This is a genomic window from Arthrobacter sp. B1I2 (genome assembly GCF_030816485.1).
Taxonomy (GTDB): domain Bacteria; phylum Actinomycetota; class Actinomycetes; order Actinomycetales; family Micrococcaceae; genus Arthrobacter.
The window spans coordinates 3,006,988-3,062,529 of sequence record NZ_JAUSYC010000001.1; the positions used below are offsets into that span (position 1 = coordinate 3,006,988).

Below are 55,542 nucleotides of genomic sequence, written 5' to 3' on the forward strand. Positions count from 1 at the left end.
CCATCCTCCCCGGCCGCCGGCATGGCCTCGCCACGCAACACCGGTCAGACGCTGTGCTGCTGCTTGTGCATGCGGGTGATGACGGTGGGGCAGGGCGGCTGGGTCAGGACCGCGTGTGCCGTGGAACCCAGGACCAGCCTCTCGAAGCCACCCTTCCCGCGGCTGCCCAGGACCAGCAGCCGGGCGCCGGCGGCAGCACGGAGCAGGGCATCCGCCGGCTCCAGGACGGTTTCCATCACAGTGTGCACCCCGAGATCCGGATAGTCCTGCCGAAGGCCCGCCTCGGTTTCGGACAGCACGATCTGCTCCTCCTCCACCACGTGGGTGGCGAAGCTGCTCTGCGGGAGCCCGGCCGCGATCCAGCGGTTGGGGCCGGTGAATGCGTAGAGGACCGTCAGTTCATCCCCGAGCGCGTCAGCTTCGGCGGCCGCAAAAGCCACCGCCTGCGTCGATTCCCGTGATCCGTCCACGCCCACCACGATGCCGCGGCCTGGCTCCTGGCCGTCCCCGATGACCGCCACGGGGCACTCGGCGCCGGCAGCTGCCTGGAGTGCACGGTCAGTCAGGGCGCCACGCGTATGGCCGCTGGTGCCCAGGACAAGCATGGAGGCATTCCTGGAAAACTCGCCCAGCGCCGCCCCGATGCCACCTTCGAGCAGCTGGAGGCTAACCTGCAGGCCCGGTTCGGCCGCGGTGGCCTTTTCGCCGGCTTCCTTCAACAGGGCAAGGCCTGATTCACGAAGGACTTCAAGATAGGGAAGGACTTCGGCTGCCATCCAGCGGTCGTCCACAACGTTAACGACGGCGAGGGGACACTTGAGCCTGTTGGCCCGGGCTGCTGCCCAGAGCAGGGCAGCGTCGGACGCCGAAGTATCGGTGATGCCGACGGCGATTGGCTTGGCAGGTGCCATGGGGGACCATCCTTTGTGGCTGCTGGTGAAGGGTGTATGGCTTGGGCATCGAGCGGCGCTTTTCGACGTCGGCCTAATCTGCCGGGGGCTCCCGGGGCGGCCACCAATGGGTTGGCGCCGCAATCACGAACCTCCGGCCGCTGATCTCCTGCGGTGTAATCCGCAGCAGGACGTTCTTCCGGCCGGGCTGCCAGGGGGACAAGCCCGCATCCATGGCGTCCAGGGTCTCCTCTGCATCGGACACAACCACCGCGTGCCCCTTGAGGATGACGCTCCAGGCAATGGTGCCGTACTGGTTCATCCCGTCCGCCTCGACGGCTACTGCCTTGCGTTCAGCGAGGGAGGCAAGCTTTGTGCCTTCGCCGGTACGAATGAGCAGGGTGCCGTTGCTGGGGACGAAATTCACCGGGTAGTTTTCCACGGCGCCGCCATCAGCGAAGGCAATCCTGCAGATGGAGGTTGAACGGAGGTATTTCCAGCAATCATGGACGCCGAGTTCTTTGATTTCCGGTTCTGTTGCTGCTGTGTTCATGGCCGTAGCCTAGGGCCGGGAAATCGCCCCCGGTAGGGAAGAAGGTCCCGCCGGGCAGGGCCTGTTGACGAGGCCTTTTACAATGATCCAAGGACAGGTCTTCACCCGCAGGGCCGCAGATTCCTGCCGCAGGAGGGGGAACGTGAGCACTGAGGAGCCCTGGCGGCCGCCGATGAGGGACAGAGTGGAAGACCTGGTGCGGGACTTCACCGCCCGGGGCGACGAACTGCTGGATACCCAGGAGCGCATCAACGCTCTTTTGGCGGCAGTCGTGGCCCTCGCCGAGGATCTTAGCCTCGAGGCCGTGCTCGACCGCCTTGTCCGCTCGGCCTGTGCCCTGGTCGGCGCACGCTACGGAGCTTTGGGCGTCATCGGTGAAGACCGCACCCTGAGCCACTTCATCACGGTGGGGATCAATAAAGAAGGAATCCGTTCCATTGGCGACCTGCCTACGGGGCACGGTGTGCTGGGCCTGCTCATACGGGAGCCGAAGCCCTTGCGCCTCCACGACCTTGGCCAGGATCCCATTGCGTCCGGCTTCCCTCCGAACCATCCGCCTATGAGGACATTCCTGGGCGTGCCCGTCCGCGTCCGTGACGAAGTATTCGGAAACCTCTACCTGACGGAAAAGCAGGGTGGAGAAGATTTCACCACCGACGACGAGGAACTTGCCGTTGCCCTGGCGGCGGCGGCCGGTGTCGCGATCCAGAACGCCCGCCTCTTTGAGGACAGCAGCCGCAGGCAGAAATGGCTGGAGGCAGGCATGGAGCTGAGCAGCCGGTTGATCATGAGGCCGCATCCGGGCGATGCAGACAGCCTGGACATTGTTGCCGACGCCGCGTTGAAGGTATCGGATTCGGTGCTTGCAGTGGTAGCTGTGACCGCCGGTGATGGCGCACTTCGATGCCGTGCATGCGTTGGCGTGCAGGGTCTCCAGGCAGGCCAGGAGCTGATGGCCTCGAGCGCGGTGTCCGGCGTCATGGAGGGCGGCGGATCTTTCGTGGCCAACGACCCACGTCAGGTCTTTGACCATGAGGTGGCAGGAAAGCTCGGCTCCGTACTTGTCTGTTCGCTGGGGCACGCCGGCAGCGACAACGGGGTCCTCCTGCTGGCACGCGCCCAGGGGACGGCGGTCTTCAACCAGGCTGAGGCGAAGTCCAGCGCCATCTTTGGAAGCCGGATCGGCCTGGCACTGGACCTGGCACGCGTGAACGCGCTCCGCGAACAGAACCTCCTCATCACTGACAGGGAACGGATCGCCCGGGACCTGCATGACCTCGTGATCCAACGCCTGTTCGCAGCCGGCCTGAGCATCCAGAGCCTGCGCCGCTACACGATGGATCCGGTGGCGCATGAGCGTATCGCCGCGGTAACCATGGAACTTGATGACACCATCCGTAAGCTGCGGGACACGATCTATTCCCTCCGCACCGCTGACGAGGAAAGGGAACCGTTGACCGGCCGGATTCTGCGCGTGGTCCGGGAAAACTCGCGCAGCTACGCCGTAACCCCCAAGGTATCCCTGGACGGAGCGGTGGACTCAATCCGGGAAGACGTGGCGGTCCATCTGTTGTCAGTACTCTCGGAGGGGCTTAGCAACGCGCTGCGGCATTCCGGCGCGGAGGAAATTGAAGTCATGGTTGCCGTGGGCCGGGACCAGGTGCAGCTTCGCCTCAGCGACAATGGCCGGGGCTTCACCGAGCCTGCCAAGGTCAGCGGCCTGGCGAACATGCGCCACCGCGCCGAGTTGCTGAAGGGCAGCTGCATCATCGACAGTGCGCCGGGCGCCGGCACGTCCGTGACATGGTCCGCCAGGCTCGGCTGACTTGCCCGTCACAGACCCGCCCTGCCCGTCCGTCAGGTGAAGCCCTCCGTCAGGCAGTGTCCGTTGGGCTCTTCGTGACGTAAACGGCAGCCTGCGTCCGGCGCTCGAAGCCCAGTTTGGCCAGGATGGATGAAACGTAGTTTTTGACGGTCTTCTCGGCCAGGAACAGCTCATCGCCGATCTGCCGGTTGGTCAGCCCCTGACCGATCAGCGCCAGCACCTTCTTTTCCTGCGCGCTCAGGCCCTCCAGCCGGGGATCGGTGGGTGCGGTCGAAAGGCCCGTGATGATCTGCTGCTCGACTCCTGGTTCAAACAGGGATTCACCCGCGGCAGCTCTGCGGATCCCGGCAAGAAGGTCATCACTCCTGATCTGTTTCAGGATGTACCCGGAGGCGCCGGCCAGGACTGCGCCGCGAAGGGCCTGCTCGTCGTCGTAACTGGTGAGGATCAGGCAGCGCAGGCGGGGATCGAGGGACCGCACGTCCCGGCACACCTCGATTCCCGTGCCGTCGGGAAGACGCCCGTCGAGAATGGCTATGTCCGGGTGCAGGGCCGGAATGCGGCGCGTGGCCTCGGCCGCGGACCCGCTTTCGCCCACGACCAGAAACCCTTCGCCTTCCAGCAGGTCCTTCAGCCCCTGCCGGACAAGTTCGTGATCATCAAGGATGAACACGCGGACCTGCCCGGAAGATCCTGCCGCTTCATCAGACCCAGCTTCATGCATGTGCACTGAACGCCCCCAAATCTTCAACACCCGATCCCGCGTGTGTGCGGGGCGGCCCCCGGGAAGGGCCTGCCCCCATTGTTCCCCAGCCAGGGACGTGCTGGAAGGGACCTAAGTCCGCCGGTGTACGGCAGAAGGCGGGCGGTGTGGCGGCCGGGGCCTGGTGCTGATCCTGCTGATGACCTTCGGCCCTACCCCGGAAAGCGGTTCTGGTCCATTCTGGGACGACGCCCGCAGGAGGGAACGTGGGGAACAACAGCGAATGGAGCCGGCATGAGCGCCCCTGAACCGCATTCAAGGATCATTGTCGGTGTGGATGGATCTGACGCCTCCATCGCCGCGCTCCGGGTGGCCAGGGTCATGGCGGAGCCCCTGTCAGCGACGGTTGAGGCCTGGGCATGCTGGGACGTGCCCGCCGGATACGGAGTGTACCTTGCGGTAGGGATCGAGGGGTTTAAATATGCGGCCCACCAGGTGCTCCAGGAAACGCTGGCAGATGCTTTCGAGCAGTTGCCGCCGTTTGTGCATGCCCGGCTGGTGCGGGGCAAGCCCGGGCCGGTGCTGATCGATGCAAGCCGCACTGCCTCCCTGCTGATCGTGGGAAGGCGGGGACATGGCAGCTTTGCCCTTGGGTCGGTCAGTTCAGCGTGCGTGAGCCATGCGCACTGCCCTGTGCTGGTGGTGCACGCCCCGGAGGCGGGGGCCGGGGGTGGCGTTGCCCAGGCCCGGGCGTCTGTGGCGGGTTGACTGAATGACTCCGCCGCGCCGCCGTCGTACTAGTGGGCGCCGTCTTTGTGTCCGTGGTGGTGGGCGCCTTCTCCTACCAGTTCGTGAAGTCCTTCGACTGCCCGGGCAAGTGATAGCCCCGGGGCGTCAAGGATGAAAGGCATCAGGAGCCGGTTCTCCTTGTCCAGGTGCAGTGCGAAGATGTGCTGGATGGCACCCGCGGCCACTGCGGCAGAAACGCCGTCCGCTGTCCTGAGTTCCTCGACCAGGTCCACAATCACCTGATGCTCGGCCAGCATGCCGTCCACCAGCAGTTTGGCCTCGGGCATGGCGTGCGGGCCGCTGTAAAGGGGGCCCTCTTCCGCCAAGGCGTGCGGCACCAGCTCCTTGTCGCACCAGTCCAGCAGCGCAGCCTGCGTTTCCTGCCCGGCGGCTGGGTCCCGGGCCTCCACGGCCTCCGTCAGCACCCCAACCAGCGCGTTCAGTTGCCGCAGCATGTCTGCATGGTGCGCTTCAACCGCCTGCAGCGCCTCCGCCTCGGAGGAGGCGTCCTTACCGGTCCCGCTTACGGCGTTCATTCGATGTTGCCTTCCAGTTGGGTGGCCTGCCGCTTCGTGGTCCGCCAGGACCAGCGGAGGTCCTTGATGGCCCAATAGCCCGCGCCGTTCATAACGGCGAAACCTGCTATGCCCAGGGAAGGCGCCCGGATCACCAGGCCGAGGAGCAGGACGCAGACCCCTGCAGCGAAAAGGAGCAGTCCGCGCCTGAACCGGGTCCGACGGGACAGTGTGAAGGCATCCCTGCCAAGCAGGGCGGCGAGCCCGGGATCTTCCTCTTCCAGGCCGTCGCCGATCAGCTCGAGTTCGCGTTTTTCGAATTCAGAGAGTGGCACAATTGCACCCCGCTGTCCATTGTCTGCCGCTGCCGGACGTCAGGTACCCGGGTGGCCGCGCAGGACGGCCAACCTGTTCCGGTATTCCGTGACGTCGATCTCCCCACGCGCAAAACGCTCAGCCAGCACGTCCTCTGCCGGCCGGGGCGGCGGGGGCTGGGTGTGCGGGGAGGGCGCCCGCAGGGAACGGGCCAGCAGGACAATACCGGTGATGATTGCTCCCCAGACCATCACCATGCTGATGCTCATCAGGACATAGCCCCAAAGGCCCATGCCGTCGTTCCAGCCGTACACTTCCACGACCTCCGGTTTGGTGAAAGACGGACGCCAACCGTCCGCCTTCCCTCCCAGTATTGGATGCTGCGGGCGCCTGGGGGCAGAGCCATTGGTCCTGCTTCGGTCAACGTCTAAGCAGCGCATCGAGGGTGGCGAAGCCGTACCCGGCGGCCGTGATGCGGTCAATGACCTGCGGGAGGGCGTCGGCGTCGAGGGTGGTGCCGTCGTCGGGATTTGAGCCGATGTGCATGAGGACAATTTCGCCGGGCTGCAGCCCCACCTGGACGCGGTCGGCCACCGACTGGACGCTCGCGCCGCCACTGCTGCCTTTCCAGCCCAGGGTGTCCACGGTCCACCGCACAGCCACGTAGCCGAGGGTGTTGACCGCGGCAATGGTTCGGGCGTCCCGTTCGCCGTAGGGGAAACGGAACAGCGGCCTGGGATCGGCGCCCGCTGCCAGGATGGTCTGCTCGGCACCGCGCACCTGTTGGGCGATCAGGTCGTTGCTGAGTCCAGTGAATCCCGGATGCGTCATGGAGTGGTTTGCCACCCGGTGCCCGGCCGCTGCGATCTGTGCAACGCCCTGCGGGTTGTTTGCGGCCCAGTTGCCGGTCAGGAAGAAGGTGGCGCTGATCCCCCTGGCTGAAAGGGTGGACAGGATCCTGGGCAGTCCTGCCGCATTGGCTCCGGCATCGAAGGTGAGGGCAACCACCCGGCCCGACCCGGGGATGACGGTCACGTCCTGGCCGCGAAGGGATTCCGGAAACGAGGCCGGCTGCGGGGGAGTACCCGGTTCCTCCGGAGCCGTTGGCACGGCCGGGGGTTCCGGCACCTGGGGTTCAGGGACCGGCGGCACGGTGATGGGTGGCTCCACCGGAGACTGGCCTGCTTCGGGGGTGTCGGCCTCCTGCGGCTGCGACGCTTCAGGGCCCGCTGAGCTGGATGGGGCGATCGAGAAGGATGGCGAAGAGGGTAAGGCGGACGGCTGGGCCGACGGCGGACCACCCGTCAGTGCCGGAATCAACAGGGCCAGGGCGATGGCCAGGACCACCAGCGCGCCGGCGAGCGCTATGGCGAGCGTCCGCCGTCGTGCTTCACTGGCTGGCACTGCCATCACCCGCCCAAAAGGCTAATGTCCCTTGTCAACGCCCGTTCCGTCAGGAACCCGTGGACTTGTCGGTCCTGATCTCGGGGGTGTGGACCACCAGAACGGGGCAATGGGCGTGGGCCACGATCGCGGAGCTCACGGAGCCCAGGAGCAGACCGCCGAATCCGCCGTGCCCCCGGCGCCCCACCACAATCATGTCGGCGTTCCGGCTGGCATCGATCAGGGCCTCCCGTGGGTGGCTCCTGACCAGGGTTGGGGAGACGTTGGCGGGGGTTTCGGCTCCGAAGGCTTGTGCCACTGCCTCGTCCAGGATCTTTTTGGCGCCCTCCTCGAAGCCCTCGATGCCCATCATGACGTAGCCGGAGTACACCTGCGGGTACTCCCAACAGGCGACGGCCTGGACCTTGGCACCCAGGGGAGTGGCAAGCCGTTGCGCCTGGCGGAGTGCCTCCACGGACGCCTCCGATCCGTCGACGCCCACCACGATCCTGGCTATTGGTGCCCCGGCAATGCTCATGTCTGCTCCCTCATCGGACCCGCGTTGTCACGCTCATCATGCCTGCAGGCACAGGGGTGAACTAGGGCCGAAGGTCACGGCACGTCGACAGGCGGCGCGCCGGCCGGGCGAATGGCCTCCCCGGGCCACGCAGGCTCGGTGGACCCCTGGTCCAGCCGGAACGGCGGATATTCGTCCCGCATCAGCGCGGTGTACACCAGGACACGGTAGATCCAGCGGTCGATGCCGAGGATGAGATCGAACAGCGGGCGTTGGTAGCGGCCGCTGAACAGCAGGATCACTGCCGCGATCAGGACCAGCAGCCCCAGCAGGGACAGGCCTGCACTTTGTTCATAGGTTGCGCCGACGACGGTGTCGTCTGTGCGCCACCGCCATGTCGTGTTGGTGAACGCAGCCACCACGAGCAGGTGCGGGATCGCCAGGAGCCACCATTTCACCAGGACCAGCCCGCGGGAGAGCCGCTGCGGATAATCCACCTCAAAGTCGGCCGGGTAATTGGTGCGTTTGAGCGTAAAGGGCGGGTAGAGGTCAGTGCCGACGGCGGCGTAGGCATAAAACGCTACCCGCCAGTTCCACCGCAGGACGCCAACATTGAAGTCGAACAGTGCCCGCGGGTACCGGGCGGTGAACAGGATGGCGAAGCCCGCCACGATGGTGGTGATGGCAAACGCGAACCACAGGAAGAAGAGAAGGATGAAATGCGGTATGGCCAGGAACCACTTGACCAGCCACATCCAACGTGACAGGCCGGGATCAAGCTCGCCAAAGAGCCTTGCGGGGTAGCCCGGGCGGTCTTCGGCCGCCGCGGTGAACGGCCGGGGTGGGGGCGCCGCCCCCGGTGCTGCCGGTGCTGTCTGGGCTCCCGGCTGGTCCCAGGACGCCGGTGCGGCTCCCTGGCCTGCGGGGACCTGGAACTGCCCTGCCGGGGCTTGGCCTGCCGGGACCTGGAACTGCCCTGCCGGGGCTTGGCCTGCCGGGACCTGGAACTGCCCTGCCGGGACCTGTCCTGGACCGCCCATCCCGGGCCCGCCCATCCCCGGCCCGCCTGACGCCGGGCCGCCGGATGGATGCCGCGCATGCCGGCCCAGCCCCGCGGCGCCAAAGATGATGAGGGGAATGCCGATCACCAGCGCGATGAGCCCGCCCACCAGCAGGCCCGTGGCGGCCGGCCGGATCAGGTCCGAGCGGAAGCCGGCCTGCGCCTGGACATCCACGACGGAAGAAGCGTCGGCGTTCATCACCACCACTTCCCAAGCGCCGGGAGTGATGTTCCAGTTAAGCTCCTGCTCTCCCGGACCTGAAGCGGAGGCGGTCCAAAAGCGTTGGTCAGCCGGTGGTGATGCTGGGGTGCCTCCCGGTACGTCGCGGTATTCGGCGCGGAAAGGCCGCTGGCGGATGTTCAACAGTTCCGAGTGGTGCACTCCTGACAAATACTGTTCGACGTCGGCTTGCGGGCCGATGCCAATAAACACCGGCTTGTCCGGCGACACTGATTCAACGCGCAGTCGCAGGGTGCCGATATCGAAGGGAAGCCTGCCGGGAACATCATCGCCAATGGCATCGGCCCGCGGGGAGGTGAGGGCAAAGGAGCTGACGGAAAAACGCGACGTACCGGACGACAGGTATCCGTCCCCCTGGATCGATCCCACAGCTGACGCCACGGCTCCGCCCGCCAACGCAGCCAGGCCCGGAAGCGTTATCAGGATCCCGAGGACCAGCATGATGATGGCGGCGGACTTCTTCATGGTGTCGTACCTTCCGGTGGGCATTTGTGGAGGGCGGAGGAAGACCAGCAGGCGTTCCGGCCTAAATGGTGCCGTGGGCGGCGTCAGTCCGTGTGATGATCGTGGGGCACGGGAGGTGCTTCAGGACGCCGTGCGCGGTCGAACCGAGCAGGAGGCGCTTAAAGGCGCCCCTGCCGCGACTGCCCACAACAAGCAGCCTCGCCCCGGCGGCGGCGTCAACGAGGGCGTCCACCGCGCCTTTGTCGCTTTCGAGCCGCTGGTGCACGGTCAGGTCCGGGTAATCTTCCTTGAGTCCGGCGACGGTCTCAGAGAGCACAATGCGTTCCTCGTCCACCATGAGGTCCGCGAGCGCCCCCGGGACCAGGCCGGCGTCAACAATGGGGTCGGGCACATTCACGGCATAGACAACCGTGAGTTCGTCTCCGTCGCGGTCTGCTTCAGCGGCGGCAAAGGCCACGGCCTGCGTTGCCTCGGCGGATCCGTCCACGCCCACCACCACTCCTGACCTTCCTTCCAGGTCGTGGGTTCCGACGACGGCGACAGGGACTTTGGCGGCGGTGGCGACCTGGAGTGCGCGGTCGGCGAGGGCACCGCCGAGGTGGCCGCTGCCGGAACCAATGACCATCATCGAGGTCCTCTTGGAGTACTTGGCCAGGGCCCCGCCTACGCTTCCGGTGAGCAGTTCCGTGTCCGGCGTCACCGGCACGGTACCTTCGAGCCGGCCGGCGGCGGTCTTGAGGAGTTCCTCACCGACCTGCTGGAGTGTTCCGAACCAGGGATAGGGTTCGGCAACCCACCGGTCATCGACGACGTGGACGATCACCAGCGGGAGGCCAAAGCGGTGGGCGCGGCGCGCCGCCCACAGGACCGCGGCCTGGCTTTGCGCTGAATCGTTGGTGCCCACAGCGATGGGTTTTTGGGATGTCATGGCCGCACTTCCTGCCCGTCTTGAATGGTCTTCCTGCTTTTCAAGACTGGCCCCGCCGTTACCGGCACTCTAGGGCCAAAAGTCACGGAAGCGCTGTTCAGGCCGCCCTGTGCCGCGTCAGCGGTCCAGGTGCGCTGGCTCCGGACCAGCGCCCGCTTCCCACCCCGGTCCAAAATGCTGTTCACAGGCAATACAGTTCCTCAGTATGCTTACTATTGTCCGCCTACGGTCACTGCGAAAGGCATCATCATGACTGAACAGAACCTCCCCGACAATGAGCTGGAAGTTGTGCAGGAAGACGACGTCCTTCTCGACGAAACTCCCGGCGCGGCGTCGTCCCTGGAGCTGGACCCTGTGAACGGGGAACCGGACAGCTACCCAGGGGCTGCCGAGAACAATCCGGACCGCTGGCAGGAGGACCCGTTGCTGCAGGACGAAGCAGTCTCGGGCGAAGAGGAGGACTTCCTGAGCGACCAGACGCTGCGGGACGAAAGCGCGCAGGCACGGTACCGCTCCGGCGATGAGCAGGTGCCGCCGGACACCCCCACCCTTGGGGAAGCAGCAGCCGACGTCGATTTCGGCGAAAACCCCACCGGCCTCGAGGCGGACGCCAGCGACGACGAGGAAAACTTCGGCGGCTCACCGCTCAGCGAGTTCGAGCCTGACGACCTGGAACGCTAGCAACCTCGCGGGCCGGGCCCATCAGGCCCGGCCGGCAGGGGAGGAAATCCATGCAATCCAAAGAACTGCTGCTGGAGGCCTTCAATCGCCTGCCGGATCTGGTCCGGCAGGTACTGGAAGGGCTCGACGAGGCACACCTGCAGCGACGTCCTGCCGGCAACGGCAACTCCATCGCCTGGCTGGTCTGGCACACGGGGAGGGTGGAAGATGCGCAGGTTGCCTCCGCATCGGGGTTGGAACAGGTCTGGACGGCGGAAGGATTCGTGTCCCGCTTCGGCCTCCCCCTGGCGGACAGGGACACGGGCTATGGCCACTCCAGCGAGCAGGTGGACGCCGTCCGGGCACCCCGGGAACTCCTGCTGGAGTACTACGAGGCCGTCCACCGCCAGAGTGCCAAAGTCCTCGAAGGAATAGGGGATTCGGACCTGGACCGGGTCGTCGACAGGCACTGGGATCCGCCCGTAACCCTGGGAGTGCGGCTGGTCAGCATCCTGGGTGACTGCCTCCAGCACCTTGGCCAGGCCGCCTACGCCAAGGGGCTTCATGCCGGGATGGCAGACACCGGCGGTGCGTGAACTCGTGGTGCTGGGCACCGCATCCCAGGTTCCCACCCGGTCCCGGAACCATAACGGCTACTTCCTGCGCTGGGACGGCGAAGGGTTACTTTTCGATCCCGGCGAGGGCACCCAGCGCCAAATGATCCACGCCGGAGTCGCAGCAAGCCGCATCACCAGGATCTGCCTTACGCATGTGCACGGGGACCACTGTTACGGCCTTCCCGGAGTCCTCTCCCGCATGGCACTGGACGGCGTGCAGCATCCGGTCCACCTGCATTATCCGGCGTCCGGAGGCGATGTGGTCCGCGCACTGGTGGCTGTCAGTTCGCCTGGTATCGACTTGAGGCTGCACCCGCACGGCAGCGGCGGCCCCATCGCCGAGGGCCTGGATGTGCGCCCCCTGAAACACCGCATCGAAACGTACGGCTACCTGCTTACCGAGCCCGACGGCCGCACTTTCCTGCCGGAGCGACTGCGGGCGGCAGGAATCCGAGGGCCCGATGTCGGCCGGCTGCAGCGCGAAGGCGTCCTCGGGGCGGCCAGGCTGGAAGAGGTGAGCATTCCCAGGCCGGGCCAGCGTTTTGCCATCATCATGGACACCGCACCGTGCGCCGGTGCCGAAGAACTGGCAGCCGGCACCGATCTGCTGGTCACCGAATCAACATTCAGTGACGACGACGGCGGGCTGGCGCAGCAGTACCTGCACCTGACCGCCGGGCAGGCCGGGGAACTTGCGGCGTCCGGAAAGACCCGAACCCTCGTGCTCACCCACTTCTCATCACGGTACGGCGACGACGTTTCCCTGCTCGCGCTGCAGGCGCGGGCCAGGGCTCCGGAAACCACGGTCATCGCCGCCGAGGACCTGCAGCGCATTGCCGTTCCACGCCGCCGGCATCCGGTGCGGGAAACATCAGGCGAAACTACAGCGATAGGGTTAAACCATGACGGCAGCAGCTGAATCCACGGTCAATTTCGACGGCCGGTTCGCGCGGGAACTGGCGGAACTCGCTGTTCCCTGGCAGGCCGAGGAAGCCCCCAGCCCCGAACTCCTGGTCCTGAACGAGAAGCTCGCATACGACCTGGGCCTTGATCCGCAGTACCTGCGCAGTCCCGAAGGGGTGCGGCTCCTGGTGGGTAACCACGTCCCCGAAGGCGCCACCCCTGTGGCGCAGGCATACGCAGGCCACCAGTTTGGCGGCTACTCGCCGCTGCTCGGCGACGGACGTGCCCTGCTGCTCGGCGAGGTTACGGACCAAAGCGGCCGCCTCCTCGACGTCCATCTTAAAGGCTCGGGACGCACGCCTTTCGCCCGCGCAGGGGACGGCCGCGCCGTCGTCGGACCCATGCTGCGCGAGTACCTGGTCAGTGAGGCCATGCACGCCCTGCACATTCCCACCACCCGCTCGCTCGCCGTCGTGGCAACCGGACGGCAGGTCCGCCGGGATGGCATGCTGCCCGGCGCCGTGCTGACACGGGTGGCTGGCAGCCACCTGCGCGTTGGCAGCTTCCAGTACGCTCGGGCCACGGAAAACATGGACCTCCTGAAGCGGTTGGCGGACCACGCCATCAGCCGGCACTATCCGCACGCCGCCGAAGCCGAAAATCCGTACCTGGCCCTCTTCGGTTCCGTCGTCTCCGCCCAGGCCGCGCTGGTGGCACGCTGGATGCTGGTGGGGTTTGTGCACGGGGTCATGAATACGGACAACATGACCATTTCAGGGGAAACAATCGACTACGGCCCCTGCGCGTTCATGGATGCGTTCAATCCCGCCGCCGTCTACAGCTCCATCGATGTCAGCGGACGGTACGCCTACGCCAACCAGCCGGTGCTTGCCGAATGGAACCTTGCCCGGCTCGCGGAGGCGATGCTGCCGCTCATCGACGCGGACCAGGAGAAGGCGGTTGCCCCCGCGGTGGAGGTGCTGGGACAGTTCCGCGGACAATACAGCAGGGCATGGTCCAGCGGCATGAAAACCAAGCTCGGCCTGGTAATCAATGCGGAAAGTAACGACGCCGCCGCGTCCGGCCTGGTGGACGATGCCATCGCCATTCTGAAGGACGGCCCGGTGGACTACACCTTGTTCTTCCGGAACCTCGGCAAGGCGGCCCGGGGCGACCTCCGCCCCGTGCGCGGTATGGTTCTTGACCTGGCCGCATTCGACGCCTGGGCTGAGCGGTGGCAGGCCATGAAACCCGACGCGGTGCTGATGGACAGCGTTAATCCGGCCTATATCCCCCGCAACCACCTCCTGGAGGAGGCACTGTCCGCAGCCACTGAAGGAAATCTGGCTCCTGTGCAGCAGCTGCTGGAGGCGGTCGGGGAGCCCTTTACCGAGCGGCCGGGGCTGGAGCGCTACGCGGAAGGCGCCCCCGAAGATTTCGGCAACTACATGACTTTCTGCGGGACCTGACGGCTTCCGGCCTCCGGGTGACAGAACGACAGGAGGGCGGCGGCCGGGATACCCGGCTGCCGCCCTCCTGTTTGAAGCCAGCTTCGCTGTGGCGAAGCGTCGCGAAGACTAGGCCACGCGAACCGCGGAGTAGCCGCCGAGCCAGCTGATGGAGTGAACCTCCGTGCTGTAGCCGTTGACGCCGCCGCTGACAACCTTGCCGTCGCCGGCGTAAACGCCCACGTGGCCGGAGGTGATGATCAGGTCGCCGGGGGCGGGAGCGCCGACGACTGCTCCGTACTGGAAGAACTGGGTGGGGGCAAGGTCGCCGACGCTCTTGCCGACGGAGCGCAGTGCCTTCTCAACCATGGCGGTGCAGTCCTGGTTCACGCCGACCTGGCCGTAAGCGGATGCCAGGATGGCGGCACCGGTGCCCGTGCCGGTGGCGGCTGCCACCGGGGTGGCGGAAGCGTAGGACATGTTCATGCCGGTGTTTGCCGGCGCGGTGGCGGCTGCAGCCTGGACAGGTGCAGCTGCAGGGGCCGGTGCCGGCGCTGCTGCCGGTGCCGCCGTGTAGCCTGCGCCCGGGATCTGGATCTGGTCGCCGGGGAAGATCACCGAGGACAGTCCCAGGCCATTGGCGGACAGGACGTCGTTGAGGCTGACGCCGTGGGCAGCCGCGATGGCGCCGAGGGTGTCACCGGAAACGACGGTGTGGATGTTGCCTGCTGCCGCTGCGGGGGCTGCTGCCGGGGCGGCAGGTGCGGAGTATGCCTGGACGCTGGTGTTCTCAGTGGTGTCCGGACCGGTTACACCGGCGTGGGCCGGGGCGCCGACGCCAAAGGCAATGCCGGACGCTGCAGCAACGGCGAGCGCCGGGCGGCCCAGCGACCGGGCCTGGGACTTGGCTGTTGCGGCGAGGCCCTCGAGCACAATGGAGCGGGCCGGAGTCGCGCGGTGACGGGCAGAAATGGAAATTTTTGACACGGTTGATCGCCTCTCCCATGCCTGCGGGGTGAGCTGTCGGGTTCGGGCTGGAGATACCCGGCCGGAAGCGGCTCCGCGAAGAATGGAAGCGCTAACGACTTAACCCCAAGGCCACAAGTGGCCGTGGAAACTTGGTTCCCCCGTCCCTGCCAGCTGGAAAGCGGTTGAATCCCATGATCAGTGGCAGGGCTCGGCATACTGATGGGAATGTCCCGACTGAGAGGGACACCAGAAGACAATAACCCACCTGCACTGCCATTGTCACATTTGGATAACATACGAGCTTCGCCTCTCAATTCCGCAAACGTCTGGATGTAACGGTAATTCCCAGGACGACCTCGGGTGATGGGCAAAGAACCCGGCAACGGTAACAACGCGGACACGGCCGCCTCCTTCAGCCTCGAATCCGAAGGTACGCTCCAGGCACATTGCCCCTGTTCGTGACCAACCGGGGCATCTTTGGTCAGGGGCCCGATGGTATTGGCTGACGCGCTAGGCTGTCCCCATGCCAGATTTCGACCGGTTCCGTGCGCTGCTCGAAGAGGAGCGGGCGCGACGGGCGGCACTGTTGCCGGCCCTGCGGGCCGACATCGACGCAGCGAATTCGGCCCGCCAGGACTCCAATGTCGACGACGAACACGATCCGGAAGGCGCCACGATCGCCTTCGAACTCTCGCAGGCGTCGGCGCTCCTGCAGCAAAGTTCGGCCGGGCTGGACCAGATTGAGGCGGCGCTGGCACGGCTGGCCGGTGGAACCTATGGATCCTGCGCCGTGTGCGGGGAACCCATCGCCGAGGGCAGGCTGGAAGCGCGGCCGTGGACGCCGTTTTGTATCCATCACGCCTCCTCGGGGCGTGCGCGGTGACGGATACGGCGGACGTCGTGTCCGCCGCAGCGGATTTCGTTGACCGGACCCTTCAGAATGAGGGCGCCTGGTACCGGGCGGACGACGTCGGAAACCGGCTGGGCGGCGCGCTGGCCTCTTATGGTTCCTCCGTGGGCGCCGTTCGCGGAACGGTACGCGACGTCCTGCGCAAGTTCAAGGACCTGGACCGCGACGGAACCGTCATGCTGGCCTCCGCCCTGTGGGGACAGCCGAGGCCAGGCTCCCGTCCTGTTTTCGAGCGCCGGCTGGCTGCCGTGGTGCTGCTGCAGTCCCGGGTACGGCTGCTCCAACACTCGGACCTGACCCGTTTGGAAGGCTTCCTCCGCACAGCCCAGGCAGCGGATCTGACCGACCCCCTGCTCACCGATGTCCTGGTGCCCCTGCTGGCGGGGATGGGGGAGCGTGAGCGGCGGCGGGCCGGCATTGTGCTGGCACGGTGGCGGCAGGACCCGGACCCCCAGCTGCAGGCGGCGGCTGTTGCCCTTACGAAGGAATTGACCCCGTAAAACGGACCAAGCAAGGAGACCCACATGAACGAGCCGTTTGATCTTGAGCGCTTTGTTGCCGCCCAAAACACAGGCGGAACCTATGAGCAGGCGTTGGGGGAGCTGCAGGTCGGCAGGAAGGCCGGGCACTGGATGTGGTTCATCTTCCCGCAGGTCGCCGGGCTGGGACGGAGTGCCATGTCGCGTAAGTACGCCATCTCCTCACTGGCTGAAGCCCGGGCCTACCTGGACCACGACGTGCTGGGCCCGCGGCTGCTGGAGTGCGCGGTGGTCCTTGCAAACCACGCCGACCAGTCGGCCGAGGACATTTTTGGCGGCATCGACGCAAAGAAACTCCGCTCCTGCATGACACTGTTTCTCCGGGCGGCACCCGGAGAAACAGTGTTCAAGACAGTCCTGGCCCAGTTCTTTAACGGCGAGCCCGACCCTGCCACCGACGAACTCCTGGCGGGCCAGGATGAAGCGGGCTGACCTCCGGGCGCGCCGGGGGCCAGCCGCTTGCCGCGTGGGGACAGCTAGGGCGTAGGGCTGCCGCCGTTGACGTTCAGCGTTTCGCCCACCACGTAGCTTGACTCCGGGGACGCCAGGAAGACGTAGGCGGGGGCCAGTTCGGCGGGCTGGCCTGCCCGGCCCAGCGGGGTGGACTGGCCGAACTCCGGCAGTTGCTCCTTTGGCTGGCCGCTGCTGACCTGCAAGGGCGTCCAAATGGGGCCGGGAGCCACGGCGTTCACCCGGATACCCTTGGGCGCCAGCTGCTGGGCCAGGCCCTTGGTGAAGTTGTTGATGCTGGCCTTGGTGGTGGCGTAGTCCACCAGGGTGGGGGACGGGTTGTAGGCCTGGATGGACGTGGTGTTAATGATGGTCGAGCCCGGGGGCATATGCGGCACGGCGGCCTTGGTCACCCAGAACATCGCGTAGACGTTCGTCTTCAGGGTGTGGTCGAACTGCTCGTCGGTGATGTCCTGCAGGTCTTCCTGGGCCACCTGTTTCCCGGCGTTGTTGACCAGGATGTCCACTCCGCCCAGGACGGCAACCGCCGTGTCCACCAGGTCCCGGCATACTGCGGAGTCCTTGAGGTCACCCGGCACCTTGACCGCCTTGCGGCCTGCCGCTTCAATGATCCCGGCGATGCGCGAGGCGTCCTCTTCTTCCTGCGGCAGGTAGGAAAGGACGACGTCGGCGCCTTCCCTTGCAAAGGCAATCGCCGTTGCAGCTCCAATGCCGGAGTCCGCACCGGTGACAATCGCCCGGCGGCCTTCCAGCCTGCCGGTGCCGCGGTAGGTTTCTTCGCCCAGGTCAGCCTTGGGCTCCAGTTCGGCGTCAAGCCCCGGCTCGGGCTGGTGCTGTTTGGGCGGGGAAATCTGTTCGTAGGCAGTCACGGGATTACGGAAGGTGTACTGGTCAGTCATGGTGGTCCTCCTGTTCGTGCGGACACGGGCTGGTTCGTCGCCCCGGATAGTGAAGCAAACTGCGATCGCGCCAATTAGGGCAGTAAAGCCATATTTACAGCAAAAAGGTAAGCATGCTTACGGTTATTAGCCTAGGCAATGACTGCGAGTTCTGCCAAGCGCCTGGCGGGGTCAGTCGCGGTGGACCTCAACCAGCCTGACCTCCGCGAGCCGGCCGGCGTCGACCACCGCCTCCATGAAGGTGCACGCCGGCTTGCGGCGCCGGTCCGTGGGGGACCCCGGGTTCAGCAGCCGCAGCCCGTTCGGCGTCACCGTGTCCCAGGGGATATGGCTGTGACCGAACACCAGGACATCGGCGTCGGGGTACATCACGTCGCACCGCAGTTCGCGGCCCTTGGCCTGCCCGGTCTCGTGGACCATGGCAAAGCGCACACCGTCAAGGGCCACCGTGGCCGTTTCGGGCAGGCGCCGGCGCAGTTCCGGGCTGTCATTGTTGCCGTGGACGCCCAGGAGCCGCTTGCTCCGGCGCTCGAATTCGTCCAGCAGTCCCGCCTCCACCCAGTCGCCGGCGTGGAACACCACGTCGGCATCGTCGACGGCGCGCCACACCTGGGCGGGCAGGCTCCCGGCGCGTTTGGGCACGTGGGTATCGGCAACCAGGACAAGGTTCAAGGGCATACCGGGCATCCTGCCATAGGGCCCTGTTCCGGTGTAGCCGTGGGCCGTAATCTGGGGGCTCGGAGGTGATTGCCATGGAGGCAGCCCAAGGCGACCGGATCGTCGTACGCGGCAGGACCGTGGGGTCTTCGGACCGGCACGGCGTGATTCTGGAAGTTCGCGGCCAGGGCGGAAGCCCGCCCTACCTTGTCCGCTTCGACGACGGGCACGAAACCGTCATGTATCCCGGCGGTGATTTCGCCGTCGACCACGGACCCAGGACCTGACGGCCCGGCGGGAATGCCCCCCGCCGCTTCACCTGCCGGCGCTTCACCTGTCAGACTGGGGCAATGGATTTCTTTCCGTCCGCCAGCACGTCCTCCACTCCGCCGCCACGCACCGGTCCCCGGGACCCGGGCGACGCCTGGGTGGAAGGGGAGCGCGGCCGGTACTGGGGCAGGTTCGGCGCGGCCGGCGTCCTGGCCTACGACCCCGCCAAGGGCGTGCTGCTGCAGCACCGCGCCGTGTGGAGCCACAACGGCGGAACGTGGGGGCTGCCCGGCGGGGCACTCCATGAGGGCGAGGAACCAATTGACGGCGCGCTCCGCGAAGCCCACGAGGAGGCTGCCGTCCCGCCGGAAAGCGTGGAAGTGCTGTTCACCTCGGTCCTGGACCACGGCTACTGGTCCTACACCACCGTGGTAGTGCGCGTGCGCGAATCCTTCGAGCCTGTCATCAGCGATCCTGAAAGCATCGCGCTGCTCTGGATTCCGGTGGCTGAGGTGGACTCCCTGGAGCTCCACCCGGGGTTCGCGGCATCCTGGCCGGACCTGGTGGCACGGCTGGACACCGACGAGCCCTGGTAAGCCGGCCCTTGTTTTGAACTGCTCCCTGAAAAGTGGACTGAAGAATCAGTTCGTACTTCCGGGGAGCAGTTCCATGCAGGACAGCAGCCAGTGCGCGTCGCAATTCAAGGTATGTCCGGCGCGGAATTAGGTACCCCCTACTGGTGCTGCCGGCATGTGCACGCCGGATGCTCCAAGCTACGGCGAAGTCGAGGATGCTGAATTGCTGGGCAGGTGACCGGGCAACCCACCGTAGTAGCTCTGATGTGTCGCGTTTCCGGGGCACGTCCCGTTGGCTGAACATGAATCCGTGCAACGAAGCAAGGTTGGTGAGCCAGTTGTCTATTCCTCTCGTGTCACCGGGTGCAACATCAAGACCAGGCGCACTGCCGGGCAGAGTTCCGGCAGGGGCCCGGATCCCGGCCATGCTCCGGCGGCCCAATCAGGAGACACCATGATCGGTGTGGTGGATGCCCCCGGCCGCAACGAGGGACGCGTGAGGCCCCGCGATGTGGGGTTCGCGCTGGCAGGTCTCGTGTCGTTGGTGCTCACTGTAGCGGCGGCCTCCACCGTGGCCGTCCCCGTGAACAGCGACCTCGGCCACGTCGCCGTACTGCCCTACCCGTACTGGATAGGGCTCGTGCTACTTAATATCACCTTCGTCGTGGCGCTGCGGGGGAATGCGGGGAGCCCGGTGAGCCGCGCAGTCATGGCGTGGCTCCTCGGGGTGCTCGTGGTGGAGCTATTTGGGACCGCGGCGTTTGTAACCGACATACCCCGGGGCGAAGTAGCGTTCGGACACCTTGGAATCGCCGACGCTCTGTCGAGCACACAGGTAGTAGATCCGAAAATTGATGCGTACTTCAATTGGCCGGGCTTCTTTGCCCTCCTGGCCACGGTAATCAAGGCAACCGGTCTCGAACCGGTGAGCATAGCCCTGTGGGCTCCGGTGCTTAACGTGGGGTTGTGGCTCGCCGCCCTGGGGGTGCTTACGCGATCCTTGACCGCTGATCCGCGGCGGCGCTGGCTTGTGCTGTGGCTTTTCTGTCTCGGTAACTGGCAGGACCAGGACTACCTCTCCCCCCAGGCTTTCGCCTTCTTCCTGTACCTCGTTGTGATCGCCCTGCTCGTCGGCCCGTTGGCCGCGCACCCCGGCACCTTCGGCGGCTTCCGGCCCGCCGATCTGGCGGTTTGGTGGCGAGGGCGGTCGCCCCGGGAGTGCCGGCCAGGGCACCGGGTGGGCGCGTTCGTGGTCGCCCTCCTGCTTGTCGCGGTTATCTGCGCAAGCCACCAGTTGACGCCCTTCGTAATGCTCATTGCCATGACCGCGCTCAACCTGAGCGGGCGTGTCTGGACCAGCAGGCTGCCCCTGATCACCGCTGTGGTGCTTGTGCTCTGGCTGATTTACCCGGCAAGTGCATACCTCACCGGACACCCGCCCCTCGAGGACGCCGGATTCCAAGGTGCGGTTGCGGCTAATGTCCTTGACCGCGTCACTGGGACCCCGGGTCACTCGCTCGTGGTGCAGGTTCGAATGATCCTGACCCTCGTACTGTGGGGCCTCGCCGCGGCAGGGGCGGTACGCGACTGGCGCAAAAAGCGCCTCGACGTCCGCGTGGTTCTCCTTGCAGTCACCCCACTGTTGGTCTTCCCGATGCAGTCATACGGCGGAGAAATGCTCATCCGCGTTTCGCTGTTCGCGCTGCCCTTCATCGCCCTGCAGGCGTCCTCGATCCTCCTGGCAAAGGACGGCAGCACACGCCTTCCGTTCCTGGCCGTGTTGGGCCTCGTGCCCACTTTCTTGTTGCTGTCCGTGCTGGTCGCGACCAGCAGGTTCGGAAACACAAAATTCGACATATTCACCGACAATGAGACGGCCGCCGTCGCCGAAGTCGAGCGCCTCGCACCTCACGGAGCAGCAATCATTTCCGCTGCCCATCCCACACCATGGCGAAGCGACGCCTACCTGGAGCACCGGTACCGGACCATGGACGAGTTGTGCCGACGAGACCTGTCAGCAGCGACCTGCGGCCCAGTCTTCTACAACTACGGCCGGCATAACCCTGCCGGTGCCTTCGTGCTGCTCATGCGATCAACAGAGGCAAGCCTCGAGCTCCAAGGGCAGAGCACCGAACGGAACTCCACCGAACTGGAAGACTGGCTTAGGGCCCAAGACGGCGTAGAGCTCGTATTCAGCAACACCGACGCGCGTATCTACCGGTTGCCGCCGCCATAAGCAGGAGAAACACTCTTGTCTGCGGGCTAGTAGCCTTCGCCGTACTCTGCGGTCACCAGGATGGGCAGGTGGTCCGAATTTCCGCGCGGCAGCGTTTCCACGCTGGCAATGTCCAGGCCCAGTGACGTAGCGAAGTCGAAATGGCCCTTGAACACCTTGTACCGCGTGTATGTGCGCCTGTTGCTAAGTGAGAGGGCGTAGCCGGAGTTCTTCATGTGCATGTCCAGGTTCTTGGTGAAGAACGGGTAGTTGAAGTCGCCCACCATCAGGGTCATCAGGCCACTGCCCATGCTCAGCAGTTCGGCGTGGGCTGCGTGGATCTGCTTCCTCCGCAGCGAGTTCGACGCCGTCAGCGGGGCTGCGTGGAACGAGCCGATTACCAGCTCGTGCTGGGTTTCGTTGTCCATGAGCCGGGTGCCGATGAGCCGCTCATGGGCCGGGGCCAGGACCCGGTCATGCATCGATTTCTTCAAGGCGAAGGACTGCGTGTCCAGTGCCGTAAACCGGCTGGTGCGGTAGTAGATGGCCAGCCCCAGCCGGTTGCCCTTGGTGGCATCAGCCAAATGCAGGGGGCCCAGGGTCTCCGGAAGGTCGCTTGAATCCACTTCCTGGAGGCACAGCGCATCGATGTCATGGTTCCGTGCCAGCGCGAGAAGCTCGCCACTGGCTGTGTGTTTGCGGAGGTTGTAGCTGATGACGCGCATGAAACACCTCTTTTTGAGGGTTGCTGACAGGACCAGTTCCTGAGTCTAGTCCGATTGCCACCTGCACCCGCCAACATTTCGTTGCCTGCCGCAGCGCGCCGCCCTCCGCGCCGGGAGATAGAGTTAGTGCCAATTCACTGAGATTCCGTAAGGGGCCAGCCTTGACTGCAGACCTGCCCGAACTTGCCGGGGGCAACTTCTACTACATGGACCTTGGCGGCGGCCGGTTCCGGTCCACCATCCACGCCCAGGGTGCCTGGAACGCCCACGAACAGCACATGGCTCCCGCCTCCGGGCTGATGGCAGATGTCCTGGAACGGCACCAGCCGCGGGAGGACATGCGAATGGCCCGGATCAGCTACGAGATCCTCGGTCTGATCCCGGGCGGCGAGTTCCGGATTGACACCACAACGCTGCGGCCCGGCAGGACCATCGAGCTGGTGCAGGCCGAACTGGTGGCCGGAAGCCGGACCGCGATCCGTGCCACCGGGTGGCGAATGCTGACCAGTGACACCGGTGAGGTGGCCGCCGTCGAGGACGCCGCGATACCCGGCCCGGACGAATGCAAGCCCTATGATGGCTCCGCCGTCTGGCCGGGAGGCTACATCCGGTCCCTTGAAATGAGGGTGGCCGAAGGGCACCGGCCGGGTGCCGGGAAAGTATGGCTCCGCACCGACCACCCCCTGACCGACCGCGCGGACAGCGGGGACTTCGCGCGGCTCATGGGGCTGGTGGATACCGCCAACGGCATCGCTGCCCGGGTGCCCCCGGGCAAGGACAGCTATGCGTTCCCCAACCTTGACCTGCAGATCCACATGTACCGGCGCCCCGAAGGGGAGTGGCTGGGACTGGACAATGCTGTGTCGTTCGGCCGTGACGGGATCGGGCTCACGTCCACCGTGCTGCACGACCGGCAGGGCCCGTTCGGCCGCGCTGAACAGATCCTGACACTGCGCAGGACTTGACCGGAACTGCAGTGCACAGATCACGGACGGCAGCTCCTGGTTGTCTGCCGGGTATGGTGCGCGGCATGTATCGCTGACTATCGTTGTATATCGTTCGCGATCGACAAAGGAGTTCAACATGCGTGCTTCATACCCTGCAGGCGGATTCGGCGGGAACAATCTGGACGGCATGTGGCAGGCCGTCGAGGAGTTGCGCTCCCGGTTCGAGAAGCGGGTGGGAACCCGTGCCGGGAAAGGCGAGGTGCGGGCAGCGGTGCTTGCCCTCCTCGCGGAGCGGCCCATGCACGGCTACCAGATCATCCGCGAGATCGAGGAACGCAGCGGCGGCAGCTGGAAGCCGAGCGCCGGTTCCGTCTACCCCACGCTGCAGCTGCTGGCCGATGAAGGGTCCATCAGCGCCGAGGAATCCAACGGGCGGAAAATCTACTCACTGACTGAAGCGGGCCGCGAGGAGGTAACAGCCCACCATGGAGCTGCGCCGTGGGATCCGGCAGGCCCCATGGCCGCATCCGGAATCACCTCCCTTCCCAAGGCCGGGATCGAACTGGCCCAGGCGGCAGCGCAGGTAGGCCGTACCGGTTCACCGGAACAGGTGCAGCAGGCAGTGGCAGTCCTGGACGAGGCCCGCCGCCGGCTCTACGCCATCCTCGCCCAGGACTGACGCGGGTGGCGTCCACCGTCCAGGCCAGGGCTGACCCGCGGCGCCCGGCCCGGGAGCACCGCGGGCGCTACCGGCGGATCCTGCGCTTCGCCGCCTGGAACCTCGCCGCCACCTGGTGGTTCGAGCTGTTCCTGCCGCGGATCGGGCTTGGCCGGATCGCCGCACGGACACGTTCCCGGCGGATGCAGCAATTTGCCCGGCGGTTCCGTGACCTGGCCGTGGAACTCGGTGGGCTGATGATCAAGGTGGGCCAGTTCCTGTCTTCCCGGCTCGACGTCCTCCCGCCGGAAATCACCAAAGAGCTCGAAGGGCTCCAGGACGAGGTCCCGCCGGTTGCCTTCCCGGCAATCGCCGCCCTGGCGGCACAGGAACTGGGTGCGCCCCTGGGTCATGTGTTCGCCGCCGTGGACGAGCTTCCGATCGCGGCCGCCTCGCTGGGCCAGGCCCACCGGGCCTGCCTGAACACCCTGGACGCCGGGGATACGGGACTCGACGCCGTGGTCCTGAAAGTACAGCGTCCGGGGATCGGCGCCATCGTCGACGTCGACCTTGCCGCCCTGCGGAAGGTGGGCGGCTGGCTCAGCCACGTCCGGCTTGTCTCCCGCCGTGCCGACATGCCGGCGCTGGTGGAGGAATTCGCGCTGATCAGCCTGCAGGAGATTGACTACCTGCACGAGGCAGTCAACGCCGAGCGCTTCGCCGCGGACTTCGCCGGGGATGACCGGGTGGCAGTGCCGGAAGTCGTTTGGGAACGGACAACCCGCCGCGTGCTCACCCTTGAGGATGTCACGGCCATCAAGATCACTGATGCGCCCGCGCTCCGCGCCGCCGGGATCGATCCCGCGGCGGTTGCCCCGGTTTTTGCCTCCATCATGTTCGACCAGCTTTTCACCAACGGCTTCTTCCACGCCGAGCCGCACCCGGGCAACATTTTCGTCACCCCCGTCCGTGCAGAAGCAGGGGAACTTCCCTGGAAGCTGACCTTCATCGACTTCGGCATGATGGGAGAGGTTACTGCGTCCACGCGCAGCGGCCTGCGGAAGCTTCTGATCGCAGCAGCCGCACGCGACGGCAAGGGACTGGTGGCGGCGATCAACGACGTCGGCGTCCTGATGCCGTCCGCCGACAGCGTGGGCCTGGAGCGCGCCATGACGCAGCTCTTTGCCCGCTTCGGCGGCATGGGCTTTGCCGAGCTCCGTGAAGTCGACCCCCGGGAGTTCCGCGATTTCGCGGTGGAGTTCGGGGATGTAGTCCGCTCGCTGCCGTTCCAGCTGCCGGAGAATTTCCTGCTGATCATCCGCGCCATGTCCCTGACGTCCGGCGTGTGCAGCGCACTGGACGAACGCTTCAACCTCTGGGACTCCGTGGAACCCTATGCGGCACAGCTGCTGCGGAACCAGCGCGGCAACGTGGTACAGGACGTGGCGCGGCAGGCCTTCGACGCCGCGGGGATCGCCTTGCGACTGCCTGGCAGGCTCGACGCCCTGGCCGGCCGGCTCGAGGAGGGATCACTGCAGATGGCCGTTCCCCGGCTGGAGCGGCAGGCCGCGCGGCTGGAACGGGCGGGACGTCGTTCGGCCTCCGCCCTTGTTTTCGGTGCCCTGCTGGTGGCGGGCGCCATCGTCCGCGCCGACGACCTGGGGCTCGGCAACATGCTGATGACCGCGTCGTCCGTTCCGCTGCTGCATGCCCTGTGGGCGGGGCGCCGAGGGCATTAAGACGGCTGCCGCCGTCGGGCGTAATCTAGGGATGGCCTGTCCGCCCACAGCCATCGAACACGGCACCACTGAACGTGTGCACCCAACACAGGAGTCTTGCAACAATGCACCAAACCGGTACTGAACTCCGCACGCTCACCGTGGTGCGGCAGGACGTGTCCCTGGGCGCGGGCCGCGACCTCGAATTCGGCCTGGAGCTGCTGGCCCGGGCCAAGGGCGGCGGTATTGGTCCCACCCTGCGGCTCTACCGGCCCGCGCCCACCGTGGCGTTCGGGCAGCGGGACACCCGGTTGCCCGGATTTGACGCGGCCGCCCAGGCCTGCCGGGACAACGGCTTCGAACCCCTGGTCCGCCGGGCAGGAGGACGCGCCGCCGCATACCACCAGGGCACCCTGGTGGTGGACCATATCGAACCGGACCCGGACGCCGTCGCCGGGTCCAAAACCCGGTTCGGCTACTTCGGCGGGCTCTTTGCGCAGGCGCTGCGCAGCGTTGGGGTGCAGGCGGCGGTGGGGGAAATCCCGGGTGAATACTGTCCCGGGGAATTCAGCGTGCATGGAACGGACCCGGCGGACAGCTCCCGGCGGGTGAAACTGGTGGGTACCGCGCAGCGGGTTGTCTCCGGCGGCTGGCTCTTCAGCTCGGTCATTGTGGTGGAGGATTCCGCGCCGATCCGCAAGGTCCTTACCGACAGCTATGCCGCGCTGGGCCTGGACTGGGATCCCGCCACGGCCGGCGCCGCCAATGACCTGGTGCCCGGCCTGGATGTGGCAGCAGTGGAGCAGGCCCTCCTGGACACATATGCGGGCCATGCCACCCTGGAAACTGCTTCCTTCAGCAGCCTGGGGGCATGACCCGCATCAGTTCCGGCGCGGTGCCGTGTGTGCCGGGGGCCGGTCAGGCAGCCAGGCGGCTCTTGACCTCGGCAGCTGATGGGTTGGTGGCTGCGGAGCCGTCCGGGAAGAGTACCGTGGGGACGGTCCGGTTGCCGCCGTTCAGCCGCTCCACGAGTTCGGCGGTGCCGTCCACCTCTTCGATGTTGATTTCCGTGTAGCCGATGCCCTGCGCATCCAGCTGCTTCTTCAGCCGGTTGCAGTAGCCGCACCAGGTGGTGGAGAACATGGTGATGGTGCCGGATTCGGGAGTGAAGTCCACAGGGATCTCCTATACGTCGCTTGAAAGGTTTCCTTACCGTCAACCGTAGCGTGGCCGCCGGTATTCCCCGGTGTTGCAGGCCCGCCCTGGTGCCTGGATGACAGTATGTGGCGGGCGGTGGCAAGCTGGTGCCATGTGTGGACGCTACGTAATGGCACGTGCCGTGGGGGACCTCCTGGCCGAGTTTGACGCCGAGCTTGAGGAAGAGGTGAGCATCCCGCCGTCGTGGAATGTGGCCCCTACCGATGCTGTCCCCATCGTGCTGGAGCGCCTGGTCGATGACGATGCCGCGCCCCGGCAGGTACGCCAGCTGCACGTGGCGCGCTGGGGCCTGGTCCCGTCCTGGGCAAAAGATCCCGGAATCGGCTCCCGCATGATCAACGCCCGGAGCGAATCCGTGCTGGAGAAGCCGGCGTTCCGGAAGGCCGTACAGTCCCGCCGTTGCGCCGTGCCGGCTGACGGCTACTACGAATGGAAGCAGGGCCCTGGGAAGTCCAAACAGCCCTACTATGTGCACCCGGGCCAGGACCACGGGCTGGTGTTCGCAGGCCTCTACGAGTGGTGGAAGGACCCATCTGTTCCCGAAGGGGAGCCGGGACGCTGGCTGCTGTCCACGTCCATCCTCACGGCAGACACGCCCCCGGCAGGGACTGAATCCACCATTTTCGGGAAGCTGACGGAGCTGCACGACAGGGTGCCCCTGCCCATGGACAGGGCAACCATGGAAGCCTGGCTGGACCCGCAGGCGGATGACGCCGCCGGACTCGTGGACCTGGTGCGGTCCGGGGTCAAAAATGCCGCCGCCGACTGGCGGGTTGTTTCCGTGGGCAGGGAAGTGGGCAACGTCCGCAACAACGGTCCCGAACTGATCCGCCCGGTGGAAGCCCTGTTCTAGCAGCCGCCGCCAAAGGTGCGGGTGTCACACGGTGACGGTGCCGGCGTCGTCCACTGCCCAGGTGGGGTTGTAGGCCACTTCCCAGCGAAAGCCGTCGGGGTCGGCAAAATACCCGGTGTAGCCGCCCCACGGCTGGGTAACCGGCTCGGCAATGATGGCAGCGCCTGCCGCCGCAGCCTCTTCCATGACCCTGTCAACCTCCGCGGGGCTTCGGAGGTTGTGGCTGAGAGTGATGCAGGGGATGCCTGCCGGCGGGGTGGTGCCTGCCTCAGCCTGCATCTGGCGTGCATCCCAGAGGGAGAGCACCAGGCCGTGGTTCACCTGGATGAACAGCACCTCCCCGGCAACCTCGCGGTGGACCGGCCACCCGAGGCCATCAATGTAAAAGGCGCGCGATTCCTGAACATTGCGGACTCCGAGGGAGATAAAGTCGACTCTGGGCTCCATGCTTCGATACTGTCAGATGATGGCGACAATTCAAGGAAACGATAGGGATGCCCGGGCCGACAAGGAACAGCTCGCTGCCGTTCGGGTTGCCGTTGACGAGGTGGATGAGCAGATCGTCACCCTCATCGCCCGCCGCGAACGGCTGATCAGGATCGCCGGGACGCTCAAGGGTGATGACGCCGAGGTGCGTGCGCCTGGCCGGGTGGAGCGGATCATCGAGCACGTCCGGTCGGCCGCAGAGAAGAAGGACATCGACCCGGACATCGTCGAATCAACCTACCGGGCGATGATCTCCGGGTTCATTGAACTTGAACTGAAGATCCACAAAGAAAACAGCTGACAAGTTCCAGGAGCCGGTGGAGGAGCCCTAAAGGGTTTCCTCCACCGGTACTCCGTGCTGGAACTCCCGTCCGTCCGCCTCGCTGAAGGCTGACAGGACGTGCCCCTGCCCGAGCCCGGTCAGGGCCGTGGCGGGAAAGCTTCCGGTGATGCTGTTTTCCGAGTGTGAAACCCCGGACAGGTCGTAATCCTCCTCGATTCCCTGGTCCCGGTTGAACGAGTAGCAGGCGATTGCCTCCCCGTTCATGAACTCGATGCACAGCCGCCGTTGTTGGGAATAGTCGGGAGAGGCTCCCATCAGTCCCACTACATAGGCGCCGGAATCCGGAATGGCGCCGTCGATGTCGAACCTTGCGACGAGGGTGGAGTCCTGGGTTTTGATGCTTGCCTGCTTCAGGAGTGCGTCATCGGTGCTCATGCCAACATCCTGCTCCCTGCCGCACGCTCCGTCCACCCCCGCCTATGTTTTGCTGCCGGCCCGGCGTAGACTGATTTCGTTCGAATATATATTCGAATACCCGTCAAAGGAAGTACCGTCCGGGAGGCGCACGTGGGCATGTTCAGCGAGTCCGTTGACGTGGTGTGTTCCGCTGCCGGGCAGCCTGAAGCCTTGACGTGGGCAGGCAAGTCCTACACAGTCTGCGCCGAGCCCGTCCGGTGGTATGAACGCCGGCAATGGTGGGCCGAGGACAGCAGGGCCCCCCTGGGAAGCGGTCCCGGCGTGGTTGACCACGAAATCTGGCGGGTCCAGGTGCTGCCCGCCCAGGCGCCGTCCCGCCCCGGAGCCGGAGAACCTGCCGGCGCAGAACCTCTCACCCTTGACCTGACGCGCCATATCCGCAGCGGCCGTTGGCGGCTGTTGCGGATCCATGACGCCCTGCGCACCAGAACAGCATGAGCTTTACCCACCTCCACGTTTCCACGGCATTCAGCGCCCACTACGGCGTCTCCTGGCCTGAAGAATTGGCAATGGCGGCCGCAGCCGACGGTGCCACCGCCCTCGCCTGCACCGACCGGGACGGCCTGTACGGCACCATCAAGCACCTCAAGGCTTGTATGGCGGCAGGCATCGACCCCATTGTGGGAGTGGACCTTGCGGTATTTGACGACGACGGCGATCACCGCACGCAGGTATCCGGCCGGGTGGTGGTGCTGGCACGCGGCCACAACAACGGTGCCGGGTACCGCGCTCTGTGCCGGCTGGTTTCCGACGCCCATGCCCGTACATCCGGGAAGGCCGGGGGAGCGGTGCCCGCTGCAGTCACCCGCGCCGAACTCGCCTCCCGCACCCTTGACCCCCACACCCTCAAGCCGGTGCTGACCGTCCTGCTTGGACCGGACTCCGACGTCGGACGGGCCATGGGTGGCAGGCGGTACCTGCGTCCCCGGACCCTTTTCAAACAGTGGCTGGATGCCATGCCCGCTGGAACGGTGGTGGCCGAAGTCGTCTCCCAGCTCAGCGCACCCGGGACGCCATTCAGCACCGCCCATGCCGTGCGCATGCTCAGGCTCGCAGAGGAACACCGTGTACCCGCGATTCTCAGCAACGCCGTCAGGTACTGCGCCGCCGACGGCGCACCAACCGCCGACGTCCTGGACTCTGCCCGGACGCTGAAGTCACTGCCGGAACTGGCAGGGGAACCGCTCCTGCAGCCCACCGGCCAGGGGTGGCTGAAAACAGGAGAACAGATGCTGGGGCTCGGCAGGGAAATCATTTCCGCTGCCGGGTATGGTGCCGCAGACCTCAAGCAGCTCATGGCGCAAACCGAGGCGCTCGCCGACCTCTGCCGGATCGACCCCACCGCCGATATGGGGTGGAAGCAGCCGGTGGTTCCGGAGGCCTCAGTCATCGGCATCAGCCAGGATCCGCACGCCGAACTCATCCAGCGCTGCCATTCAGGAATCGGCAGGCGGTTCCCGGGGATCACCGGCAGGCATGAACAGGACATGCTGGGGAGGCTGGATCATGAGCTTCGGATCATCCGGAACCTTGGTTTCTCCTCCTACTTCCTGACGGTGGCGGAGGTTTCCCGGATGATCCAGGACATGGGGGTCAGGGCGGCGGCCAGGGGGTCCGGGGCCTCCAGCCTGGTCAATTACCTGATTGACGTCAGCCATGTAGATCCACTCAAGCATGACCTGATCTTTGAACGGTTCCTCTCCAACGACCGCGCCACGCTGCCGGACATTGACATTGATGTCGAAAGCGCGGAACGCCACAACGTTTACCGCAGGATTTTTGAACGATTTGGCTCGGAACGGGTCACCCTGATGAGCATGCAGAACGGGTACCGGGCACGGGGGGCGGTGCGCGACGCCGGGCTGGCGCTGGGCATGGACGACGGCGAGGTGGGGGAGATCGCCAAACAGCTGTGGCGCTTTTCCGCCCGAAAGTTCCGTGAGGCCCTGCAGGAAAAACCCGAACTCCGGGAGTTCGCGGGCCGGGTGGAGCAGCGCGACACCGAAGGGAACCAGCAGCTTGACCTGTTGGTGGACCTGACCGAACGCCTCGACCGGCTGCCCCGCCACATCTCCATGCACCCGTGCGGCGTGATCCTGGGCGATGCCACGCTCCTGGACCGCACACCGGTGCAGCCAAGCGGACTCGGGCTGCCCATGAGCCAGTTCGACAAACACGACATGGACCCCATGGGCATGCTCAAGCTCGATGTCCTGGGGGTGCGCATGCAAAGCGCCATGGCCTTCGCAGTCCGCGAGATCATCCGCATCCACCCCACCAAAAAGGATGTAGTGGCAGCAGGCGGACATCCGGCAGGTCCTGACGGCACAGGGCCTGACTACATAGCCGGGGACGGCAGGATCGACCTGAACGCAGTCCCCCTTGACGACGAAGCCACCTACGAACTGATCAGAAGCACCCACACCCTGGGCTGCTTCCAGATTGAATCTCCGGGTCAGCGCGAACTGATAGGCAAAATGGCGCCACGGGAGTTCAACGACCTCATCATCGATATTTCGCTGTTCCGTCCAGGGCCCATGAAATCCGACATGGTGCGGCCCTTCCTGGAACACCGGCACGGGTTCTCCCCTGAGGTCTACCCCCACCCGGACCTCAAACCGGTGCTGCAGGAAACCCATGGGGTAACGGTTTTCCACGAACAGATCCTGAAAACCCTCGACATCATGACCGGCTGCGGGCTGGCAAAAGCCGACGAGTTCCGCAGGGCGTTAAGCAATGAATCCGGTGAAGCGCAGGTGGAGGAGTACTTCCGGCGCAACGCCAAAGCCAGGGGTTACACCCCAGAAGTGGTGGACAAGGTATGGGGGACTTTGAAGTCCTTCGCCAGTTTCGGCTTCTGCAAAGCCCATGGTGCTGCTTTTGCCGTTCCCACCTACCAGTCCGCCTGGCTGAAGACGCACCATCCTGAAGCCTTCCTTGCCGGCCTGTGGGAGCACGACCCCGGGATGTATCCCAAACGACTGCTGGTTGCCGAAGCCCGCAGGCTGGGCATACCCATCCTTCCGCTGGACATCAACCGGAGCACAGCCGAATACAGGGTGGAGCGGATCGAGTCCGGGAAGGACGCAGGCAGGCTGGGGATCCGGCTGAGCCTGAACGGGATCTACGGGTTGTCAGCTGCCGAATTGAAGCGCATAGTCGCCGGCCAGCCGTACGACTCACTGGCAGACCTCCGCGCGCGCTCGCGGCTCACCAAGCCAAGCATCAGGCGCCTCGCACAGCTTGGGGCCTTTGACTCACTGCACCGGGAAGCCGGGGGAGCAGCAAACCGGGCAGACCTTGTGCACCACCTGCAGCAGCTCCAGTCCGCCAATGGCGCACGCAAGGGTATTGAAGTGCTGGAGGGACAGCTGTCCCTTCCCCTGGGCGACATTGAACTGCGCAACCTCAAACCCGGGCTTCCCGCCCCCACCCTGGTGGAAAACGTCCGGGCAGAACTCGACCTCATGGCCGTCGATGTCAGCACCCACCTGATGGACAGCCACCGGCCACTGCTGGATAGGCTGGGCGTCACCACTGCGGATAAACTCCTCAGCCTGCGCAACGGGACCGAAGTTCTGGTGGCAGGAGTGCGGGTGGCCACCCAGACTCCTCCCATGCGCGGCGGCAGGAGGGTGGTGTTCATCAGCATCGACGACGGCACCGGCTGCGTGGATTCGGTCTTCTTCCACGAGGCCCAGGAAAGTGCAGGGCCGCTCCTGTTCGGAACACGCCTCCTGCTGATCCGCGGCACCACCCGAAGGACCGGCCCTCGGGGGATCAGCCTGAGTGCGAGCATGGCCTGGGACCTGAGCCGGACGGAGACTTTGCCCTTCCCGGCGTCCGCACCGGCGGCTGACCAGGAGGGCCCACATCCCCTGGACGGCATCAGCAGGACGCTCGCGATTACCGGATTTAACGGGTGAGCACTGTTCCACTGCCTCCGTGTGCCGCGTTGGTCGGCCCTTGGCGGAACCGATAGCATTGACGGTGGCTGGCTGTGGTCCCCGTATGCCACAAGCTATGAAGCCTTAACTTTGAATAGGAGACACCCGTGTCAGATGCCCAGCAGATCACCCTTCTCGTCGATGGCGAAGAGACCAAGGTGACTACCGGGACAACCGGTGCGGAACTCTTCTTTGAGCGCCGTGACGTTGTTGTGGCCCGCGTTAACGGCGAACTGAAGGACCTGGACCAGGAACTTCCCGAAGGTGCCGAGGTGGAAGGCGTCACCATTGATTCGCCCGACGGCCTGAACGTCCTGCGCCACTCCACCGCCCACGTCATGGCCCAGGCCGTGCAGCAGCTGCGTCCCGACGCCAAGCTCGGCATCGGCCCCTACATCACCGACGGGTTCTACTTCGACTTTGATGTTGCCGAACCCTTCACGCCCGAGGACCTCAAAACCCTCGAAAAGATGATGCAGAAGATCATCAACCAGAACCAGAAGTTCGTCCGCCGCGTGGTCAGCGAGGACGAGGCCCGCGAAGCCATGAAGAACGAGCCCTACAAGCTCGAACTGCTGGGAAAGAAGAACGATGCCGCCGAGGCCGGAGAGGGCGTGAACGTCGAGGTCGGCGCCGGTGACATCACCATCTACGACAACGTGGAACGCAAGGAAGGCACCACCGTCTGGTGCGACCTCTGCCGCGGCCCGCACCTGCCCAACACCAAGCTCATCTCGAACGCCTTCGCACTGACCCGTTCGTCGTCGGCTTACTGGCTGGGTGACCAGAAGAACCAGCAGCTGCAGCGCATCTACGGCACTGCCTGGCCCACCAAGGAAGCCCTCAAGGCCTACCAGGAACGACTTGCAGAGGCCGAGCGCCGCGACCACCGCAAGCTGGGCTCGGAACTCGACCTGTTCTCCTTCCCGGACGAGCTCGGCTCCGGCCTGCCCGTCTTCCACCCCAAGGGCGGCATCATCCGCAAGGAGATGGAGGACTACTCCCGCCAGCGGCACGTCGAGGCAGGCTACGAGTTCGTCTACACCCCGCACATCACCAAGGGCCACCTTTACGAAGTGTCCGGCCACCTGGACTGGTACAAGGACGGCATGTTCCCCGCGATGCGGGTGGATGAGGAACTCAACGAAGACGGCAGCATCCGCAAGCCGGCGCAGGACTACTACCTGAAGCCGATGAACTGCCCCATGCACAACCTCATCTTCCGGTCCCGAGGGCGCTCCTACCGAGAGCTGCCGCTGCGCCTGTTCGAATTCGGGTCGGTCTACCGGTACGAGAAGTCCGGCGTGGTGCATGGCCTCACCCGCGTACGCGGCATGACACAGGACGACGCCCACATCTACTGCACGCGCGAGCAGATGAAGGACGAACTCACCAAGACCCTGACCTTCGTCCTGGACCTGCTCAAGGACTACGGGCTTAACGACTTCTACCTGGAACTGTCCACCAAGGACCCGGAAAAGTACGTCGGTGAGGACGCCGCCTGGGAGGAAGCCACCAGGACCCTCGCCGAAGTTGCGCAGGAATCCGGGCTGGAGCTGGTGCCGGATCCGGGCGGAGCCGCCTTCTACGGCCCCAAGATTTCCGTGCAGGCCAAGGACGCGCTGGGCCGCACCTGGCAGATGTCCACCATCCAGCTGGACTTCAACCTGCCCGAACGCTTCGAGCTGGAGTTCCAGGCCGCCGACGGCAGCCGCCAGCGTCCCGTGATGATCCACCGTGCCCTCTTCGGATCGGTGGAACGGTTCATGGGCGTCCTCACTGAGCACTATGCCGGCGCGTTCCCCGCGTGGCTGGCGCCGGTCCAGGTGGTAGGCATCCCCGTAGCGGAGGCCTTCAACGAGTACATGTTCGACGTCGTCGATCAACTTAAGGCGGCGGGCATCCGGGCCGAGGTGGATACGTCCTCAGACCGGTTCCCCAAGAAGATCCGCACCGCCAGCAAGGACAAGATCCCGTTCGTGCTGATCGCGGGCGGTGACGACGCCGAGGCGGGCGCCGTTTCATTCCGTTTCCGGGACGGAAGCCAGGACAACGGCGTGCCCGTGTCGGAAGCCGTCAAGCGGATCACCGAAGCCGTCCGTAACCGGACCAGCTAACCGAACGGAAGCAGCACAGTGCAGGAGAACACAGGCACGGGGTATCCAGGTGATGCCGGCGTTACCGACGACTTTGCCCTCGCCGGTGTCCCGGACGCCTTCCAGCGCCTGTGGACTCCGCACCGCATGGCCTACATCAAGGGCGGGCAACACCAGTTCAAGAATGAAAACGACTGCCCGTTCTGCGTGGGTCCCGGCCTCACTGACGAAGAGGCGCTCATCGTCCACCGCGGCCGGACCTGCTATGTGGTGCTGAACCTTTTCCCTTACAACCCGGGGCACCTGCTGGTCTGCCCGTACCGGCACATTCCGGACTACACAGACCTCACGGTTGAAGAAACAGCGGAATTCGCTGACCTCAGTCAGACAGCGATGCGGGTCCTGCGCAAGGTATCCAATCCCGGCGGCTTCAACCTGGGCATGAACCAGGGGGTAGTGGGGGGAGCCGGGATCTCGGCGCACCTGCACCAGCACATCGTCCCGCGGTGGGGCGGTGACGGCAACTTCTTCCCCATCATCGCCCAGACCAAGGCCATCACCCAGACCCTCGATGAGGTCCGGCAGCAGGTGGCTGACGCCTGGCCCGGGGAGTCGAATGCTGAATAGGCATGCCCGCGGCTTCTTCACCGCGCTGTTTACGCCGCTGGCCCGCTGCCTCCTGAAGATCGGGGTCTCGCCTGACGCGGTGACCATCCTCGGTACCGCAGGGGTTGCGGCGGGAGCCCTGGTCTTCTACCCGCTGGGGCAGCTCTTTTGGGGCACGCTCTTCATCACCGCTTTCATCTTCTCCGACGTCCTGGACGGCATCATGGCCCGGATGCAGGGCGTGAAGAGCCGCTGGGGAAACTTCCTTGACTCCACCCTGGACCGGATTGCCGACGGCGCCCTCTTCGCAGGTGTGTCCGTATGGTTCTTCACCGGCGGCAACAACACGGCCATCGCTGTGTCAGCCCTGCTCTGCCTTGTCCTGGGCATGGTTGTCTCATACGCCAGGGCCAAGGCGGAGTCACTGGGCTTCACGGCCAATGTCGGGATCGCGGAGCGGGCCGAACGCCTGGTATCTGTCCTGGTGGTCACCGGTCTGACCGGCCTTGGGCTCCCGCCGGTGGTGCTCCTGGCAACGCTGGTTCTCCTGGCAGCGGCCAGCCTCATAACCGTGGTGCAGCGCGTTGTCTCCGTGCGCCGGCAGGCGTTGGCGGAGACGTCGCCGGCGGATTAAGCATGATTAAGCCGGCCGGGCGGCGGGGGACTAGTATAAAGATTGCCCGGTCAATGGACCCGGCAATCCGTGCGTGCACGTCCGGCACCAGCCGCCGCATGCCCGGCGAAGATCATCTAGCTACCCATAGGGGTTTTTGTGTCTACACCTGATGTAAGCAACGAGGCCGGTTCGTCCGCGAACAGCGTCACGGGCAGCAGCCGCGTGAAGCGTGGCATGGCCGAGATGCTCAAAGGCGGCGTCATCATGGACGTCGTCAACGTCGAACAGGCCCGCATCGCCGAAGACGCCGGTGCCGTGGCGGTCATGGCGCTGGAGCGTGTTCCGGCCGATATCCGCGCCCAGGGCGGCGTGTCCCGGATGTCCGATCCGGACATGATCGACCAGATCATCGACGCCGTCTCCATTCCAGTCATGGCCAAGGCCCGCATCGGCCACTTCGTCGAGGCCCAGATCCTGCAGTCCCTTGGTGTCGACTACATTGACGAGTCCGAGGTCCTGACCCCGGCCGACTACATCAACCACATCGACAAGTGGAACTTCAAGGTTCCCTTCGTTTGCGGCGCCACCAACCTCGGTGAGGCCCTGCGCCGCATCAACGAGGGCGCGGCCATGATCCGGTCCAAGGGCGAAGCCGGCACCGGCGACGTCTCCAATGCCACCGGGCACATGCGCAAGATCCGCTCTGAGATTGCCCGGCTGTCCTCCCTGCCCGAGGACGAGCTGTACGTCGCAGCCAAGGAACTGCAGGCCCCGTACGAACTGGTCAAGGAAGTTGCCGCTGCCGGCAAGCTCCCGGTGGTCCTGTTCACTGCCGGCGGCATCGCCACCCCTGCTGACGCGGCCATGATGATGCAGCTCGGCGCCGACGGTGTCTTCGTCGGATCCGGCATCTTCAAGTCCGGCAACCCTGCCCAGCGCGCCGCCGCGGTCGTCAAGGCCACTACCTTCTTCGACGACCCCGACGTCATCGCCAAGGCCTCCCGCGGCCTGGGCGAAGCCATGGTGGGCATCAACGTCGACGAGATCCCCCAGCCGCACCGCCTCGCCGAGCGCGGCTGGTAATTCTCGCCTCCTTGGGGGCGCCGGGCGGCGCGATCCTCTCTGTTGTAACTGACGACGCCGGTTCCTCACCTTCTTCAGGTGGGGGACCGGCGTCGTTCTTCTTTAATCGGGGTCCAGGGGTTACTCCAGGCCGCGGCGCTTCAGCAGGGGGTCCAGGTGCGCTTCGCGGCCACGCAGGATCCTGAAGGACTCCAGGGGGTCGCGGCTGTTTCCGCGGGACAGGAGCTCCTGGCGGAAGCGTTCACCGTTGGCACGGGTCAGGCCGCCGTTTTCACTGAACCAGTCCACCGTGTCCGCGTCCAGCACCTCGCTCCAGATGTAGGAGTAGTAGCCGGCCGCGTAACCTGCGCCCGCGAAAATGTGCTGGAAATAGCCGGTCCGGTACCGGGGCGGGATCAGCGGGTGGGCAATCCCCGCGGCAGCGAGGGCCTTTGCCTCAAACTCCAATGCGTCGTCCGGCACGTCCGCCGGCTCCAAGGAGTGCCAGGCGAGGTCCAGCAGGGCCGCACCCAGGTACTCGGCAGTGGCAAAACCTTCGCCCCAGAGCCGGGACTCGTTGAGGCGGTCCACGATGTCCTGCCGAAGCGGCTCGCCGGTGATGTAATGGCGTGCGTAGTTGGACAGAACCCCGGGCCACATGATCCACATTTCGTTGACCTGTGACGGGTACTCCACGAAATCCCTCGGAACCGCCGTGCCGGAAAAGCGTGGGTAGGTGACCTTGGAGAACAAGCCGTGCAGTGCGTGGCCGAACTCATGGAAGAGCGTGCGCAGTTCGTCCAGGCTGAGAAGGGTTGGCTCGCCGGCGGGCGGCTTGGAGATGTTGAGCGTATTGATCACCACGGGCTGGCTGCCTAACAGCGCCGACTCGTCCACGAGCGAGTTCATCCAGGCGCCGCCCCGCTTTGATTCACGCGCGTAGTAGTCGCCCAGGAACAGCCCCAGTCCAGTGCCGTCCCCGTTGCGGACTTCCCAGATGCGGACGTCCGGGTGGTAGCCGTCGAGGTCGGTCCGCTCGTGGAAGGTGATCCCGTACAGGGACGTGGCGGCAAAGAACACGCCGTCGGTAATCGTCCGGTCCAGTTCAAAGTACGGCCGCAGTGCCTGTTCGTCGACGTCGTACTTTTCCCGTCGCACCTTCGCCGAGTAGTAGGCCCAGTCCCATGCTTCCAGCGGATGGCCGGCAATTTCGGCCAGGGCTGCGGCTTCGGCGTCGGCGTTGCGGATGGCTGCCGGCGCCATCCGGTTCAGCATCGTGCGGACTGCTTCAAAGTCCGGTGCCGTCTGGCGGTCCGCCACAAGCTCGGCATAGTTGGCGAACCCCAGCAGCTGGGCCTTCTCCGCCCGCAGCCCGGCCATCTCTTTGGCCAGGTCCAGCACATCCAGGCTGCCGCCGTCGCTGCCCCTTGCCACGGACGCTTCGAACAGACGACGGCGGACGTCCCGGTTCTCGAGCGCGGCCAGGGCCGGCTGGTTGCCGGGCTGGACCAGGGTGAGCAGGTATTTGCCGTCATGTCCGGCGGCGCGGGCTGCTTCCGCAGCACTTGCGACATCGTCGGCCGGCAGGCCTGCCAGCTCGCCGGCGTCGTCCAGCAGCAGTGCGGCGGACTTCATCCCTTCCTTGACCCGCTGGCCGAATTCCGTGCCCAGGCGGGCCAGGTCGGCGTTGATGGCGCGCAGCCGTTCCTGGCCTGGTGCGTCCAGCTGGATGCCGGACTGGCGGAACTCTTTGAGATATTCCTCCACCAACCGGGCGGACTCGGGATCGCAGCCGCCCGAGTCTATGGCGGCAAAGCGGTCAAACAGGGCTCGGTTGAGGAAGACTTCATCCTGATGGGCGGAGAACCTCGGCGAGAGTTCCGTTTCGAGTTCCCGGATCTGCTTGGACGCATCCGCCGACACCAGGGTGAAGAACGCCGCGGCTGCCCGGTTCAGCAACTGCCCGGACCGCTCCATCACCACAGCCGTGTTCTCGAACGTGGCAGGTTCGGCGTTGCTGGTGATGGCCTGGATTTCCGCCAGGTGCGCAGCCAATCCTGCGTGGATGGCTTCCCGGTACTGCTCCACGGTGACGGCGTCGAAAGGTGGAAGGCCGTAGGGCAGGGGACTGGCTTCGAGGAGGGGATTCGTCATGGGGTAAACCTTTCACAGCGGGGCAGCCTTCTCAATTAGTTGGAATCCCACGTGTTCCCAGCAAGCATCCCTACAATTGCCGCTATGCGGTCCAGCCCGGGCCGCGCTCAGTGCGTCCTGCACGGCACGCGCACGGGTCTGGCAAAGACGAAGGGACCCTGGCATGACCAAAGGTGGCACGACGCCGGGGGCCGCCGTCGCGGGCATACCGTTCCGATGGGTGGGACCGGGTGCTGTCATGGTGCTGGTGGGAGCGTACGGCATCTTTTGGTACGCGGCGCGGCCGGCGGGCGAGCCGGTCCTGGCACACGTAGGCCAGCTCTTTGGCGGCGAGTCCGTGCTGCTTTATTCGATCGCGCTGGTCCTGGTCAGTACCCTTCCACATGTCGAGCCGGTCTTTGGCGGTATCGACCACGCAGCCATCTGGCACCGCAGGGCGGCGATTACGGCAACCATCCTTTTGCTGCCGCATATGGAACTTGCAGCGAATCCGGAAGCAACCAGCCTGGGAAAGACACTGGCGGTGGTTGCCATCTGCGGACTCGCCGCCCTGGTGGTGTGGGCAGTCTTGCCGCGCTGGCGGACTATGCTCCCTGCGCCCGTCCGCCGCCTTGTCCTCACTTCCCTTGGGACCCGGCCGGTACAGTTGGCAGCCCGCCTGCTGGGCGGTTACGAGCGGTGGCGGGGCTTCCACCGGCTGACCGGCCTTTTCCTGGCCGCCGGATTCCTGCACGGCCTGCTCGATGCCAGCGCGTTTGAGGCTGTGCCCGTCCTTCGGTGGAGCTACGTGGCAATCGGCGGGACGGGACTGGGGTTCTATGCCTACCGCGAATTGCTGGCGCGGCGTTTCCTGCCGCATCACGACTACCAGGTGGCAGGGGTGCGGCCGGTTGCCGCGGACCTGGTGGAGGTGGAGCTCCGTCCCCTGGGCCGGCCGTTGGCGTTCAAACCCGGCCAGTTCGCCATGATCTACCTGGAAACAGCGGAAGGCTGGCAACGGCATCCCTTCTCCATCTCGGGGCCGGCAAGGGAAGGCGGGATCAGTATTACGGTCAAGGCGCTGGGCGACCACACGGCCAGGGTTCCGGACGTGGTCCAGCCGGGGATGCCGGCCGTGGTTGGCGGACCCTACGGCCGCTTTGACCGGCACCGCGGCACAGCTCATCAGGTCTGGGTCGCCGGCGGGGTGGGAATTACTCCCTTCCTGAGCTGGCTGCGGTCGCTGGACGGGGAGCTCCACGAAGATGTCCACTTCTTCGTCACTTCGGCAGGTCCGTCCCCCTTTGCGGAAGAAATCACTGCCGCCGCCAGGAACCATCCACAGCTCACGGTCCATTTAGTGGATACCGAGGCGGACGGCCGGCTCACGCCGGAGGCGGTCCTGGCTACAGTAGGCACGGAACCACGCCTGCTGTCGGTGTTCATGGGCGGACCGGATCCCATGCTGCGGCAGTTCCGCAAAGCCTTCCGCGCCGCCGGCGTCCGCCGGGCCAACATCCACCGGGAGTATTTCCAGTGGCGCTGACCGCGTGGCTGCAGCTCAGCAGCGGTGCAGTCCAGCGTTGTCGCAGCTCAGCGGGGACGGCGGGCAGCGTGCTCCCGTGCCAGGACGGCGTAGGTGTCGTCCGGGTTGCCGGGAGAGAAGCTGCCGAACTTGCGCTCCGCTGCCGTGCGGATGAGGAAGTCGGCGATCGCGGGGTTCTTGGGCAGCAGCGAGCCATGCAGGTAGCTGGCCACAATGTTGCGGTACCGGGCTCCTTCATGGCCGTCACTGCTGTTGTTTCCCGTTCCCTTGGCAACGGTGCCGAGTGGCTGCACACCGCTGCCCAGTGTGGTTTGGCCGCTGTGGTTTTCGTAGCCGAGGACTTCGCCGAACTCGGTGGTTGAGACTTTGACGTTGCCGATCAGTCGCTCATCGGTGCCGTGGGTTTCCACGTCCAGGACGCCGATGCCCGGGATGACGGTGCCGGTGCGGGTTTTGAAGAACCGGCCAAAAAGCTGGTAGAGGCCACAAATGACCAGCATGGGAGCGCCGTCCTCGGCCAACTCCTTGAGCTGGCCGGCCCGGGACTGCAGGTCGTCCTGGATCACCAGTTGCCCGCTGTCCTGCCCGCCGCCGCCGACGATGATGTCCACGCCGTCAGGGAAGGGGTCGCCCACGTTGTACTCGAGCAGTTCAGGGGTATAGCCGTGCCAGGCGATACGGCGCTGCAGGACCAGCGCATTGCCCCAGTCGCCGTAAATGTTCATGTCCCGCGGGTACAGCTGGACCACGCGGATGGTGCCCTTGGACTGGCCGCCAGCGGCCGCCGTTTCTGCCGGATTCACGAGACAACCTCCACGGTGGTGATTTTGGACAGCTCGCGGCGGATGGCCAACATAGCGGTGTAGGTGCAGAAGATCCGTTTGGGCCTGCCCTGGCCTTCCCTGATGAAGGCTGCCAGGGCGGCCGGGATGTCGGCCTGCACGGCCCCGACGCGGACGTCGTCGTACTGCAGCCGCAGCGCCATGTCGTAGGCGCGGGATCCGGTCAGCAGTTCCACGCCGCCCTCGCGCAGCGAATCGAATTCCACATCCCAGAGCCAGGACATGTCCCGGCCGTCCGCGTAGTTGTCGTTGATGGCGATCATGGTGGCGTAACCGCCGGCGGGGAAGGACTTCAGTCCCAGCCGGAAACCGCTGGGGTTCTTCACCAGGACCAGGTCCAGCGGCTGGCCGTCCACGGTGAGGCTTTCGCCGCGGCCAAAGGCCGGCGCCACCCGGGACAGCGCCTCCAGCAAGGTGGCGTGGTTGGCGGTGGCCGCGCCCCCGCCGCAGATGCTGCGGGCCAGTGACAGGGCGGCCGCCGCGTTGAAGATGTTGTACACGCCGCGCAGCTTCATCGCCGTGGTGACCGTGCCGCCGTCGTACTCAAACTCGGCGCTGTCCGCGCCCACTTTGCGAAGCACGACGTCGGCTGCGGGCTTCTCCGGCAGGCCCGCCGGAGCGGGGCTGCCTGGAGCGGCCCGCATGTCGTCGTCATTGGGAAAGGTGCCAAGGAGGGAGACGTCAAGGCCGAAATACTTGACCTCCTGTCCCGTCAGGGTGTCAGCAATCCTTGCCACCCGTGGGTCCTCGCGGTTCAGGACCACCGTTCCGGTGGTTTTGGCGGCAATGTGCTGCAGGAGCTGCGCCGTTTTATCGATCTCGCCAAAGCGGTCCAGCTGGTCGCGCAGCACGTTGAGGAGCAGGCAGTACCGGGGCGGGACGCTGTTCACGAAATGGACCGCATGGGCTTCATCGAGCTCCAGGACGGCGATGTCCGCATCCAGCCTGCCACGCCAGTCCACCTCGCCAAGGAGGGCTGCCGCCACGCCCCGGGTGAAGTTGCTGCCCGTCCGGTTTGTGAAGACCTTCAGGCCCTGGCTTTCCAGCAGTTCGACCACCATTTTGGTGGTAGTGGTTTTGCCGTTGGTGCCGCTGACCACCGCCACGCCGTGGGGCAGCGTGGTGAGCGTCCGCCGCATGAATCCGGGGTCGATTTTTTCGACCACCAGTCCGGGAAGGGCTGACCCGCCGCCCCGCAACCGGGACACCCTGCGGACCAGCTTGCCGAGCGGAACACTGAAGAAGACCATGTTTTGAATATATCCCAGCAGCGGCATGCAACCCTTGCCGGCAGCGTCCCCGCGGCAGCAGCCAGGGTGCCGGGCCCGTATGCTGGAGGGATGACAAATCCCCCTTCTGCTGCTCCTGCGCGTGTCGGCTCAGGCCTGCGGATTGGTGTCCTGGCCCTCCAGGGAGACTTCCGCGAGCACCTCCGCGCAGCGGAAGCCACCGGCGCGCAGGGCGTCGCTGTCCGTCGCCCGGCGGAGCTGGACGGCCTGGACGGCCTCATCATCCCCGGCGGCGAATCCACCGCCATTGATAAACTGGCGCGCGCCTTCGACCTTGCCGACCCGCTTCGGAAGCACATAGCCGAGGGCCTGCCTGTCTACGGATCCTGTGCAGGGATGATCCTGCTCGCGGACCGGATCGCCGATCCCGCAACCGATCTTTCCGGTGCCCCCCAACAGACATTCGGCGGGCTGGACATCACCGTCCGCCGCAACGCCTTCGGCCGGCAGCGTGAATCCTTCGAAACCGACCTGGACTTCAAGGGACTGGAGTTCAGCGCCACAGAGTCGGGCGTGGAGCCGGTGCACGCTGTTTTCATCCGCGGCCCATGGGTGGAGCAGGTGGGCGCGGACGTGGAGGTCCTGGCACAGGTGGAACCGGCCGACCCCGGCCACGCGTCCCACGCCGTGCCCCTGCCGGGGACGGCTAGAATTGTCGCAGTGCGTTCCGGCCACCTGCTGGCAACCTCCTTCCATCCGGAAGTGACCGGCGAGAAACGCGTACACGAACTTTTTATCCGAATGATCAGAGGAGAAGCGTAAAGCATGTCAGGCCACTCCAAATGGGCAACGACCAAGCACAAAAAGGCGATCATTGACAGCCGCCGCGCAAAGTCGTTCGCCAAACTGATCAAGAACATCGAAGTTGCCGCCCGAATGGGTGGTCCGGACCTCGCCGGCAACCCGGGCCTGGAACTTGCCGTGACCAAGGCGAAGAAGACCTCCGTTCCCAACGACAACATCGACCGCGCCATCAAGCGCGGCGCCGGCCTCACCGGCGAAGTGGTGGACTACACCGAAATCATGTACGAGGCCCGCGGCCCCCAGGGCTCTGCCCTGCTGATCGAATGCCTCACGGACAACAAGAACCGTGCCGCATCCGAGGTCCGCCTGGCCATATCCCGCAACGGCGGCACTATCGCCGACCCCGGTTCCGTCAGCTACCTTTTCACCCGCAAGGGCGTTGTAAACCTGCCCAAGAACGGCCTGGGCGAGGACGACGTCCTGATGGCCGTCCTCGATGCGGGCGCGGAGGAAGTCAAGGACAACGGGGAGACCTTCGAGATCCACTCGGAGCCGGGCGACCTGCAGGCCATCCGGGAAGCGCTGAAGGAAGCCGGGATCGAATACGACACGGACGAAGTGGAGTTCGTGCCTTCAATGCAGGTTGAGCTGGATGTGGACGGCGCGCGGAAGTTCCTGAAGCTGGCTGATGCGCTTGAGGACCTCGACGACGTGCAGAACGTGTACAGCAACGCCGACCTCAGCGACGAAGTCCAGGCTGCCCTGGAATCCGAGTGACGTCCGGCCTTGCCAGCTAGTGCGCCGCCGGAAGTTGGGCCCCGCCTTTCCATTGGGAGCCTGAGGTGACACTTCGCGTCCTCGGCGTGGATCCGGGCCTCACCCGCTGCGGCATTGGCGTGGTGGATGTGGAGCGGAACCGCCGGGCCACCATGGTGGCCGTGGGTGTGGTGGGCACTTCGCCTGAGGAAACCCTGGACCAGCGCCTCCTCGTGATCGCCCTCGCCATCGACGAGTGGCTCGACCGCTACGAACCCCAGGTCCTCGCCGTCGAGCGCGTTTTCTCCCAGCTCAACGTCAGCACGGTGATGGGCGTAGCCCAGGCCTCCGGCGTGGTAATCGCGGCGGCCGCCCGCCGGGGAATTCCGGTGGCGCTGCACACGCCGTCGGAGGTTAAGGCCGCGGTGACCGGAAGCGGGTCCTCCAACAAAGACGCCGTGACCAAGCTGGTGACCAAGATCCTCCGCCTTGACGCCCCGCCGCGCCCGGCGGACGCAGCCGACGCGCTGGCTCTGGCGATCACCCATGCGTGGAGGGCCGGAAGCGGCGCAGCGGTGGCCACCACCGGACCCGGCAGCTCTTCCCTGACATCCGCCCAGCGCGCGTGGGCCGAGGCAGAGGCGAAGGCGCGCCGCGCACGCTGATTGTCCCTGCCGCTTGCTAGGGTATTCGTAGATATGTTCGGATAGCCGGGTTCTCACTGCGAGCCCGGCGGTACAACGGGAGCCCGGCCTTGATCAGTTTCCTCCGCGGAACCGTAGCGCATGTTGGCCTGTCCACGGCCGTGATAGACCTCAATGGTGCGGGGATGAGCGTCAATGCCACCCCGCAGACGCTCAGCCGGCTGCGCGTGGGAGAGGAGGGCCAGCTGTTCACCTCCCTCATAGTCCGGGAGGACTCGCTGACGCTCTTTGGCTTCGCCTCGGACGACGAACGCGAAGTGTTTGATGTCCTGCTGAGTGTCAGCGGGGTGGGTCCCCGGCTTGCCCTTGCGGTCCTGGCCGTCCACGATCCCGAGGCAATCAGGGTTGCGGCGCATACGGGGGACAGCAAGACCTTTACGAAGGTTCCCGGAATCGGTCCCAAGGTGGCCGGCCGGATCGTGCTGGAGCTGGCTGGAAAGCTCGTCCCGCAAGGAACCGCTGCGGCCGCCGGTGCCGGCACCCCTGCAGAGGCCGCCTGGAAGCCCCAGGTGGTGGCCGCCATGACCAGCCTGGGCTGGTCCGAAAAGGACGCCGCCGCCAGCATCGACAAAGCCCTGGCCGACGAGCCCGAAGTGTCCTTCCGCGGCAACGTGCCTGAAATCCTGCGGACCACCCTCCGCTGGCTGGGCCAGGACGGCGCACGCGCCGGAAACCGCGTAGGCGCCCGTGGCTGAACCCTCATTGGTTGCGGCGGGGGAGGAGCCGGAGGAGCGCGTCATCGAGGCAGCCCTGCGGCCCAAGAACCTTGACGACTTCGTTGGCCAGCACCGGGTACGCAAGCAGCTCTCGCTGGTGCTGCAGGCCTCCCGGATGCGCGGACGTACCGCGGACCACGTGCTGTTCTCCGGGCCGCCCGGCCTGGGCAAAACCACCCTGGCGATGATCGTTGCCGCGGAGATGAACGCTCCGCTGCGCCTCAGCAGTGGGCCCGCTATCCAGCACGCCGGCGACCTCGCGGCGATCCTGTCTTCGCTGTCCGAAGGCGAGGTCCTCTTCCTGGATGAGATCCACCGCATGTCGCGGCCCGCCGAGGAAATGCTGTACATGGCCATGGAAGACTTCCGCGTTGACATCGTGGTGGGCAAAGGCGCCGGCGCCACCGCCATCCCCCTGGAGCTGCCGCCGTTCACGCTGGTGGGCGCCACTACCCGCGCCGGTTTGCTCCCGGGCCCGCTGCGCGACCGGTTCGGCTTCACCGGACACCTGGAGTTCTACTCCGTCCCGGAGCTGGAACTGGTGCTGCGCCGTTCCGCGGGGCTGCTGGACCTGAAGGTCAACTCCGCCGGATTCGCTGAAATTGCCGGCCGTTCCCGCGGTACTCCGCGTATCGCCAACCGCCTGCTGCGCCGTGTCCGGGACTGGGCGCTGGTGCACGGGGTGGAACAGATCGATGCCAGGACCGCGTCGGCGGCCCTGGACATGTATGAAGTGGACAAGAAGGGACTGGACCGGCTGGACCGGGCCGTTCTGGATGCCCTCATCACCAAATTCGGCGGTGGTCCCGTAGGTCTCTCCACCCTTGCCATCGCCGTCGGTGAAGAGACCGAAACGGTGGAGACCGTGGCGGAACCCTTCCTGGTCAGGGAAGGCCTGCTGGGCCGTACGCCCCGCGGCAGGATCGCCATGGCGCCGGCGTGGACGCACCTGGGCTACGCCATCCCGTCCGGCGTCTTCGCGCAGGAGCAGCTGGACCTTTTCGAGCCCGGCGAGGACGATTCAGCGGCAGGGGACTGGGCCCCGGAGAGCCAATAGCAGGCTCCCTTCAGCTTTTCCCTTTAGACTGGTATGACGCCCGGCACGTTCGGGACTTTGTTTCGCGGGTGGCCCCGATGCCACCGACGCTTGGGGAAGGAAAATGGCAGGCGTTCTGCCTGCGCCACCAATCGCCCCGGCCGAAGCGAAGCCGACGTCGCTGGAAAACCAGCTACACCACGCAATAGAACGGAATTCCCCTTGGATCCAATGTCAATTCTCCTGTTCGTCATGCTCGGCGTGTTCATCTTCATGATGTTCCGCCGCAACAAGAAGACGCAGCAGCAGCAGGCAGAGCTCCAGTCGAAGTTTGCCCCGGGCGTGGAGGTCATGACCAGCTTTGGCCTTTTCGGCCGGATTGTGGACATCGACGAGGCCGAGAACAAGGTCGTCCTTGAACTTTCCCCCGGCAACCTGGCCACCGTGCACCGCCAGGCTGTCACCAAGGTCGTCGAGCCTGCCGCTGAACCCGCCGCCCAGCCGGCAGAGGAATCCCCGGTGGTCCCGGACGACGCGTCATCCCTCACCACCCCGGAGAGCGGAAGCACCGCGATGGGCATCGAGACTCCTGAGGAAACCATGAAGCGCCTCAACGACGAGGGCAAAAAGGACAGCTAGGCCCGCTGGCCCCTTCCTCCCTCTACCGCTGCGGATCACCGTCGGCGCAGGCAACAGCCCGCTCCGGCGGTTTCTCCGCGAATAAGAGAAAGATCGACAATGGCACGAACTGGCCGCAAGAAACCAGGGCTCCGCGTCCTGGTCTGGCTTGGTGTAATCCTGGCAGCGTTGACCGCCGTCCTGGCCGGCGGCACCATCGCCGGGCATGCCAGCTGGGCACCCAAACTGGCGCTGGACCTTGAGGGCGGCACCCAAATGATCCTGGCCCCGAAGGTGGAGGGCGGCTCGGACATCAATGAACAGCAGCTCAACCAGGCCGTGGCGATCATCCGCCAGCGCGTTGATGGCTCCGGCGTCTCCGAAGCGGAAATCAGCACCCAGTCCGGGCGCAACGTGGTGGTCAGCCTTCCCGGCACACCCTCCGCCGAAACCCGGAACCTGATCCAGGCTTCCGCGGACATGAACTTCCGCCCTGTGCTCCTTAACGGTGACGGCGCACCAGTTCCCGCCGAGTCGCAGACCCCGGAGGACCAGCTGCCCAAGCCGACCGCCGAGCCGGCCAACAGCAGTGACACCAACTGGATTACGCCCGAGATCTACAAGCAGTTCGAGGCACTGGACTGCAATAGTGCTGCAGCCGAAAAATCCGAGCGGTCCGATCCCACCAAGCCGCTGGTGACCTGCGAACCGGCCACGGACAAGTCCCCGGCCATCAAATACATCCTGGGTCCGGTAGAGGTGAAGGGCAGCAATATCGTCACCTCGTCCTTCCAGCTGCAGCAGGGTGCCCAGGGTGCCGTCACCAATGACTGGGCCGTCAACATCCAGTTCGACGGCGAAGGAACAGCCAAGTTCAAAGAGGTCACCGAACGCCTGAACCAGTTCTATGTGGCTGCCGGCGGTGAATCGGGCACCGACCCCAAGTCCCAGTTCGCCATTGTGCTGGACGACCAGGTCATTTCCGCTCCCCGTTCGCTGGCCGTCATCACTGACGGCCGTCCGCAGATCACCGGTGGTTTCACCGAGCAGACCGCAAAGGCACTGTCCGACCAGTTGAAGTTCGGCGCCCTTCCCATCAGCTTCGACATCCAGAGCGAGCAGCAGATTTCCGCCACGCTCGGTGGTGAACAGCTGCGTATGGGCCTGCTGGCCGGCCTGATCGGGCTCCTGCTCGTTGTGGTCTACTCGCTGTTCCAGTACCGTGCCCTGGGCTTCGTTACCATCGCATCCCTGGTGGTGGCCGGTGCCCTCACGTATCTGGCAATCGCGATCCTCGGATGGACCGAGAACTACCGGCTGTCCCTGGCCGGCGTTGCGGGCATCATCGTGGCCATTGGCCAGACTGCCGACTCCTTTATCGTCTACTTCGAGCGCATCCGTGACGAACTGCGTGAAGGCCGCGGGCTGGTGTCCGCCGTCGAAAACGGCTGGAAGCGGGCCAAGCGCACCGTCCTGGCTTCCAAAGCCGTCAACCTCCTGGCCGCACTGGTCCTGTACTTCGTGGCGGTGGGCAACGTCCGCGGCTTCGCCTTCACCCTGGGCCTGACCGCCATCGCGGACCTCATCGTGGTGTTCATGTTCACCCACCCCACGCTGCAGCTTCTGGCCCGCACCCGGTTCTTCGGTGAAGGCCACAAGTTCTCGGGGCTGGACCCCGAACGGCTGGGCGCCGTGCCGCTGTACCGCGGAGCCGGCCGCGTCCGTACCCCGGAGGACCGGCCTGTGGTGGTCCGCACCAAGAACTCCGGTGCAGCGGCCGAGGCCGAGCGCCGCATGACTATCGCCGAACGGCGCCTGGCAGAGAAGCAGGAACAGCTGGCTGGCTCGTCCAAGACCTCCGCGAAGGAGAACAAGTAATGTCAGGCTTCGCCACTTTCGGCAACGAGCTCTACACCGGAAAGCGCTCCTACAACTTTGTGGGTGCCAAGAAGATCTGGTTCATCATCGCCGCGGTGGGGGTGGCCCTGTCCATCATCATCCCGGTGGCCAAGGGGGGCTTCAACCTCGGCATCGAGTTCCGGGGCGGCTCTGAATTCACGGTGTCCAACGTCAAGACCACCGATGCCGGCATCGGTGAGAAGGCGGTGACGGACGTTGTGTCCGGCAGTGTCCCGCGCGTGGCCAATGTGGCCGGCAACACCATGCGCATCCAGACCGACAAGCTTACGGACGACGAGACCCTCCGGATCAAGGAGGGCCTCACCAGCGCCTACGGCGTTACCGACAACGAGGTAACCTCCACGTTCGTCGGCCCCACCTGGGGCGCTGACGTAACCAAGCAGGCGCTGATCGGCCTGGTGGTGTTCGTGCTGCTCGCTGCCCTGCTGATGGCCCTGTACTTCCGCACCTGGAAGATGTCCCTCTCGGCACTGGCCGGCATGGCCGTGACCATGTTCATCACGGCCGGGGTGTACGCCCTCAGCGATTTCGAGGTCACCCCGTCGGCCATTATCGGGTTCCTTACTGTCCTCAGCTACTCGCTGTACGACACCGTGGTGGTCTTCGACAAGATCCGGGAGAACACGACCGGAATCGACGCGTCCACGCGCCGGACCTTCGGTGAGGAAGTCAACCTCGCGGTCAACCAGACGCTGGTGCGGTCCATCAACACCATGATGGTGGCCATTCTCCCCGTGGGGGCCATCCTGTTCATTGGCGCCGGACTCCTTGGTGCAGGAACCCTGCGGGACCTGTCCCTGGCCCTGTTCGTTGGCATCCTTATCGGTACAGCGGCAACCATCTTCGTGGCCGCTCCAATGTACGCCTGGCTCCGCCAGGGCGAACCGGAGCTCGTGAAGCAGGCAAGGCGTGTTGAGCAGCGGCGTGCCGGGGCAGCGGAGCGTGCAGTTCCGGCGTCGCCCGCCAAGGCCTGACGGGCAGCCGCCGACGGTCACAATCCACCCGGAAGCCGGGCGACGCGCACTTTGCGTTGCCCGGCTTCTGCTCGTGCAGGCCCGGTTATAAAAGTGGCTGCCCGGAGGAATAGACTGAGGTAATTAAGTCGGTGGTGAGGGGTGCTTCATTGGAAGAACGTTCGGCGTCAACGCCAACGGCACAGGAAGAAAAAAATCCTGCCGGTATTCAAGCCGGTGCGGGATCTTCCGCACGCCCAGGCTCATTGGTTCCTGTTGACAATTCAGGATCACGCCCCACGTTTCCCGGCCGCAGGGAGCGCACCCGCTCCCGGCTTGCCCGCCTGACCGGACGCGGAACCGCCACATACTCACCCATCCTTGAGCCGCTGCTGCGGACCGTGCGCGCCAACAATCCCAAAGAGGACTTCGACCTCATCCAGCGGGCCTTCGACGTCGCCGAACGCAGCCACCGCGGACAAAAGCGCAAGAGCGGGGACCCGTACATCACCCACCCGGTGGCTGTGGCCACCATCCTCGCCGAACTGGGCCTCAGCGGCACCACGCTGGCGGCTGCCCTGCTGCACGACACGGTCGAGGACACCCCTTACACCCTGGCGGACCTGAAGCGGGACTTCGGGCCGGAAGTGGCCATGCTGGTGGACGGCGTGACCAAACTGGACAAGGTCAGCTTTGGCGAGGCGGCACAGTCCGAGACGGTCCGCAAGATGGTTGTGGCCATGGCCAAGGACATCCGCGTACTGATGATCAAGCTGGCGGACCGGCTGCACAACGCGCGCACCTGGCGCTTCGTCTCGGCCGAATCGTCGGCCCGCAAGGCCCGGGAAACCCTGGAAATCTTCGCCCCGCTGGCCCACCGCCTGGGTATGAACACCATCAAATGGGAGCTTGAGGACCTGTCCTTCGCGGCCCTTTACCCCAAGGTGTACGAAGAAATCGTACGGATGGTGGGGGACAGGACGCCCGAGCGGGAAAAGAGCCTGGGTGTCATCCGCGACCAGATCACCGAGGACCTGCGCGCTGCCCGGATCAAAGCCACCATCACCGGCCGGCCCAAACACTATTACTCCATCTACCAGAAGATGATTGTCCGCGACAAGGACTTCGACGACATCAACGACCTTATGGGTGTCCGCGTCCTGGTGGACTCCGTCCGGGACTGCTACGCCGCCCTGGGCACCATGCACTCGCGCTGGAACCCCCTGCCCGGCAGGTTCAAGGACTACATCGCGATGCCCAAATTCAACATGTACCAGTCCCTGCACACCACCGTGATCGGACCCGGCGGCAAGCCGGTGGAAATCCAGATCCGCACCCATGAAATGCACCGCCGGGCTGAATACGGCGTTGCAGCCCACTGGAAATACAAGGACCAGCCAAACCGTACCGCCGTCGGTCCCGGAAGCCCGCGGGACGGCGACATGGGGTGGCTCCGCTCCCTGGTCGACTGGCAGCAGGAGACCTCGGATCCCGGGGAGTTTCTGGATTCGCTGCGCTTTGAAATCAACGCCCGCGAAGTCTTCGTGTTTACGCCCAAGGGCGAAGTCATGGCGCTGCCGGCAGGCTCGACGCCGGTGGACTTTGCTTACGCCGTGCACACCGAGGTGGGCCACCGCACTATCGGTGCCAGGGTCAATGGAAAACTGGTCCCGCTCAACAGCGAGCTGAACCATGGCGACTGGGTGGAGATCTTCACCTCAAAGGCCGAGGGGGCCGGGCCCAGCCAGGACTGGCAGCACTTCGTTAAGAGCGCCAGAGCGCGCAACAAGATCCGCCAGTGGTTCAGCAAGGAACGCCGCGAAGAAGCGATCGACCGCGGCAAGGAGCTGCTGACCCGCGCCATGCGGAAACAGCAACTTCCGTTACAGCGGCTGATGACGCACGAGGCACTGGCCGCCGTGGCCGAGGAATTCAAGTACGCGGACATCTCCGGGCTTTACGCCGGCGTGGGCGACGGGCACACGTCCGCGCAGTCGGTCATGGAAAAGCTCATTGAGAGCCTGGGGGGCAACGAGAGCGCCGATGATGACGTCGAAGAGGTCAGCATCCCCACCCAGGTCAGCAAGGTCCGCTTCTCCGACTCCGGTGTTGTGGTCCGCGGCGTGGGTGACGTCTGGGTGAAGCTGGCGCGCTGCTGCACGCCTGTGCCGCCGGACCCTATCCTCGGCTTCGTGACCAGAGGATCCGGCGTCTCCGTGCACCGTACCGACTGCACCAACATCTCGGACCTGAAGGACCAGCCGGACCGGATCGTGGATGTGGACTGGGCACCAACCCAGTCGAGCGTCTTCCTGGTGGAAATCCAGGTTGAGGCCCTGGACCGGAAGTCCCTGCTCTCGGACGTGACTCGGGTCCTGTCGGACAACCACGTCAACATTCTCGCTGCCAGCGTCCACACTTCGACGGACCGGGTGGCCATCTCAAAGTTCGCGTTCGAGATGGGCGACCCCAAGTACCTCAGCCACGTCCTCAGCGCCGTCCGTCGGATCGACGGGGTTTTCGACGTCTACCGCACTACCGGGAACAAGCGACGGAGCTAGCAGGTCAAGCTTTTCCAGCGCAGCTCGCTTGTGCGGTACCCGTGGGCTTGCCTCGATGGCGCGCACCAGGAGGCGGAGCCTCACGTCCTGTTGCGGTCGGCCCAGCAGTCCGGCCAGGGCTGGCACGGCGCGTTCGGTTTCCACGTGCAGGGCGATATCAAGCGCGGTCCGCAACGGACTGGAGACCATCAGTCCGCCCAGGCTGATTACATCAAATGGTCCCAGCCTCACTTCGTGGAGCGTGCAGCCGCGGGTATTCCGGAGGCTGGATACCCTGCGTTTCGCGTCCACCAGCAGCGCCAGCCGGTCCGGTTCCGCTGCGCAGCCGTAGATCCAGGCGGCCGTCATCCGCCCGGCGACAACACGTTGCCGGATGGCTGGCGGCACAGCTCCGGCGGCCGCCCTGGCCCGCAGCTGCGGGGATGCCGGTATTCCGGGGAGCGTGTAGCCATGCTGATGGAACCGGGTCAACAGTCCGTCGGCTGCCAGGGACTGCAGTTCAGGACCAGCAAAGGGCACGCCGGGTGCGTACAGGTCCGGAAAGCGCGGCGGCGCGGCTGCCTCCGCACCGTTTGCCTGCAAGCCCGGCCGTAAGCCGGCAGTGGGGGCTTCCCTGCCGGGACCGGCGGCGGAGGAAGGTGGGGGTGAGGCCATACCCCCATCCTGCCCGGACGCGGTTAACAGGCACAGGCCCGGTCCAGGTTATGTGGATAACCGGGACCGGGCCTGCGCAATCAGTTCAGGACAGGAACCTCAGGACAAGAAAGGGTCAGGCCAGCTCGCTGGCGGAACGCTGGATCTGGTCGAGCCAGGCCTGGCGTGCCTCGAGGGCTTCCTGCGCGGCCTTGATCCTGCGCTGGTCGCCGGTCTTCTCAGCGTTGGCAAGGTCATCCTGGAGGCCGGCGATGGCGGATTCCAGCTGCGAGAGCGCACTGTTGGTGCGTGCCTTGCGTTCAGGGTTGGACCGCTGCCACTGCTCTTCCTCCGCATGGCGCACGGCGTCTTCAACCTTCCGCAGCCCTGCTTCGACCCGTCCCATGTCGGCGCGGGGCACCTTGCCGGCTTCCTCCCAGCGGTCACGGATGGACTGAAGGGCCTTCTTGGCAGCTGCCAGGTCCTTCACGGGCAGGATGGTGTTGGCCTCTGCCAACAGCGCCTCCTTCACCGTGAGGTTGGCGGCGTATTCCTGGTCGATCTCCTCATTGGCGGCCTGCCGGGACGTGAAGAAAACATCCTGCGCGGCGCGGAACCGTGCCCACAACGCGTCATCGTCCTTGCGGCTTGCCCGCGGTGAGGCCTTCCACTGGTCCATCAGCCGGCGGTATTCACCGGCAGCGTAGCCCCAGTCGGTGGAGGTGGAGAGCGCCTCGGCCTCGGCGATCAGTTTCTCCTTGGCGGCCTTCGCGGTGGAGTTGTTGCTGTCCAGCTGGGAGAAGTAGGCGCGGCGATGGCGGTCGAAAACGGTGCGTGCGGCACGGAAGCGCTTCCACAGGGCGTCTTCGTTGCTGCGGCCCAGGCGGACTCCACTTTTTTGGGCTGCCTTCCAGTTCTCGAAGAGCTCGTTCATCCGGGCGCTGGAGGTCTTCCACTGAGTCTGGGCCGGATCCTGGCCGGAGATCTGCTCTGCCTCGGCCACGATGGCTTCACGTGCTGCGAGCTCGGAGGCGCGCACCGCTTCGTGCTCGGCCTTCTCAGCCTTTTCCAGCTCCGTGATCTGTTCTGCCAGCTTGTCCAGGCGCGCCTCCGCCGCACGGAGGTCGCCCACCATGTTCCGCTCGGCGAGCTGTTCACGCAGGTGCGTCACGGTCTTGTGCATGTCGGTGCTGGGCGCCTTGGAGCTGACCCGCTGCTCCAGGAGCACGACCTGGGCCACGACGTCGTCGTATTTCCGCGCGAAATAGAGCAGCGCTTCGTCATCGCTGACGCCGGGGTACTGCCCCACGGGGTGTTCGCCGCCGTCGATGGTCAGGTAGACGTGGCCGTCCCCCTCCACCCGGCCCCACTTGGAGGCTTCGGCAACAGACGTGCCGGGCGCAGCGGCAGCCGGCGCTGCGGCGGGAGCGGCAGCGGCAGGCTTGGGACGCGAAGCGAAGGCTGCAGGAGAGGGTGCAGACGGACGCACTCCGGGAGCCGGTGCAGCGGCAGGCGCGGGCGCTTCCGCAGCCGTTGTCCCGCCGTCCTGGTCTTCAGCAGCCTGGTGTTCGGCGTTCTGGCCGCCGCCCTCTTCAGGAGCGATGGCTTCAGGGGTCACGGGGTACTGCCCGGCATTGGCATCAGTACCGCCAACCTCGGCCGGAGCCGCTGTTTCGGTCACGTCTGTTGCTGTTTCGTCGGATTTCTGACTGTCTGTCACCGCTAAAAGTCTTTCGCTTGGAGGGAAATACTCAGGTACTGCACCGTGACCTGTCCGGCCCGGCCTCCTACTTCAGAGAGAACGAGTCTATCGTGACTGGTTGTTTTGGCGCGCCGTCCGTGTCGCCGGCACCCGGGGTGATGCCTGCGGCAGCGATGTTGGACACGACGTCAAGCCCCGACGTCACCTTTCCCACCACCGTATAGCCGCCGGCTGCGTCCGCCGGAATGACGGTGTCCTTGTAGACAATGAAGAACTGTGTTCCATTGCCGTAGGCATTGTTCCCCGTGCGGGCCACGGCGATGGTGCCGGCGGGGTAGGTGTTGTCGGCGGGGGTGTTTTCCAGCGGGCCCCACGTATAG

58 protein-coding genes and 1 riboswitch (2 of these 59 cut by a window edge) are annotated in these 55,542 nt (G+C 65.5%); of the genes, 34 read left to right on the plus strand and 24 right to left on the minus strand.

What is annotated here, in order from left to right; all coding sequences use genetic code 11:
• From QFZ57_RS14015 to QFZ57_RS14025, 3 genes are all read right to left on the minus strand, one after another.
• Positions 1–23, minus strand: partial view of an HAD-IC family P-type ATPase gene (locus tag QFZ57_RS14015; RefSeq protein ID WP_373461311.1) — the start only. Its footprint begins 2,497 nt before the window's first position; the window shows 23 of its 2,520 coding nt (coding positions 1–23); it begins with the start codon at positions 21–23; its stop codon lies off the left edge, out of view.
• Positions 24–44: 21 nt separating this feature from the next.
• Entirely contained in the window at positions 45–911 is an 867-nt protein-coding gene (locus QFZ57_RS14020; protein WP_306900662.1) for a universal stress protein, read from the minus strand.
• A gap of 73 nt (positions 912–984) precedes the next feature.
• The gene (locus tag QFZ57_RS14025; protein ID WP_306630977.1) at positions 985–1,443 is read right to left on the minus strand and encodes a pyridoxamine 5'-phosphate oxidase family protein; all 459 of its coding nucleotides are present in this window, start codon (positions 1,441–1,443) and stop codon (positions 985–987) included.
• Positions 1,444–1,615: 172 nt separating this feature from the next.
• Here QFZ57_RS14025 and QFZ57_RS14030 point away from each other — a divergent pair, with 172 nt between their 5' ends.
• Positions 1,616–3,268: a GAF domain-containing sensor histidine kinase gene (locus QFZ57_RS14030; protein WP_306632522.1), complete on the plus strand. Its 1,653-nt coding sequence runs from the start codon at positions 1,616–1,618 to the stop codon at positions 3,266–3,268.
• Positions 3,269–3,317: 49 nt separating this feature from the next.
• Here the strand turns inward: QFZ57_RS14030 and QFZ57_RS14035 are convergent, their stop codons facing one another.
• Complete coding sequence (locus tag QFZ57_RS14035; RefSeq protein WP_306630978.1) at positions 3,318–3,992, minus strand: response regulator; 675 nt, start codon at positions 3,990–3,992, stop codon at positions 3,318–3,320.
• 273 nt (positions 3,993–4,265) lie between these two features.
• Between QFZ57_RS14035 and QFZ57_RS14040 the strand changes: the two genes are divergently transcribed.
• Positions 4,266–4,739, plus strand: a complete 474-nt coding sequence (locus tag QFZ57_RS14040) for a universal stress protein (protein WP_306900663.1) — start codon at positions 4,266–4,268, stop codon at positions 4,737–4,739.
• Between the two features lie 29 nt (positions 4,740–4,768).
• Here the strand turns inward: QFZ57_RS14040 and QFZ57_RS14045 are convergent, their stop codons facing one another.
• The 7 genes from QFZ57_RS14045 to QFZ57_RS14075 form a co-directional block, all read right to left on the minus strand.
• Complete coding sequence (locus QFZ57_RS14045; RefSeq protein WP_306630980.1) at positions 4,769–5,296, minus strand: hemerythrin domain-containing protein; 528 nt, start codon at positions 5,294–5,296, stop codon at positions 4,769–4,771.
• Positions 5,293–5,610 carry a DUF3040 domain-containing protein gene (locus tag QFZ57_RS14050; RefSeq protein WP_306630981.1) on the minus strand — a complete coding sequence of 106 codons (318 nt, stop codon included), beginning with the start codon at positions 5,608–5,610 and terminating at the stop codon, positions 5,293–5,295. Before QFZ57_RS14050 ends, QFZ57_RS14045 begins: the two co-directional genes overlap by 4 nt.
• A gap of 39 nt (positions 5,611–5,649) precedes the next feature.
• Positions 5,650–5,910, minus strand: a complete 261-nt coding sequence (locus QFZ57_RS14055; protein ID WP_306630982.1) for an SHOCT domain-containing protein — start codon at positions 5,908–5,910, stop codon at positions 5,650–5,652.
• 100 nt (positions 5,911–6,010) lie between these two features.
• Positions 6,011–7,000, minus strand: a complete 990-nt coding sequence (locus QFZ57_RS14060) for a polysaccharide deacetylase family protein (protein ID WP_306900664.1) — start codon at positions 6,998–7,000, stop codon at positions 6,011–6,013.
• Positions 7,001–7,043: 43 nt separating this feature from the next.
• Positions 7,044–7,511 (minus strand): universal stress protein, encoded by a 468-nt coding sequence (locus tag QFZ57_RS14065; RefSeq protein WP_306630984.1) that lies wholly within the window; start codon positions 7,509–7,511, stop codon positions 7,044–7,046.
• Positions 7,512–7,585: 74 nt separating this feature from the next.
• On the minus strand, positions 7,586–9,256 hold the full coding sequence (locus QFZ57_RS14070) for a DUF4389 domain-containing protein (RefSeq protein WP_306630985.1): 1,671 nt from the start codon (positions 9,254–9,256) through the stop codon (positions 7,586–7,588).
• A 61-nt stretch (positions 9,257–9,317) separates the two neighbouring features.
• Positions 9,318–10,184, minus strand: a complete 867-nt coding sequence (locus QFZ57_RS14075) for a universal stress protein (protein ID WP_306630986.1) — start codon at positions 10,182–10,184, stop codon at positions 9,318–9,320.
• A 249-nt stretch (positions 10,185–10,433) separates the two neighbouring features.
• Between QFZ57_RS14075 and QFZ57_RS14080 the strand changes: the two genes are divergently transcribed.
• The 4 genes from QFZ57_RS14080 to QFZ57_RS14095 are packed head-to-tail and all read left to right on the plus strand — an operon-like array spanning position 10,434 to position 13,833.
• Positions 10,434–10,865, plus strand: coding sequence for a hypothetical protein (locus tag QFZ57_RS14080; RefSeq protein WP_306630987.1), 432 nt, complete (start codon positions 10,434–10,436; stop codon positions 10,863–10,865).
• Positions 10,866–10,915: 50 nt separating this feature from the next.
• A complete protein-coding gene (locus QFZ57_RS14085; RefSeq protein ID WP_306900665.1) occupies positions 10,916–11,440 on the plus strand; it encodes a mycothiol transferase in 525 nt (174 codons plus the stop codon).
• Positions 11,433–12,380: a ribonuclease Z gene (locus tag QFZ57_RS14090; protein ID WP_306901585.1), complete on the plus strand. Its 948-nt coding sequence runs from the start codon at positions 11,433–11,435 to the stop codon at positions 12,378–12,380. Before QFZ57_RS14085 ends, QFZ57_RS14090 begins: the two co-directional genes overlap by 8 nt.
• Positions 12,364–13,833, plus strand: a complete 1,470-nt coding sequence (locus QFZ57_RS14095) for a protein adenylyltransferase SelO (protein ID WP_306900667.1) — start codon at positions 12,364–12,366, stop codon at positions 13,831–13,833. Before QFZ57_RS14090 ends, QFZ57_RS14095 begins: the two co-directional genes overlap by 17 nt.
• A 108-nt stretch (positions 13,834–13,941) precedes the next feature.
• Here QFZ57_RS14095 and QFZ57_RS14100 read toward each other — a convergent pair whose 3' ends face one another.
• A complete protein-coding gene (locus tag QFZ57_RS14100; protein ID WP_306900668.1) occupies positions 13,942–14,799 on the minus strand; it encodes a LysM peptidoglycan-binding domain-containing protein in 858 nt (285 codons plus the stop codon).
• A 3-nt stretch (positions 14,800–14,802) separates the two neighbouring features.
• Positions 14,803–14,975, minus strand: a riboswitch (cyclic di-AMP (ydaO/yuaA leader).
• 329 nt (positions 14,976–15,304) lie between these two features.
• On the opposite strand from QFZ57_RS14100, the gene QFZ57_RS14105 reads away from it, so the two are divergent.
• The 3 genes from QFZ57_RS14105 to QFZ57_RS14115 are packed head-to-tail and all read left to right on the plus strand — an operon-like array spanning position 15,305 to position 16,662.
• Positions 15,305–15,664 carry a TraR/DksA family transcriptional regulator gene (locus tag QFZ57_RS14105; RefSeq protein ID WP_306630991.1) on the plus strand — a complete coding sequence of 120 codons (360 nt, stop codon included), beginning with the start codon at positions 15,305–15,307 and terminating at the stop codon, positions 15,662–15,664.
• Positions 15,661–16,191, plus strand: coding sequence for a DNA alkylation repair protein (locus QFZ57_RS14110; RefSeq protein ID WP_306900669.1), 531 nt, complete (start codon positions 15,661–15,663; stop codon positions 16,189–16,191). Before QFZ57_RS14105 ends, QFZ57_RS14110 begins: the two co-directional genes overlap by 4 nt.
• Positions 16,192–16,215: 24 nt before the next feature.
• On the plus strand, positions 16,216–16,662 hold the full coding sequence (locus QFZ57_RS14115; RefSeq protein WP_306630993.1) for a DUF1810 domain-containing protein: 447 nt from the start codon (positions 16,216–16,218) through the stop codon (positions 16,660–16,662).
• A 44-nt stretch (positions 16,663–16,706) separates the two neighbouring features.
• Here QFZ57_RS14115 and QFZ57_RS14120 read toward each other — a convergent pair whose 3' ends face one another.
• On the minus strand, positions 16,707–17,600 hold the full coding sequence (locus tag QFZ57_RS14120) for a glucose 1-dehydrogenase (protein ID WP_306900670.1): 894 nt from the start codon (positions 17,598–17,600) through the stop codon (positions 16,707–16,709).
• 171 nt (positions 17,601–17,771) lie between these two features.
• Positions 17,772–18,278: a metallophosphoesterase family protein gene (locus tag QFZ57_RS14125; protein ID WP_306900671.1), complete on the minus strand. Its 507-nt coding sequence runs from the start codon at positions 18,276–18,278 to the stop codon at positions 17,772–17,774.
• A gap of 74 nt (positions 18,279–18,352) precedes the next feature.
• Here QFZ57_RS14125 and QFZ57_RS14130 point away from each other — a divergent pair, with 74 nt between their 5' ends.
• The 3 genes from QFZ57_RS14130 (at position 18,353) to QFZ57_RS14140 (ending at position 21,338) form a co-directional block, all read left to right on the plus strand.
• Positions 18,353–18,544, plus strand: a complete 192-nt coding sequence (locus tag QFZ57_RS14130) for a DUF1918 domain-containing protein (RefSeq protein ID WP_306900672.1) — start codon at positions 18,353–18,355, stop codon at positions 18,542–18,544.
• 63 nt (positions 18,545–18,607) lie between these two features.
• Complete coding sequence (locus QFZ57_RS14135; RefSeq protein ID WP_306630997.1) at positions 18,608–19,123, plus strand: NUDIX domain-containing protein; 516 nt, start codon at positions 18,608–18,610, stop codon at positions 19,121–19,123.
• Between the two features lie 433 nt (positions 19,124–19,556).
• Positions 19,557–21,338: a glycosyltransferase gene (locus tag QFZ57_RS14140; RefSeq protein ID WP_306900673.1), complete on the plus strand. Its 1,782-nt coding sequence runs from the start codon at positions 19,557–19,559 to the stop codon at positions 21,336–21,338.
• A gap of 26 nt (positions 21,339–21,364) precedes the next feature.
• Here the strand turns inward: QFZ57_RS14140 and QFZ57_RS14145 are convergent, their stop codons facing one another.
• On the minus strand, positions 21,365–22,042 hold the full coding sequence (locus QFZ57_RS14145) for an endonuclease/exonuclease/phosphatase family protein (protein ID WP_306900674.1): 678 nt from the start codon (positions 22,040–22,042) through the stop codon (positions 21,365–21,367).
• Between the two features lie 161 nt (positions 22,043–22,203).
• On the opposite strand from QFZ57_RS14145, the gene QFZ57_RS14150 reads away from it, so the two are divergent.
• The 4 genes from QFZ57_RS14150 to QFZ57_RS14165 all read left to right on the plus strand — a co-directional run bounded on the left by QFZ57_RS14150 (position 22,204) and on the right by QFZ57_RS14165 (position 26,240).
• A complete protein-coding gene (locus QFZ57_RS14150; protein ID WP_306630999.1) occupies positions 22,204–23,007 on the plus strand; it encodes a thioesterase family protein in 804 nt (267 codons plus the stop codon).
• 118 nt (positions 23,008–23,125) lie between these two features.
• Positions 23,126–23,668, plus strand: coding sequence for a PadR family transcriptional regulator (locus QFZ57_RS14155; RefSeq protein WP_306631000.1), 543 nt, complete (start codon positions 23,126–23,128; stop codon positions 23,666–23,668).
• A 5-nt stretch (positions 23,669–23,673) separates the two neighbouring features.
• Entirely contained in the window at positions 23,674–25,386 is a 1,713-nt protein-coding gene (locus QFZ57_RS14160) for an ABC1 kinase family protein (protein WP_306900675.1), read from the plus strand.
• A 104-nt stretch (positions 25,387–25,490) separates the two neighbouring features.
• Entirely contained in the window at positions 25,491–26,240 is a 750-nt protein-coding gene (locus QFZ57_RS14165; protein ID WP_306631002.1) for a lipoate--protein ligase family protein, read from the plus strand.
• Between the two features lie 43 nt (positions 26,241–26,283).
• On the opposite strand, the gene QFZ57_RS14170 is transcribed toward QFZ57_RS14165, so the two are convergent.
• Positions 26,284–26,541, minus strand: a complete 258-nt coding sequence (locus QFZ57_RS14170) for a mycoredoxin (protein WP_306900677.1) — start codon at positions 26,539–26,541, stop codon at positions 26,284–26,286.
• A gap of 133 nt (positions 26,542–26,674) precedes the next feature.
• Here QFZ57_RS14170 and QFZ57_RS14175 point away from each other — a divergent pair, with 133 nt between their 5' ends.
• The gene (locus QFZ57_RS14175) at positions 26,675–27,436 is read left to right on the plus strand and encodes an SOS response-associated peptidase (RefSeq protein WP_306900678.1); all 762 of its coding nucleotides are present in this window, start codon (positions 26,675–26,677) and stop codon (positions 27,434–27,436) included.
• A 24-nt stretch (positions 27,437–27,460) separates the two neighbouring features.
• Here QFZ57_RS14175 and QFZ57_RS14180 read toward each other — a convergent pair whose 3' ends face one another.
• Positions 27,461–27,883 carry a VOC family protein gene (locus tag QFZ57_RS14180; protein ID WP_306900680.1) on the minus strand — a complete coding sequence of 141 codons (423 nt, stop codon included), beginning with the start codon at positions 27,881–27,883 and terminating at the stop codon, positions 27,461–27,463.
• A gap of 16 nt (positions 27,884–27,899) precedes the next feature.
• Between QFZ57_RS14180 and QFZ57_RS14185 the strand changes: the two genes are divergently transcribed.
• Positions 27,900–28,223 (plus strand): chorismate mutase, encoded by a 324-nt coding sequence (locus tag QFZ57_RS14185; RefSeq protein ID WP_043454505.1) that lies wholly within the window; start codon positions 27,900–27,902, stop codon positions 28,221–28,223.
• A gap of 27 nt (positions 28,224–28,250) precedes the next feature.
• Here QFZ57_RS14185 and QFZ57_RS14190 read toward each other — a convergent pair whose 3' ends face one another.
• Positions 28,251–28,640, minus strand: coding sequence for a hypothetical protein (locus QFZ57_RS14190; protein ID WP_306631006.1), 390 nt, complete (start codon positions 28,638–28,640; stop codon positions 28,251–28,253).
• 132 nt (positions 28,641–28,772) lie between these two features.
• On the opposite strand from QFZ57_RS14190, the gene QFZ57_RS14195 reads away from it, so the two are divergent.
• The 6 genes from QFZ57_RS14195 to pdxS all read left to right on the plus strand — a co-directional run bounded on the left by QFZ57_RS14195 (position 28,773) and on the right by pdxS (position 37,030).
• Entirely contained in the window at positions 28,773–29,120 is a 348-nt protein-coding gene (locus tag QFZ57_RS14195; RefSeq protein ID WP_306900681.1) for a DUF6504 family protein, read from the plus strand.
• On the plus strand, positions 29,117–32,608 hold the full coding sequence (locus QFZ57_RS14200; protein ID WP_306900682.1) for a DNA polymerase III subunit alpha: 3,492 nt from the start codon (positions 29,117–29,119) through the stop codon (positions 32,606–32,608). Before QFZ57_RS14195 ends, QFZ57_RS14200 begins: the two co-directional genes overlap by 4 nt.
• A 128-nt stretch (positions 32,609–32,736) precedes the next feature.
• A complete protein-coding gene (gene thrS / locus QFZ57_RS14205; RefSeq protein ID WP_306631008.1) occupies positions 32,737–34,746 on the plus strand; it encodes a threonine--tRNA ligase in 2,010 nt (669 codons plus the stop codon).
• 18 nt (positions 34,747–34,764) lie between these two features.
• On the plus strand, positions 34,765–35,352 hold the full coding sequence (locus QFZ57_RS14210) for an HIT family protein (RefSeq protein ID WP_306900683.1): 588 nt from the start codon (positions 34,765–34,767) through the stop codon (positions 35,350–35,352).
• Complete coding sequence (gene pgsA, locus QFZ57_RS14215) at positions 35,342–35,965, plus strand: phosphatidylinositol phosphate synthase (protein WP_306900684.1); 624 nt, start codon at positions 35,342–35,344, stop codon at positions 35,963–35,965. The genes QFZ57_RS14210 and pgsA overlap by 11 nt, the downstream gene beginning before the upstream one ends.
• A gap of 138 nt (positions 35,966–36,103) precedes the next feature.
• Positions 36,104–37,030: a pyridoxal 5'-phosphate synthase lyase subunit PdxS gene (gene pdxS / locus QFZ57_RS14220; protein WP_142122051.1), complete on the plus strand. Its 927-nt coding sequence runs from the start codon at positions 36,104–36,106 to the stop codon at positions 37,028–37,030.
• Between the two features lie 120 nt (positions 37,031–37,150).
• Here pdxS and QFZ57_RS14225 read toward each other — a convergent pair whose 3' ends face one another.
• Positions 37,151–39,163 carry a M3 family metallopeptidase gene (locus QFZ57_RS14225; RefSeq protein ID WP_306900685.1) on the minus strand — a complete coding sequence of 671 codons (2,013 nt, stop codon included), beginning with the start codon at positions 39,161–39,163 and terminating at the stop codon, positions 37,151–37,153.
• Positions 39,164–39,326: 163 nt separating this feature from the next.
• On the opposite strand from QFZ57_RS14225, the gene QFZ57_RS14230 reads away from it, so the two are divergent.
• On the plus strand, positions 39,327–40,688 hold the full coding sequence (locus QFZ57_RS14230) for a ferredoxin reductase family protein (RefSeq protein WP_306900686.1): 1,362 nt from the start codon (positions 39,327–39,329) through the stop codon (positions 40,686–40,688).
• Positions 40,689–40,735: 47 nt separating this feature from the next.
• Here QFZ57_RS14230 and QFZ57_RS14235 read toward each other — a convergent pair whose 3' ends face one another.
• Both QFZ57_RS14235 and QFZ57_RS14240 read right to left on the minus strand, forming a co-directional pair.
• Complete coding sequence (locus QFZ57_RS14235; protein WP_306900687.1) at positions 40,736–41,491, minus strand: type 1 glutamine amidotransferase; 756 nt, start codon at positions 41,489–41,491, stop codon at positions 40,736–40,738.
• Entirely contained in the window at positions 41,488–42,780 is a 1,293-nt protein-coding gene (locus QFZ57_RS14240; RefSeq protein WP_306900688.1) for a Mur ligase family protein, read from the minus strand. Before QFZ57_RS14240 ends, QFZ57_RS14235 begins: the two co-directional genes overlap by 4 nt.
• Positions 42,781–42,870: 90 nt before the next feature.
• Here QFZ57_RS14240 and pdxT point away from each other — a divergent pair, with 90 nt between their 5' ends.
• The 9 genes from pdxT (at position 42,871) to QFZ57_RS14285 (ending at position 52,827) form a co-directional block, all read left to right on the plus strand.
• Positions 42,871–43,581 carry a pyridoxal 5'-phosphate synthase glutaminase subunit PdxT gene (gene pdxT / locus QFZ57_RS14245; RefSeq protein ID WP_306900689.1) on the plus strand — a complete coding sequence of 237 codons (711 nt, stop codon included), beginning with the start codon at positions 42,871–42,873 and terminating at the stop codon, positions 43,579–43,581.
• A gap of 3 nt (positions 43,582–43,584) precedes the next feature.
• Complete coding sequence (locus tag QFZ57_RS14250) at positions 43,585–44,340, plus strand: YebC/PmpR family DNA-binding transcriptional regulator (RefSeq protein WP_306631016.1); 756 nt, start codon at positions 43,585–43,587, stop codon at positions 44,338–44,340.
• Between the two features lie 65 nt (positions 44,341–44,405).
• Positions 44,406–44,984, plus strand: a complete 579-nt coding sequence (gene ruvC, locus QFZ57_RS14255; RefSeq protein ID WP_306631017.1) for a crossover junction endodeoxyribonuclease RuvC — start codon at positions 44,406–44,408, stop codon at positions 44,982–44,984.
• Between the two features lie 89 nt (positions 44,985–45,073).
• Complete coding sequence (gene ruvA / locus QFZ57_RS14260; RefSeq protein WP_306631018.1) at positions 45,074–45,718, plus strand: Holliday junction branch migration protein RuvA; 645 nt, start codon at positions 45,074–45,076, stop codon at positions 45,716–45,718.
• Positions 45,711–46,796, plus strand: a complete 1,086-nt coding sequence (gene ruvB / locus QFZ57_RS14265) for a Holliday junction branch migration DNA helicase RuvB (RefSeq protein WP_306900691.1) — start codon at positions 45,711–45,713, stop codon at positions 46,794–46,796. Before ruvA ends, ruvB begins: the two co-directional genes overlap by 8 nt.
• A gap of 210 nt (positions 46,797–47,006) precedes the next feature.
• Positions 47,007–47,414 (plus strand): preprotein translocase subunit YajC, encoded by a 408-nt coding sequence (gene yajC / locus QFZ57_RS14270; RefSeq protein ID WP_306631019.1) that lies wholly within the window; start codon positions 47,007–47,009, stop codon positions 47,412–47,414.
• Between the two features lie 99 nt (positions 47,415–47,513).
• Positions 47,514–49,271: a protein translocase subunit SecD gene (gene secD, locus QFZ57_RS14275; protein WP_306631020.1), complete on the plus strand. Its 1,758-nt coding sequence runs from the start codon at positions 47,514–47,516 to the stop codon at positions 49,269–49,271.
• On the plus strand, positions 49,271–50,287 hold the full coding sequence (secF, locus tag QFZ57_RS14280) for a protein translocase subunit SecF (RefSeq protein WP_306631021.1): 1,017 nt from the start codon (positions 49,271–49,273) through the stop codon (positions 50,285–50,287). Before secD ends, secF begins: the two co-directional genes overlap by 1 nt.
• A 149-nt stretch (positions 50,288–50,436) precedes the next feature.
• A complete protein-coding gene (locus tag QFZ57_RS14285) occupies positions 50,437–52,827 on the plus strand; it encodes a RelA/SpoT family protein (protein WP_373461251.1) in 2,391 nt (796 codons plus the stop codon).
• Here QFZ57_RS14285 and QFZ57_RS14290 read toward each other — a convergent pair.
• The 3 genes from QFZ57_RS14290 to QFZ57_RS14300 form a co-directional block, all read right to left on the minus strand.
• Positions 52,708–53,481 (minus strand): hypothetical protein, encoded by a 774-nt coding sequence (locus QFZ57_RS14290; RefSeq protein WP_306631023.1) that lies wholly within the window; start codon positions 53,479–53,481, stop codon positions 52,708–52,710. The two genes, QFZ57_RS14285 and QFZ57_RS14290, sit on opposite strands and share 120 nt — an antisense overlap.
• A gap of 115 nt (positions 53,482–53,596) precedes the next feature.
• Positions 53,597–55,180 carry a DUF349 domain-containing protein gene (locus QFZ57_RS14295; protein ID WP_306631024.1) on the minus strand — a complete coding sequence of 528 codons (1,584 nt, stop codon included), beginning with the start codon at positions 55,178–55,180 and terminating at the stop codon, positions 53,597–53,599.
• A gap of 67 nt (positions 55,181–55,247) precedes the next feature.
• On the minus strand, positions 55,248–55,542 hold the 3' end of the coding sequence (locus QFZ57_RS14300; protein ID WP_306631025.1) for a peptidylprolyl isomerase. It continues 524 nt past the right edge of the window; 295 of the gene's 819 nt are visible here — the last part of the coding sequence; its start codon lies beyond the right edge, outside the window — the gene reads right to left on this strand; it ends in the stop codon at positions 55,248–55,250.

Bases quoted from the DNA above. Each gene is read 5' to 3' on its own strand.
- QFZ57_RS14180 (WP_306900680.1), bottom strand. From the start codon at position 27,883: ATGGAGCCCAGAGTCGACTTTATCTCCCTCGGAGTCCGCAATGTTCAG.
- QFZ57_RS14095 (WP_306900667.1), top strand. From the start codon at position 12,364: ATGACGGCAGCAGCTGAATCCACGGTCAATTTCGACGGCCGGTTCGCG.
- QFZ57_RS14190 (WP_306631006.1), bottom strand. From the start codon at position 28,640: ATGAGCACCGATGACGCACTCCTGAAGCAGGCAAGCATCAAAACCCAG.
- QFZ57_RS14115 (WP_306630993.1), top strand. From the start codon at position 16,216: ATGAACGAGCCGTTTGATCTTGAGCGCTTTGTTGCCGCCCAAAACACA.
- QFZ57_RS14140 (WP_306900673.1), top strand. From the start codon at position 19,557: ATGATCGGTGTGGTGGATGCCCCCGGCCGCAACGAGGGACGCGTGAGG.
- secD (WP_306631020.1), top strand. From the start codon at position 47,514: ATGGCACGAACTGGCCGCAAGAAACCAGGGCTCCGCGTCCTGGTCTGG.
- QFZ57_RS14290 (WP_306631023.1), bottom strand. From the start codon at position 53,481: ATGGCCTCACCCCCACCTTCCTCCGCCGCCGGTCCCGGCAGGGAAGCC.
- QFZ57_RS14120 (WP_306900670.1), bottom strand. From the start codon at position 17,600: ATGACTGACCAGTACACCTTCCGTAATCCCGTGACTGCCTACGAACAG.
- QFZ57_RS14030 (WP_306632522.1), top strand. From the start codon at position 1,616: ATGAGGGACAGAGTGGAAGACCTGGTGCGGGACTTCACCGCCCGGGGC.
- QFZ57_RS14040 (WP_306900663.1), top strand. From the start codon at position 4,266: ATGAGCGCCCCTGAACCGCATTCAAGGATCATTGTCGGTGTGGATGGA.
- QFZ57_RS14225 (WP_306900685.1), bottom strand. From the start codon at position 39,163: ATGACGAATCCCCTCCTCGAAGCCAGTCCCCTGCCCTACGGCCTTCCA.
- QFZ57_RS14035 (WP_306630978.1), bottom strand. From the start codon at position 3,992: ATGCATGAAGCTGGGTCTGATGAAGCGGCAGGATCTTCCGGGCAGGTC.
- QFZ57_RS14185 (WP_043454505.1), top strand. From the start codon at position 27,900: ATGATGGCGACAATTCAAGGAAACGATAGGGATGCCCGGGCCGACAAG.
- pdxT (WP_306900689.1), top strand. From the start codon at position 42,871: ATGACAAATCCCCCTTCTGCTGCTCCTGCGCGTGTCGGCTCAGGCCTG.
- QFZ57_RS14155 (WP_306631000.1), top strand. From the start codon at position 23,126: ATGCGTGCTTCATACCCTGCAGGCGGATTCGGCGGGAACAATCTGGAC.
- yajC (WP_306631019.1), top strand. From the start codon at position 47,007: ATGTCAATTCTCCTGTTCGTCATGCTCGGCGTGTTCATCTTCATGATG.
- QFZ57_RS14060 (WP_306900664.1), bottom strand. From the start codon at position 7,000: ATGGCAGTGCCAGCCAGTGAAGCACGACGGCGGACGCTCGCCATAGCG.
- QFZ57_RS14045 (WP_306630980.1), bottom strand. From the start codon at position 5,296: ATGAACGCCGTAAGCGGGACCGGTAAGGACGCCTCCTCCGAGGCGGAG.
- QFZ57_RS14200 (WP_306900682.1), top strand. From the start codon at position 29,117: ATGAGCTTTACCCACCTCCACGTTTCCACGGCATTCAGCGCCCACTAC.
- QFZ57_RS14130 (WP_306900672.1), top strand. From the start codon at position 18,353: ATGGAGGCAGCCCAAGGCGACCGGATCGTCGTACGCGGCAGGACCGTG.
- QFZ57_RS14125 (WP_306900671.1), bottom strand. From the start codon at position 18,278: ATGCCCTTGAACCTTGTCCTGGTTGCCGATACCCACGTGCCCAAACGC.
- QFZ57_RS14230 (WP_306900686.1), top strand. From the start codon at position 39,327: ATGACCAAAGGTGGCACGACGCCGGGGGCCGCCGTCGCGGGCATACCG.
- QFZ57_RS14135 (WP_306630997.1), top strand. From the start codon at position 18,608: ATGGATTTCTTTCCGTCCGCCAGCACGTCCTCCACTCCGCCGCCACGC.
- pgsA (WP_306900684.1), top strand. From the start codon at position 35,342: ATGCTGAATAGGCATGCCCGCGGCTTCTTCACCGCGCTGTTTACGCCG.
- secF (WP_306631021.1), top strand. From the start codon at position 49,271: ATGTCAGGCTTCGCCACTTTCGGCAACGAGCTCTACACCGGAAAGCGC.
- QFZ57_RS14250 (WP_306631016.1), top strand. From the start codon at position 43,585: ATGTCAGGCCACTCCAAATGGGCAACGACCAAGCACAAAAAGGCGATC.
- QFZ57_RS14175 (WP_306900678.1), top strand. From the start codon at position 26,675: ATGTGTGGACGCTACGTAATGGCACGTGCCGTGGGGGACCTCCTGGCC.
- QFZ57_RS14085 (WP_306900665.1), top strand. From the start codon at position 10,916: ATGCAATCCAAAGAACTGCTGCTGGAGGCCTTCAATCGCCTGCCGGAT.
- QFZ57_RS14025 (WP_306630977.1), bottom strand. From the start codon at position 1,443: ATGAACACAGCAGCAACAGAACCGGAAATCAAAGAACTCGGCGTCCAT.
- QFZ57_RS14065 (WP_306630984.1), bottom strand. From the start codon at position 7,511: ATGAGCATTGCCGGGGCACCAATAGCCAGGATCGTGGTGGGCGTCGAC.
- QFZ57_RS14020 (WP_306900662.1), bottom strand. From the start codon at position 911: ATGGCACCTGCCAAGCCAATCGCCGTCGGCATCACCGATACTTCGGCG.
- QFZ57_RS14145 (WP_306900674.1), bottom strand. From the start codon at position 22,042: ATGCGCGTCATCAGCTACAACCTCCGCAAACACACAGCCAGTGGCGAG.
- QFZ57_RS14075 (WP_306630986.1), bottom strand. From the start codon at position 10,184: ATGACATCCCAAAAACCCATCGCTGTGGGCACCAACGATTCAGCGCAA.
- QFZ57_RS14165 (WP_306631002.1), top strand. From the start codon at position 25,491: ATGCACCAAACCGGTACTGAACTCCGCACGCTCACCGTGGTGCGGCAG.
- QFZ57_RS14080 (WP_306630987.1), top strand. From the start codon at position 10,434: ATGACTGAACAGAACCTCCCCGACAATGAGCTGGAAGTTGTGCAGGAA.
- QFZ57_RS14070 (WP_306630985.1), bottom strand. From the start codon at position 9,256: ATGAAGAAGTCCGCCGCCATCATCATGCTGGTCCTCGGGATCCTGATA.
- QFZ57_RS14240 (WP_306900688.1), bottom strand. From the start codon at position 42,780: ATGGTCTTCTTCAGTGTTCCGCTCGGCAAGCTGGTCCGCAGGGTGTCC.
- QFZ57_RS14105 (WP_306630991.1), top strand. From the start codon at position 15,305: ATGCCAGATTTCGACCGGTTCCGTGCGCTGCTCGAAGAGGAGCGGGCG.